The 57671-nt window shown below is 41.2% G+C and carries 60 protein-coding genes and 1 pseudogene (1 of these 61 running past the window's edge); 20 read left to right on the forward strand and 41 right to left on the reverse strand.

What is annotated here, in order from left to right:
- Positions 1-263 precede the first annotated feature (263 nt).
- A complete protein-coding gene (locus tag J3L16_RS14535; protein ID WP_207613730.1) occupies positions 264-1031 on the forward strand; it encodes a hypothetical protein in 768 nt (255 codons plus the stop codon).
- Positions 1032-1123: 92 nt separating this feature from the next.
- Here J3L16_RS14535 and rplQ read toward each other — a convergent pair whose 3' ends face one another.
- From rplQ to J3L16_RS14645, 22 genes are all read right to left on the reverse strand, one after another.
- Positions 1124-1525 (reverse strand): 50S ribosomal protein L17, encoded by a 402-nt coding sequence (rplQ, locus tag J3L16_RS14540; RefSeq protein WP_207613731.1) that lies wholly within the window; start codon positions 1523-1525, stop codon positions 1124-1126.
- A gap of 19 nt (positions 1526-1544) precedes the next feature.
- Complete coding sequence (gene rpoA / locus J3L16_RS14545; RefSeq protein WP_207613803.1) at positions 1545-2534, reverse strand: DNA-directed RNA polymerase subunit alpha; 990 nt, start codon at positions 2532-2534, stop codon at positions 1545-1547.
- Positions 2535-2573: 39 nt separating this feature from the next.
- A complete protein-coding gene (rpsD, locus tag J3L16_RS14550) occupies positions 2574-3194 on the reverse strand; it encodes a 30S ribosomal protein S4 (protein ID WP_207613732.1) in 621 nt (206 codons plus the stop codon).
- A 24-nt stretch (positions 3195-3218) separates the two neighbouring features.
- A complete protein-coding gene (rpsK, locus tag J3L16_RS14555) occupies positions 3219-3611 on the reverse strand; it encodes a 30S ribosomal protein S11 (protein ID WP_013786215.1) in 393 nt (130 codons plus the stop codon).
- A 15-nt stretch (positions 3612-3626) separates the two neighbouring features.
- Complete coding sequence (gene rpsM, locus J3L16_RS14560) at positions 3627-3983, reverse strand: 30S ribosomal protein S13 (protein ID WP_207613733.1); 357 nt, start codon at positions 3981-3983, stop codon at positions 3627-3629.
- A 161-nt stretch (positions 3984-4144) separates the two neighbouring features.
- Positions 4145-4261: a 50S ribosomal protein L36 gene (gene rpmJ, locus J3L16_RS14565; protein ID WP_207613734.1), complete on the reverse strand. Its 117-nt coding sequence runs from the start codon at positions 4259-4261 to the stop codon at positions 4145-4147.
- Positions 4262-4285: 24 nt separating this feature from the next.
- The gene (secY, locus tag J3L16_RS14570) at positions 4286-5605 is read right to left on the reverse strand and encodes a preprotein translocase subunit SecY (protein ID WP_207613735.1); all 1320 of its coding nucleotides are present in this window, start codon (positions 5603-5605) and stop codon (positions 4286-4288) included.
- A gap of 5 nt (positions 5606-5610) precedes the next feature.
- Entirely contained in the window at positions 5611-6045 is a 435-nt protein-coding gene (gene rplO / locus J3L16_RS14575; RefSeq protein WP_207613736.1) for a 50S ribosomal protein L15, read from the reverse strand.
- Between the two features lie 3 nt (positions 6046-6048).
- The gene (rpmD, locus tag J3L16_RS14580; protein ID WP_207613737.1) at positions 6049-6228 is read right to left on the reverse strand and encodes a 50S ribosomal protein L30; all 180 of its coding nucleotides are present in this window, start codon (positions 6226-6228) and stop codon (positions 6049-6051) included.
- Positions 6229-6234: 6 nt separating this feature from the next.
- The gene (gene rpsE / locus J3L16_RS14585) at positions 6235-6738 is read right to left on the reverse strand and encodes a 30S ribosomal protein S5 (protein WP_124029302.1); all 504 of its coding nucleotides are present in this window, start codon (positions 6736-6738) and stop codon (positions 6235-6237) included.
- 9 nt (positions 6739-6747) lie between these two features.
- On the reverse strand, positions 6748-7101 hold the full coding sequence (gene rplR / locus J3L16_RS14590; RefSeq protein ID WP_207613738.1) for a 50S ribosomal protein L18: 354 nt from the start codon (positions 7099-7101) through the stop codon (positions 6748-6750).
- A gap of 12 nt (positions 7102-7113) precedes the next feature.
- Complete coding sequence (rplF, locus tag J3L16_RS14595; protein ID WP_207613739.1) at positions 7114-7647, reverse strand: 50S ribosomal protein L6; 534 nt, start codon at positions 7645-7647, stop codon at positions 7114-7116.
- Between the two features lie 13 nt (positions 7648-7660).
- On the reverse strand, positions 7661-8053 hold the full coding sequence (gene rpsH, locus J3L16_RS14600) for a 30S ribosomal protein S8 (RefSeq protein ID WP_207613740.1): 393 nt from the start codon (positions 8051-8053) through the stop codon (positions 7661-7663).
- Positions 8054-8065: 12 nt separating this feature from the next.
- Positions 8066-8371 (reverse strand): 30S ribosomal protein S14, encoded by a 306-nt coding sequence (rpsN, locus tag J3L16_RS14605; protein WP_207613741.1) that lies wholly within the window; start codon positions 8369-8371, stop codon positions 8066-8068.
- Between the two features lie 11 nt (positions 8372-8382).
- Entirely contained in the window at positions 8383-8922 is a 540-nt protein-coding gene (gene rplE, locus J3L16_RS14610) for a 50S ribosomal protein L5 (RefSeq protein WP_207613742.1), read from the reverse strand.
- Positions 8923-8938: 16 nt separating this feature from the next.
- Positions 8939-9253 carry a 50S ribosomal protein L24 gene (gene rplX, locus J3L16_RS14615; protein WP_207613743.1) on the reverse strand — a complete coding sequence of 105 codons (315 nt, stop codon included), beginning with the start codon at positions 9251-9253 and terminating at the stop codon, positions 8939-8941.
- Between the two features lie 12 nt (positions 9254-9265).
- The gene (gene rplN / locus J3L16_RS14620) at positions 9266-9634 is read right to left on the reverse strand and encodes a 50S ribosomal protein L14 (RefSeq protein ID WP_207613744.1); all 369 of its coding nucleotides are present in this window, start codon (positions 9632-9634) and stop codon (positions 9266-9268) included.
- Between the two features lie 217 nt (positions 9635-9851).
- Positions 9852-11369 (reverse strand): hypothetical protein, encoded by a 1518-nt coding sequence (locus tag J3L16_RS14625; RefSeq protein WP_207613745.1) that lies wholly within the window; start codon positions 11367-11369, stop codon positions 9852-9854.
- Positions 11370-11554: 185 nt separating this feature from the next.
- A complete protein-coding gene (gene rlmB, locus J3L16_RS14630; RefSeq protein ID WP_207613746.1) occupies positions 11555-12292 on the reverse strand; it encodes a 23S rRNA (guanosine(2251)-2'-O)-methyltransferase RlmB in 738 nt (245 codons plus the stop codon).
- Complete coding sequence (gene rnr, locus J3L16_RS14635; protein WP_207613747.1) at positions 12292-14646, reverse strand: ribonuclease R; 2355 nt, start codon at positions 14644-14646, stop codon at positions 12292-12294. The genes rlmB and rnr overlap by 1 nt, the downstream gene beginning before the upstream one ends.
- Before the next feature lie 50 nt (positions 14647-14696).
- On the reverse strand, positions 14697-15299 hold the full coding sequence (locus J3L16_RS14640) for a tetratricopeptide repeat protein (protein WP_242698864.1): 603 nt from the start codon (positions 15297-15299) through the stop codon (positions 14697-14699).
- Between the two features lie 100 nt (positions 15300-15399).
- Positions 15400-15642 (reverse strand): TIGR02647 family protein, encoded by a 243-nt coding sequence (locus tag J3L16_RS14645; protein WP_207613749.1) that lies wholly within the window; start codon positions 15640-15642, stop codon positions 15400-15402.
- Between the two features lie 164 nt (positions 15643-15806).
- On the opposite strand from J3L16_RS14645, the gene ubiD reads away from it, so the two are divergent.
- From ubiD to J3L16_RS14660, 3 genes are read left to right on the forward strand one after another with little or no spacing between them, the layout of a single operon-like run.
- Positions 15807-17303: a 4-hydroxy-3-polyprenylbenzoate decarboxylase gene (gene ubiD, locus J3L16_RS14650; protein ID WP_207613750.1), complete on the forward strand. Its 1497-nt coding sequence runs from the start codon at positions 15807-15809 to the stop codon at positions 17301-17303.
- A 9-nt stretch (positions 17304-17312) separates the two neighbouring features.
- The gene (fre, locus tag J3L16_RS14655; RefSeq protein WP_207613751.1) at positions 17313-18014 is read left to right on the forward strand and encodes an NAD(P)H-flavin reductase; all 702 of its coding nucleotides are present in this window, start codon (positions 17313-17315) and stop codon (positions 18012-18014) included.
- 21 nt (positions 18015-18035) lie between these two features.
- Complete coding sequence (locus J3L16_RS14660; RefSeq protein WP_207613752.1) at positions 18036-19397, forward strand: M28 family metallopeptidase; 1362 nt, start codon at positions 18036-18038, stop codon at positions 19395-19397.
- Between the two features lie 70 nt (positions 19398-19467).
- Here J3L16_RS14660 and J3L16_RS14665 read toward each other — a convergent pair whose 3' ends face one another.
- The 6 genes from J3L16_RS14665 to prlC form a co-directional block, all read right to left on the reverse strand.
- Entirely contained in the window at positions 19468-19677 is a 210-nt protein-coding gene (locus J3L16_RS14665) for a cold-shock protein (protein ID WP_207613753.1), read from the reverse strand.
- A gap of 263 nt (positions 19678-19940) precedes the next feature.
- A complete protein-coding gene (ubiB, locus tag J3L16_RS14670; protein WP_207613754.1) occupies positions 19941-21569 on the reverse strand; it encodes a ubiquinone biosynthesis regulatory protein kinase UbiB in 1629 nt (542 codons plus the stop codon).
- Entirely contained in the window at positions 21566-22213 is a 648-nt protein-coding gene (locus tag J3L16_RS14675) for an SCP2 sterol-binding domain-containing protein (RefSeq protein WP_207613755.1), read from the reverse strand. Before J3L16_RS14675 ends, ubiB begins: the two co-directional genes overlap by 4 nt.
- Complete coding sequence (gene ubiE, locus J3L16_RS14680; protein WP_207613756.1) at positions 22213-22995, reverse strand: bifunctional demethylmenaquinone methyltransferase/2-methoxy-6-polyprenyl-1,4-benzoquinol methylase UbiE; 783 nt, start codon at positions 22993-22995, stop codon at positions 22213-22215. The genes J3L16_RS14675 and ubiE overlap by 1 nt, the downstream gene beginning before the upstream one ends.
- A 75-nt stretch (positions 22996-23070) precedes the next feature.
- Positions 23071-23766 (reverse strand): DNA-3-methyladenine glycosylase I, encoded by a 696-nt coding sequence (locus J3L16_RS14685; RefSeq protein WP_207613757.1) that lies wholly within the window; start codon positions 23764-23766, stop codon positions 23071-23073.
- Between the two features lie 2 nt (positions 23767-23768).
- Complete coding sequence (prlC, locus tag J3L16_RS14690) at positions 23769-25775, reverse strand: oligopeptidase A (RefSeq protein WP_207613758.1); 2007 nt, start codon at positions 25773-25775, stop codon at positions 23769-23771.
- Positions 25776-25955: 180 nt separating this feature from the next.
- Between prlC and gorA the strand changes: the two genes are divergently transcribed.
- The 3 genes from gorA to J3L16_RS14705 all read left to right on the forward strand — a co-directional run bounded on the left by gorA (position 25956) and on the right by J3L16_RS14705 (position 32022).
- On the forward strand, positions 25956-27302 hold the full coding sequence (gene gorA / locus J3L16_RS14695; protein ID WP_207613759.1) for a glutathione-disulfide reductase: 1347 nt from the start codon (positions 25956-25958) through the stop codon (positions 27300-27302).
- Positions 27303-27580: 278 nt separating this feature from the next.
- The gene (locus J3L16_RS14700; protein ID WP_207613760.1) at positions 27581-29566 is read left to right on the forward strand and encodes a hypothetical protein; all 1986 of its coding nucleotides are present in this window, start codon (positions 27581-27583) and stop codon (positions 29564-29566) included.
- Positions 29567-29931: 365 nt separating this feature from the next.
- Positions 29932-32022: a M13 family metallopeptidase gene (locus J3L16_RS14705; RefSeq protein ID WP_207613761.1), complete on the forward strand. Its 2091-nt coding sequence runs from the start codon at positions 29932-29934 to the stop codon at positions 32020-32022.
- A gap of 75 nt (positions 32023-32097) precedes the next feature.
- Here J3L16_RS14705 and J3L16_RS14710 read toward each other — a convergent pair whose 3' ends face one another.
- Positions 32098-34659 carry a zinc-dependent metalloprotease gene (locus tag J3L16_RS14710; protein WP_207613762.1) on the reverse strand — a complete coding sequence of 854 codons (2562 nt, stop codon included), beginning with the start codon at positions 34657-34659 and terminating at the stop codon, positions 32098-32100.
- Positions 34660-35001: 342 nt separating this feature from the next.
- Between J3L16_RS14710 and J3L16_RS14715 the strand changes: the two genes are divergently transcribed.
- The 5 genes from J3L16_RS14715 to J3L16_RS14735 all read left to right on the forward strand — a co-directional run bounded on the left by J3L16_RS14715 (position 35002) and on the right by J3L16_RS14735 (position 40451).
- Positions 35002-35178 carry a hypothetical protein gene (locus J3L16_RS14715; RefSeq protein ID WP_207613763.1) on the forward strand — a complete coding sequence of 59 codons (177 nt, stop codon included), beginning with the start codon at positions 35002-35004 and terminating at the stop codon, positions 35176-35178.
- A gap of 492 nt (positions 35179-35670) precedes the next feature.
- The gene (locus J3L16_RS14720) at positions 35671-36933 is read left to right on the forward strand and encodes an HlyD family efflux transporter periplasmic adaptor subunit (RefSeq protein WP_207613764.1); all 1263 of its coding nucleotides are present in this window, start codon (positions 35671-35673) and stop codon (positions 36931-36933) included.
- A 2-nt stretch (positions 36934-36935) separates the two neighbouring features.
- A complete protein-coding gene (locus tag J3L16_RS14725; protein WP_207613765.1) occupies positions 36936-39071 on the forward strand; it encodes a peptidase domain-containing ABC transporter in 2136 nt (711 codons plus the stop codon).
- 10 nt (positions 39072-39081) lie between these two features.
- Complete coding sequence (locus tag J3L16_RS14730; RefSeq protein ID WP_207613766.1) at positions 39082-39321, forward strand: helix-turn-helix transcriptional regulator; 240 nt, start codon at positions 39082-39084, stop codon at positions 39319-39321.
- A 125-nt stretch (positions 39322-39446) separates the two neighbouring features.
- Positions 39447-40451, forward strand: a complete 1005-nt coding sequence (locus J3L16_RS14735; protein ID WP_207613767.1) for a cytochrome c peroxidase — start codon at positions 39447-39449, stop codon at positions 40449-40451.
- A 26-nt stretch (positions 40452-40477) separates the two neighbouring features.
- On the opposite strand, the gene hslU is transcribed toward J3L16_RS14735, so the two are convergent.
- From hslU to priA, 4 genes are all read right to left on the reverse strand, one after another.
- The gene (gene hslU / locus J3L16_RS14740; protein ID WP_207613768.1) at positions 40478-41806 is read right to left on the reverse strand and encodes an HslU--HslV peptidase ATPase subunit; all 1329 of its coding nucleotides are present in this window, start codon (positions 41804-41806) and stop codon (positions 40478-40480) included.
- A gap of 15 nt (positions 41807-41821) precedes the next feature.
- The gene (hslV, locus tag J3L16_RS14745) at positions 41822-42346 is read right to left on the reverse strand and encodes an ATP-dependent protease subunit HslV (RefSeq protein WP_207613769.1); all 525 of its coding nucleotides are present in this window, start codon (positions 42344-42346) and stop codon (positions 41822-41824) included.
- Between the two features lie 85 nt (positions 42347-42431).
- Positions 42432-43022 carry an SPOR domain-containing protein gene (locus J3L16_RS14750; RefSeq protein WP_207613770.1) on the reverse strand — a complete coding sequence of 197 codons (591 nt, stop codon included), beginning with the start codon at positions 43020-43022 and terminating at the stop codon, positions 42432-42434.
- A 42-nt stretch (positions 43023-43064) separates the two neighbouring features.
- Positions 43065-45248 (reverse strand): primosomal protein N', encoded by a 2184-nt coding sequence (priA, locus tag J3L16_RS14755; protein WP_207613771.1) that lies wholly within the window; start codon positions 45246-45248, stop codon positions 43065-43067.
- 181 nt (positions 45249-45429) lie between these two features.
- Here priA and rpmE point away from each other — a divergent pair, with 181 nt between their 5' ends.
- Positions 45430-45642, forward strand: coding sequence for a 50S ribosomal protein L31 (gene rpmE, locus J3L16_RS14760; RefSeq protein WP_207613772.1), 213 nt, complete (start codon positions 45430-45432; stop codon positions 45640-45642).
- A gap of 59 nt (positions 45643-45701) precedes the next feature.
- Here the strand turns inward: rpmE and metJ are convergent, their stop codons facing one another.
- Entirely contained in the window at positions 45702-46025 is a 324-nt protein-coding gene (metJ, locus tag J3L16_RS14765) for a met regulon transcriptional regulator MetJ (RefSeq protein ID WP_207613773.1), read from the reverse strand.
- Between the two features lie 180 nt (positions 46026-46205).
- On the opposite strand from metJ, the gene metF reads away from it, so the two are divergent.
- Together metF and J3L16_RS14775 are read left to right on the forward strand one after the other, a co-directional pair.
- The gene (metF, locus tag J3L16_RS14770) at positions 46206-47087 is read left to right on the forward strand and encodes a methylenetetrahydrofolate reductase (protein ID WP_207613774.1); all 882 of its coding nucleotides are present in this window, start codon (positions 46206-46208) and stop codon (positions 47085-47087) included.
- 36 nt (positions 47088-47123) lie between these two features.
- The gene (locus J3L16_RS14775; RefSeq protein WP_207613775.1) at positions 47124-47987 is read left to right on the forward strand and encodes a virulence factor BrkB family protein; all 864 of its coding nucleotides are present in this window, start codon (positions 47124-47126) and stop codon (positions 47985-47987) included.
- 49 nt (positions 47988-48036) lie between these two features.
- On the opposite strand, the gene J3L16_RS14780 is transcribed toward J3L16_RS14775, so the two are convergent.
- Positions 48037-48678, reverse strand: a complete 642-nt coding sequence (locus J3L16_RS14780; protein WP_207613776.1) for a DUF2959 domain-containing protein — start codon at positions 48676-48678, stop codon at positions 48037-48039.
- 8 nt (positions 48679-48686) lie between these two features.
- Positions 48687-48914 carry a hypothetical protein gene (locus J3L16_RS14785; protein WP_207613777.1) on the reverse strand — a complete coding sequence of 76 codons (228 nt, stop codon included), beginning with the start codon at positions 48912-48914 and terminating at the stop codon, positions 48687-48689.
- Between the two features lie 66 nt (positions 48915-48980).
- On the opposite strand from J3L16_RS14785, the gene pip reads away from it, so the two are divergent.
- The 3 genes from pip to J3L16_RS14800 are packed head-to-tail and all read left to right on the forward strand — an operon-like array spanning position 48981 to position 51291.
- Positions 48981-49937 carry a prolyl aminopeptidase gene (pip, locus tag J3L16_RS14790; protein ID WP_207613778.1) on the forward strand — a complete coding sequence of 319 codons (957 nt, stop codon included), beginning with the start codon at positions 48981-48983 and terminating at the stop codon, positions 49935-49937.
- Positions 49934-50371 carry a D-aminoacyl-tRNA deacylase gene (gene dtd, locus J3L16_RS14795; protein ID WP_207613779.1) on the forward strand — a complete coding sequence of 146 codons (438 nt, stop codon included), beginning with the start codon at positions 49934-49936 and terminating at the stop codon, positions 50369-50371. The genes pip and dtd overlap by 4 nt, the downstream gene beginning before the upstream one ends.
- Before the next feature lie 14 nt (positions 50372-50385).
- Positions 50386-51291: a bifunctional GNAT family N-acetyltransferase/hotdog fold thioesterase gene (locus J3L16_RS14800; RefSeq protein ID WP_207613780.1), complete on the forward strand. Its 906-nt coding sequence runs from the start codon at positions 50386-50388 to the stop codon at positions 51289-51291.
- Positions 51292-51333: 42 nt separating this feature from the next.
- Here the strand turns inward: J3L16_RS14800 and rpoH are convergent, their stop codons facing one another.
- Positions 51334-52185, reverse strand: coding sequence for an RNA polymerase sigma factor RpoH (gene rpoH / locus J3L16_RS14805; protein ID WP_207613781.1), 852 nt, complete (start codon positions 52183-52185; stop codon positions 51334-51336).
- Positions 52186-52528: 343 nt separating this feature from the next.
- Between rpoH and J3L16_RS14810 the strand changes: the two genes are divergently transcribed.
- On the forward strand, positions 52529-53767 hold the full coding sequence (locus J3L16_RS14810; RefSeq protein ID WP_207613782.1) for an EAL domain-containing protein: 1239 nt from the start codon (positions 52529-52531) through the stop codon (positions 53765-53767).
- Here the strand turns inward: J3L16_RS14810 and ftsX are convergent.
- From ftsX to ftsY, 3 genes and pseudogenes are all read right to left on the reverse strand, one after another.
- A complete protein-coding gene (gene ftsX / locus J3L16_RS14815) occupies positions 53764-54747 on the reverse strand; it encodes a permease-like cell division protein FtsX (protein ID WP_207613783.1) in 984 nt (327 codons plus the stop codon). The genes J3L16_RS14810 and ftsX overlap by 4 nt on opposite strands.
- Positions 54744-55430, reverse strand: coding sequence for a cell division ATP-binding protein FtsE (ftsE, locus tag J3L16_RS14820; RefSeq protein WP_207613784.1), 687 nt, complete (start codon positions 55428-55430; stop codon positions 54744-54746). Before ftsE ends, ftsX begins: the two co-directional genes overlap by 4 nt.
- A gap of 62 nt (positions 55431-55492) precedes the next feature.
- Positions 55493-56500: pseudogene (gene ftsY / locus J3L16_RS14825) on the reverse strand (signal recognition particle-docking protein FtsY); the annotation flags it as partial.
- A 189-nt stretch (positions 56501-56689) separates the two neighbouring features.
- Here ftsY and rsmD point away from each other — a divergent pair.
- Positions 56690-57262 carry a 16S rRNA (guanine(966)-N(2))-methyltransferase RsmD gene (gene rsmD / locus J3L16_RS14830; RefSeq protein ID WP_242698860.1) on the forward strand — a complete coding sequence of 191 codons (573 nt, stop codon included), beginning with the start codon at positions 56690-56692 and terminating at the stop codon, positions 57260-57262.
- Here the strand turns inward: rsmD and J3L16_RS14835 are convergent.
- Positions 57251-57671 carry the 3' portion of a YjaG family protein gene (locus tag J3L16_RS14835; protein ID WP_207613786.1) on the reverse strand. It continues 158 nt past the right edge of the window, so only the last 421 of its 579 coding nucleotides appear in the window; the start codon falls outside the window, past its right edge; its stop codon occupies positions 57251-57253. The genes rsmD and J3L16_RS14835 overlap by 12 nt on opposite strands.

Raw genomic sequence — 57671 nt, forward strand, 5'->3', positions numbered from 1 at the left:
TAAACCCAACTCGTTGAGTCATTTACCTGTCGAAGCGGAGGCGCATTCTACAGAATATATGGGAGGCGTCAACGGCTATTTAAGAAATAAATGACATTAATTTTCAATCGACCAAACAGTATACGAAATTAACGTTATCTCAACAAATTGAACTTATTTGAGAATAGGTTACTCTTAATAGATGGCTGTTTATTAAATATGATTAATTCGTATTTAATGAACTCAATACTAATATATACATAATATGGTGTGGTTTTATAATTATGCGCAAACAGTTAATCGCCGCATTTACGATAGCGTTTATTACTACGTCTACGAACGCGTCTTTGCAGACGTCATCTGAAAATGACGAACTCAGAGAAACATTCTTTAAACGACAAGTACAACAAAATGCTTCAGTAGGTAGAGCCATACGCTCCATCGCCAGTCATTATCCGCAAGAAGCAGCATCATTCGTAGAAATAGCATTAACACAGTATCCGGAGAAACATAGGGAGATTATCTTTAGCGCAATATCCGCCCAACCTGCGGCAACTGAAGATATTGTACAGGCAGCGCTTGATAGTGGAGTGAGCTCCTGTCTCGATATAGTAGAGCTAGCAATTATGGCCGAACCTAGCTATGTAGATTTCGTAGTAGATGTTGCCGCCGAATCTACACCAGACGAATTAGATGAGATAGTAAGAGTTGCTGTTATGAGCCAGCCAGATTCTGCTGATCGTATCGTACAAACACTTGCCAAAAGCCATCCTAATAAGCTCGTTAATATACTGTCTACGGCAATGAACGCGGTTCCTTTAGTCGGTGAATATATGGTAGATGCTCTTTTAGCAGTATTTCCAAATAAAGCTGAGGAAGTTGTTACCACCGCAGTGAGAGAAAGTTTAATTCAAAATAGTGAGATAGAAAGCATCATGAGCGCAGCGCAAAATGCAGGCATAACTAATGGTGAGCTTCGTTCCTATGCTATGAAAGGTGGAGCAACTGAAACCCAAATAAGCAAAGCATTAACTACATCAATTATTGATTGATAACCACCTTTTGTACTATCTATCATCCATAAAAAAACCCAGCTGATGCTGGGTTTTTTAAGTTCTAAATAAATCAGAATCGAGAGTAAATTTTACTCTTCAGTTGCCAATTCAGCTTCTTCAGCATCTTCTACAACTGGACGATCAACTAACTCTACTAGAGCCATTGGTGCATTATCACCTGTACGGAAGCCACATTTCAAAATACGAATGTAACCACCTGGGCGTGTTTCATAACGCGGACCCAATTCGTTGAACAATTTACCTACAACTTCTTTATCACCTGTACGAGCCATAGCTAACCTACGGTTTGCTACACTATCTTGCTTTGCAAGTGTGATAAGAGGCTCAATAACGCGACGTAACTCTTTCGCTTTAGGTAACGTCGTTTTTATCACTTCATGTTTAACCAACGATCCTGCCATGTTTTTGAACATAGCTTGACGATGGCTAGAGTTGCGATTCAACTGACGACCACTCTTACGATGGCGCATAGTCTTATCCTTCTAAAGATTAATCTCTGTCTGCGATGCTTTCAGGTGGCCAATTTTCTAGGCGCATACCTAGAGATAAACCACGTGAAGCAAGCACATCTTTAATTTCGGTCAACGACTTCTTACCAAGGTTAGGCGTTTTTAACAACTCAACCTCAGTACGCTGAACCAAATCACCAATATACTGGATAGCTTCAGCTTTCAAACAGTTAGCTGAACGTACTGTAAGCTCAAGATCATCAACAGGGCGAAGTAGAATAGGATCGAATTCCGGCTTCTCTTCTTTCTGTTCTGGTACTGAAATATCACGCAATTCAACGAATGCGTCTAATTGTTCAGCAAGGATAGTAGCAGAACGACGAATAGCCTCTTCAGGATCTAATGTGCCGTTTGTTTCCATATCAATAATCAATTTGTCTAAATCTGTGCGTTGTTCAACACGCGCAGATTCAACAGAATAAGCAATACGCTCTACTGGGCTGTATGAAGCATCAACCAGTAAACGACCGATTGGTCGATCATCTTCTTCAGAGGAACGGCGAATAGACGCTGGAACATAACCACGACCCATTTCTACCTTGATGCGCATGCTTAATTCAGCTTCACCAGTCAGGGTACAAATAACGTGCTCAGGGTTAGCAATTTCTACGTCGCCATCGTGCTGAATATCTCCAGCAACAACTGGACCCGCACCTGACTTAACCAATGTTAAGGTTGCTTCGTTTTTGCCTTCTAGGCTAACTGCAAGACCTTTAAGATTAAGCAGAATATCGATTACGTCTTCTTGTACACCTTCTTTGGTGCTGTATTCGTGCAACACGCCGTCTATTTCAACTTCCGTCACCGCGCAACCAGGCATCGATGATAAAAGTATACGACGAAGGGCGTTACCAAGAGTGTGGCCAAAACCACGCTCTAACGGCTCTAGAGTTACTTTCGCACGAGTAGAAGAAACGTTTTCAATTTCCACTAATCTCGGTTTTAAGAATTCAGTCACAGAACCCACAATGTTTCCTCTTTAGTTAACTTTTCTCTATAAATCAAATGATTACTTAGAGTAAAGTTCGACAATCAACTGTTCGTTAATTTCGGCAGACAAGTCAGTTCTCTCAGGAACACGCTTGAATGTGCCTTCCATTTTGTTACTGTCTACTTCAATCCAGGTAGGCTTCTCACGCTGGTCAGCCAGCTCTAAAGCTGCAACGATACGCGCTTGCTTTTTGGCTTTTTCGCGGACAGAAACCACATCCTCTGCCTTAACATTGAACGATGGGATATTCACTACTTGGCCATTAACCACGATAGCTTTATGACTTACTAGTTGACGCGCTTCTGCACGAGTACTAGCAAATCCCATACGATAAACAACGTTATCAAGGCGCTGCTCTAAAAGTTGCAACAAGTTTTCACCTGTATTGCCTTTTAAACGCGCAGCTTCTTTGTAGTAGTTACGAAATTGTTTTTCTAACACGCCGTACATACGACGTACTTTTTGCTTCTCACGCAACTGAACACCGTAGTCAGACAAGCGGCCACGACGGGCTCCATGTTGACCAGGCGCAGAATCGACTTTACATTTAGAGTCTAGTGCGCGAACGCCGCTTTTCAAGAACAAATCTGTTCCTTCGCGACGGCTTAGTTTGAGTTTTGGACCCAAATATCTTGCCATGATCTTTCTCCAACAGTCCGTCGATTAAACGCGACGTTTTTTCGGTGGACGACAACCGTTGTGAGGAATAGGTGTCACATCGGTAATGTTTGTGATCTTGTAACCAGTTGCATTTAGAGCGCGGATAGCCGATTCACGACCAGGACCAGGACCCTTTACAAATACTTCTAGGTTTTTTAGACCGTACTCTTGTGCAGCTACGCCTGCACGCTCCGCAGCTACCTGAGCAGCAAATGGTGTAGATTTACGTGAACCACGGAAACCTGAACCACCTGATGTCGCCCATGCAAGTGCATTGCCTTGGCGGTCTGTGATAGTCACAATTGTATTGTTGAAAGACGCATGGATATGAGCCATACCGTCTGCAACCTGACGTTTAGCGCGCTTACGCGTGCTACGAGCTGGTGCTTTTGCCATAACTAAGTTCCCCGTTTACTTTTTAATTGGCTTACGAGGACCTTTACGGGTACGCGCATTAGTTTTAGTGCGCTGACCACGTAGAGGCAAGCTACGACGGTGGCGAATACCACGGAAGCAACCCAGGTCCATCAAACGTTTGATGCTCATTGAAACTTCACGGCGTAAATCACCTTCTACGGTAAATTTCGCCACTTCGTCACGAAGCTTATCGATTGTTGTTTCATCAAGATCTTTGATCTTGGTTTCTTCTGCAACACCAGCAGAAACGCAAATCTCTTTAGCACGAGTTGCGCCAATACCGAAGATCGCTTGGAGAGCGATAACAGTATGCTTGTGTTCAGGGATGTTAATGCCAGCAATACGGGCCATTAACAGTACTCCTCTTAATTAAATGTTGGCAGCCTAAAAAGCCCGTTAGGATACTTATCCACCAACAAAATTGCAACTTAAGGTAGACGTTTTGCAATAAAAATACCGGCAACGAGTATGCGTCACCGGTATCTACAAAACAAATACCACTTTTAGTGAGACTAGCCTTGCCTTTGCTTATGCTTAGGGTCAGTGTTGCAAATTACTCGCACAACGCCGTTGCGCTTAATAACTTTACAATTACGGCAAATCTTTTTTACTGATGCACGAACTTTCATTACATCACTCCTTATTTGCAATACTTAGCGGCCGTAGCCTTTAAGGTTTGCTTTTTTCAGAACAGAGTCATATTGACTTGACATCAAATGAGTCTGCACCTGCGCCATGAAATCCATGATAACCACAACAATGATAAGTAACGAAGTACCACCAAAGTAGAACGGAACGTTCCAAGTGAGTAACATAAATTCAGGCACTAAACATACAAAGGTTATGTATAAAGCGCCAGCTAACGTTAGGCGAGTCATTACTTTATCTATGTACTTCGACGTTTGTTCACCAGGACGAATCCCAGGAATAAACGCGCCTGATTTTTTCAAGTTATCTGCTGTATCACGAGGGTTAAATACCAACGCAGTATAGAAGAAACAAAAGAAAATAATCGCAGCAGCATAAAGCATCACATACAAAGGTTGACCAGGCGAAAGTAATAACGATACGTCCTGCAACCATGAAAATGATTCATTCGTTCCAACCCAGCCCGCTATGGTACTAGGGAACAAAATGATACTCGAAGCAAAAATTGGCGGAATAACACCAGCCATGTTTACCTTTAGAGGTAAGTGAGAACTTTGCGCTGCAAAAACTTTACGTCCTTGCTGGCGCTTTGCGTAATTCACAACAATACGTCGTTGTGCGCGTTCTACAAATACAACCAAATAGGTTAGGCCTATGATTATAACACCAATTAGAAGCAACAACAGGATGTTAATATCACCTTGCTTTGCTTGTTCTGCTGTTTGGCCAATTGCCGTAGGCAAACCAGCGACAATACCAGCAAAAATTAGAATAGAGATACCGTTACCGATACCTCTTTCAGTAATTTGCTCACCTAACCACATTAGGAACATCGTTCCCGTAACTAAGCTAACAACAGCTGTAAAGTAAAACCCGAGCCCGGGATTAACAACCAAACCATTAATCAGGTTAGGCAAGCCTGTCGCAATACCAAAGGATTGAACCGTCGCCAATACCAACGTTAAGTAACGGGTGTATTGACTGATTTTGCGTTTACCTGCCTCACCTTCTTTTTTCAGCTCCATCATTGGTGGATGCATCACTGAGAGCAACTGAATAACAATGGAAGCTGTAATGTATGGCATTATCCCTAAAGCCAGAACTGACGCTCGTTCAAGAGCTCCACCGGAGAACATATTAAATACTTCAACGATAGTGCCTTTTTGTTGTTCGAACAATTCAGACAGTACTACAGGGTCAATTCCAGGAATAGGGACATAAGAACCTAAACGGAATACAAACACCGCTCCAAGTACAAACAACAACCTTGATTTAAGCTCACTCAAGCCGCTTTTAGCGCCCGAATCCAATCCTGGTTTAGCCATTTAGATTATTCCTCTACCTTACCGCCGGCGGCTTGAATTGCTTCAAGTGCGCCTTTTGTAACCTTTAATCCGCTGATAGTAACAGCACGTGAAACTTCACCGCTTTTTACTACTTTAACAAATAACACATCTTTTTTGATGAGGTTAGCTGCTTTCAACGTTTCAAGAGAAACTACGTCACCTTCAACCTTGCCAATTTCAGTCAATGTAACTTGGTCTGTAACAAAACCAACACGTGACGTGAAACCAAACTTAGGTAGACGACGCTGGATAGGCATTTGACCACCTTCGAATCCAGGTTTTACAGAACCACCAGAGCGACTTTTTTGACCTTTATGGCCTCGTCCGCCTGTTTTTCCTAAACCTGAACCGATACCACGGCCAACACGCTTACCTGTATTTTTAGCTCCTGGTGCAGGAGCAATAGTATTTAAACGCATATCTTACTCCTCCACTATCTCAACCATGTAATGAACACGGTTGATCATGCCACGAACAGATGGGGTGTCTTCCAACTCACGAACATGGTTTATTTTACGAAGGCCTAAGCCCTTGAGCGTCGCTTTGTGCTTTGGCAAACGGCCAATCGCACTTTTAGTTTGCTTAACTTTAATCGTAGCCATGTCTGATTACCCCAAAATTTCGTCTACAGGCAAACCACGCTTCGCAGCAACTTGTGCTGGAGAGTTCATCGCTGTAAGTGCATCAATAGTTGCACGTACTACGTTGATTGGGTTTGTTGAACCGTAGCATTTTGAAAGTACGTTTTGTACGCCAGCAACTTCTAATACTGCACGCATCGCACCACCAGCAATAATACCGGTACCTTCTGATGCAGGCTGCATATAAACTTTAGAACCTGAATGACGACCTTTAATTGGGTGCTGTAGCGTGTGCCCGTTCAAGTCAACGTCAACCATATTGCGACGTGCCTTTTCCATTGCTTTTTGGATTGCAGCTGGCACTTCACGTGCTTTACCGTAACCAAAACCAACGCGACCACTGCCATCACCAACAACCGTTAGTGCAGTAAAGCTGAATATACGTCCACCTTTAACTACTTTTGAAACACGGTTAACAGCGATTAGCTTTTCTAACAAGTCACCTTGTTGTTGAACTTCTTGTTTAGCCATGATCTACTCCTAGAACTGAAGGCCTGCTTCGCGAGCGGCATCGGCTAATGCTTTAACGCGACCGTGGTATTTAAAACCGCTGCGATCAAAAGCCACTGTCTTAATGCCTTTTTCGATCGCACGTTCTGCTATTGCTTTACCAACAGCAGACGCTGCTTCAGCGTTACCAGTAGATTTAAGATCTTGTTTTAGACCTGTTTCTACAGTTGATGCTGCCGCCAATACTTCAGAACCGCTAGGCGCGATTAACTGAGCGTAAATGTGGCGAGGTGTACGGTTTATTACCAAACGATGCGCAGCAAGTTCGGCGATTTTTTTACGCGCGCGTGTAGCGCGACGAATACGAGCTGATTTTTTATTCATCGTATTACTCACCTACTTTTTCTTAGCTTCTTTGCGACGAACCATTTCGTCTGCGTAACGAACACCCTTACCTTTATAAGGCTCTGGTGGACGCCATGCGCGAATATTCGCTGCAATTTGGCCAACTGCTTGTTTATCGGCGCCTTTGACGACGATTTCAGTTTGACTTGGCGTTTCGACAGAAATACCTTCAGGCATTTCAACAACAACCGGGTGAGAAAAACCTAATGTAAGGTTTAGCTTTTTACCTTGCGCTTGCGCACGGTAACCAACACCATTTAGTTGAAGTTTCTTTTCGAAACCTTGAGATACACCGACAACCATTGAATTCAATAGTGCGCGAGCTGTACCAGCTTGAGCCCAACCATCTACATAACCTTCGCGAGGTGAAGTAGTAAGTTGACCATCAGCTTGTGCAACCTCAACAGCATCGTTGAAAACACGGCTTAGCGTGCCATTTTTCCCTTTTACAGAAACTTCCTGACCGTTGATAGAAACTTCAACGCCAGATAGAACTGATACGGGTGCTTTTGCTACTCGTGACATCTTTATTCTCCCGTTATGCTACATAACCGATGATCTCACCGCCCATGCCTGCTTTACGCGCAGCACGGTCAGTCATCACACCTTTAGAAGTAGACACGATTGCAACGCCTAGTCCACCTAATACCTTTGGAAGCTCATCTTTTTTCTTATAGATGCGCAAACCAGGGCGGCTAACACGCTCGATAGTATCGATAACTTTTTTGCCTTCGAAATACTTTAAAGTAACTTCTAGGACAGGTTTAACGTCACCAGACACTGCGTAATCAGTAATATAACCTTCGCTCTTAAGAACGCCTGCTATAGATACACGCAATTTAGAAGAAGGCATCGCAATTGATACTTTCTGTGCCATCTGGCCGTTACGGATGCGGGTAAACATATCCGCGATAGGATCTTGCATACTCATTTGTGCTACTCCTTACCAGCTGGCTTTTTTCAAGCCAGGGACTTCGCCACGCATCGCAGCTTCACGAAGCTTGATACGGCTAAGACCAAATTTGCGTAGGTAACCATGTGGACGGCCAGTAACACGACAGCGGTTCTGCTGACGTGAACGACTTGAATCACGTGGCAATTGTTGTAGCTTGAGTACAGCATCCCAACGTTCTTCTTCAGAAGCGTTGACATCGCTGATAATCGCTTTAAGTGCAGCGCGTTTCGCTCCAAACTTAGCAACTAGCTTAGTTCGTTTCGCTTCGCGAGCTTTCATTGATTCTTTTGCCATAACCCTACACCTTATTTTTTAAACGGGAAGTTAAACGCAGTTAAAAGCGCGCGCGACTCATCGTCTGTATTCGCACTGGTAGTGATAGTAATATCCATACCGCGAATCTTATCCACTTTATCGAAATCGATTTCAGGGAAAATGATTTGTTCACGCACACCCATACTGTAGTTTCCACGTCCGTCAAAAGACTTTGCGTTTAAACCACGGAAGTCGCGGATACGAGGAATTGCTATTGAGATTAAACGCTCAAGGAATTCCCACATACGCTCGCCACGTAGGGTTACTTTACAGCCAATCGGATAACCTTCACGGATTTTAAAACCCGCAACAGATTTTCTTGCAACAGTAACAATTGGTTTCTGACCGGCGATAGCCGCCATATCAGATTGTGCTGCTTCCAACACCTTCTTGTCACTGATTGCCTCACCTAAACCCATGTTTAGAGTGATTTTTTCTATCCGAGGGACTTGCATGACGCTTTTGTACCCGAACTGCTTAGCAAGTTCAGCTACTACTGTTTCTTTATAGAAATCATGCAGTTTCGCCATCGTACTCTCCAATTAATTAAACTAGTTCACCGTTTGATTTGAAGACACGAACTTTCTTGCCTTCTTCAACACGGAATCCAATTCGGTCTGCTTTACCAGTTGCGGGGTTAACCACAGCAACGTTTGAAACATGGATAGCGGCCTCTTTCTCGATAATTCCACCCGGCTCACCCAATTGAGGGTTTGGCTTGGTGTGTTTCTTAACGATACTTACGCCTTCTACCACTACACGGTCATCAGATGCCAGAACACGCAAAACTTTGCCTTGCTTGCCTTTATCTTTACCCGCCAATACGACTACTTCATCATCACGACGAATTTTTCTAGCCATTATCGTGACTCCTTATAGTACCTCTGGGGCCAGTGAGATAATCTTCATGAAGTTATCACTTCGAAGCTCACGGGTTACCGGTCCAAAGATACGCGTACCAATTGGTTGCTTACTTGCGTTTAGCAACACGGCTGCGTTGTTATCAAAACGGATCGTTGAACCGTCAGGACGACGAACGCCTTTTCTAGTACGCACCACCACTGCATTTAGTACGTCACCTTTCTTAACTTTACCGCGAGGAATTGCTTCCTTAACAGTAACTTTAATGACGTCACCAATATGTGCATAACGGCGATGCGAGCCACCAAGAACCTTAATACACTGAACCCTGCGAGCGCCGCTGTTGTCAGCAACATCCAGGTTAGTTTGCATTTGGATCATGTGAGTGCTCCGCTGTTAAATTACGACCTAAATCAGGTCTTAAAAGCTTTAAAAACAAGCGATATTACTTATTTTTAATACATACCCCCATAAAAAGGGCGCGAAATGATAACAGATATTACGAGGAAGAGATAGGTCGATATTGAATTAATTTTAAACTATTTGCAGATTTGCCCCCTCCTCAGAAAAAGGAGGGGTAAAAGTGAAGTTAAGGCTCTTATTGCTCGCCTTGGTCAATTTCACCTTGGTCGATTAGATTCAAACTAAATCCAGAAGGTGACGTTTCATCAAACTCTAATAATAAAAACTGAGGATTACTGTCTTCATTTAGTGTCAGTGTAAAGCTGTCCAAGATAATTTCTTGGTTATCGATGGTTGCCACAGCAAACACATCATAAGTATTGTTTAATAGTGAAATGTCAGAAGAGGTTCCTACAGACACACTACGTACATCATCTACATCTTCTAATGTTTCATCAGAATCAACAAACGAAACAGTAACAAATGAGAAGTCATCATTATCTGCTAAGTTCACAACTGAAACTGTAGTTTCCACTGAACCGTTACTTGTATCATCATCAACAACAACAGTCCTAACAAAGGCTTCGATTTCATCAACGATACCATCTTCGTCTTCATCAACGACACCGTCATCATCTTCATCTACATCTTCTTCATCAACATAAAAGAAAATAGTACGGGCTGTATTTTCAGGTACGCTAAATACCGCGCTTTCAATGTAAAAGTCGCCATTGGCAGAATCAGTTACGTCCAGACTGAAATCTTCAGCACTGGTAATGGTAGTCTCTGAAATATCGCCTAAAGCAAGTTGCTCAGTCAGTACAACCGTTTCTGTCGATACATTTTCAACACTTAGATCAATTTGACCTGAGTAATCAGGTAATGACTCGTGTTCATGTACACCGTTATAAAATCTGATTGATGCAAGAGAATCTGTGTCAGAAATTGTTTCTAACCCAGTAAAAGTCATATTATCCAATTGAAAAGGATTTCCTCCTGCCCCGTCATTTTGACGGATAGCTAAGAAATACTGAGTATTAAACAAATAACTTACGTCGTCAGACTCGAATATAACATCAGTTTCACCCGGTTGCGTCAGATAGATGATATATTCATCTTCTTCTAAGTTAATTGGGTCTGTAAATACTAACGAATTTGCTGTCGCGATTAACTGAGCTTCATTAAATGTTTCATCAGTTTCAGAAAAATACACATCAACCGCTGGTTGCGTTGGGTGTACATTAATAATTTGAAGTTGAAATTCATCATCTTCAATTAAATCATCTGAATCTTCTACTTCAATTTCGAAAATACTAACGACGGGATTTTCAATTGTTCCCGTAGAGATAACGAATGTTAATTCTTCTTCGTCAATTGATAACGTGCCTTCATCAATGATCTCTAGATCATCACGAAGCGTACTGTCGTCATCTTGAAAAGCGACTTCATAAAAGTAGTCATCTATTGGCACAGATGTGGCTGAACTGGCTTCACCAAACCCTACACCAGAAAATGTCGCTTCAAACTCGTCGTCGTCATCTTCATCTAGATCTTCATCTAGGGTCAAAAAGAGATCTGGTGAATCAAGATCGGCGTTATAAAATTTTATTAGCCCTGTGTCGTCATCGTCATCGGATGAACATCCGGTAAATGTAATAACCGACAGCGCAAGGACTGTTACTGGAAAAAGTTTAGAAAGAGATGGGATAGACATCGCGCTGCGTTCCTGCTTAATATTTTTTACGATCAAACCTATGAGTCTTTTATCTCTCAGAGGTTCACTTCTTTGTACAATTTAATTTCTGTACAACAGAGTATATATCAGACAGCGTATAGTACACGCAAAATAGAACCGGGCAAGCCCGGTTTGCAGTTCTAACGCCAAAATTTACAAAATAATTACCTTCTTTGCCTAATTATTTCATATAAACACACCCCTGTAGCAACAGAAACATTCAAACTTGATACATCTCCAGCCATAGGCAAGTTCACCAATTCATCACATGTTTCTCTTGTTAAACGACGCATTCCTTTCCCTTCTGCGCCCATAACAAGTGCAGTCGGCCCGGTTAATTTTATATCAAACAACGACTGCTTCGCCTCTCCAGCGGTACCAACAACCCAAACACCGTCGTTTTGTAATTGCTTCAGTGTTCGCGATAAATTTGTAACTTGTATCAAAGGCATTACTTCAGCAGCCCCACATGCAACTTTACGCACCGTTGCAGTTAACGATACTGATTTGTCTTTTGGTACAATCACAGCGGTCACCCCTGCGGCATCAGCTGTGCGAATGCAAGCCCCCAGATTGTGAGGGTCTGTTACCCCATCGAGTACTAAAAAAAGCGGTGTTTCATTAGCAGATACTAAGGCATCTAAATCGTTTTCATCTAATACTCTAGCGGGCTTAGCTCTGGCAACCACACCTTGGTGTTGTTCGCCATTGACTTTGTTATCTAGCGCTTGGCGATTTACAAATTGAACACTAACACCCGCTTTTCTTGCTAAATTAATTACTTTATTTAAGCGGTCATCATCTCTGCCTTTCAATGCCCATAACTCAATAACACGTTCTGGTTCTGAATTCATTACTGCTGTTAATGCATGTAAACCATACAACCATTCTTGCTGGGCCATTACTTACTTCTACCTTTTTTGGAATTACTCTTGGGTGCTTTTGTATTTTTATTGGGTCGAGCTGACCGCTTATTGCTGTTTTTTCCTGCTCTACCTTTGCTAGTCCGTGTTGTGGACTCTTTTGATTCTTTACTGGTTTTTCGCTTACGTGTAACGCGAACCTTTTTGCCCGACGCCGATTTCATTGTACTAGGGTCAATGATTAAGTCGATTTTACGCTCATCTAGGTTTACCGCGGCAACTTGCACACTTACGGTGTCACCCAGCCGAAACATTTGTCCACTGGCTTCACCTAACAAGCATTGACGAACTTCATCATAGTGATAGTAATCCTTCGCAAGAGAGGTAATGTGAACTAAGCCATCAATATGATATTCGGTTAATCTAACAAACATACCAAAACCAGTGACTGAAGCGACAACACCCTCAAACGTATCCCCTACGTGATCGAGCATAAATTCACATTTCAACCAGTCTGCGACATCTCTTGTTGCGTCATCAGCTCGACGTTCTGTTGTTGAACATTGTTCACCTAAACGTTCAATCTCTTCTTCGCTATAGGATTTAGCACCCGATGTTTTTTGCCCCGTCTTCTTCAACAGTGCTTTTATACTTCTGTGAACAACAAGGTCTGGGTATCTACGTATAGGAGAGGTGAAGTGGGTATAAGCGGGTAACGCTAAACCGAAATGACCAATATCATCACCATCATAAATCGCTTGTTTCATCGACCTAAGCAACATCGTTTGTATTAATTCACTATCAGCTCGGGATTTTGTTTTGCCAATGACTGAACAAAAATCCGCAGGTTGTGCATCATCGTGCAATTGATGAGGTACACCAATTTCTGATAGATAGGAAATAAGCGATGTTAATCTGTCTTGGTCAGGTTTATCATGTACACGGAACAGGCAGTGCGCACTGTTATCTTTTAAATAATTAGCCGCACACACATTGGCCAAAATCATACATTCTTCAATGATTTTATGTGCATCATTGCGCACTAATGGCACAATTGTGTCGATTTTCCTATCTGCATTAAAAACGAATTTACTTTCTTGGGTTTCGAACTCAATTGCGCCTCGATGTGCACGGGTTTTCTTTAACGCCTTAAACATGGTGTAAAGATTATTAAAGTGAGGTACATGAGTTTCATAACGTTTATACAGGTCTTTATCACCCTGTAAAATTGACCACACTTTGTTGTAAGTGAGTCTGGCATGAGATCGCATTACAGCTTCATAAAATTGAAAATCTGTCACCTTGCCTTGCTCAGACAATGACATTTCACACACCATACAAAGCCGATCCACATCTGGGTTAAGTGAGCACAAGCCGTTGGATAACGCTTCCGGTAGCATAGGGATAACATTTTCTGGGAAATAAACGGAATTTCCTCGCTCAATGGCTTCTTTATCTAACCCAGATCCCGATTTTACATAATGACTAACATCGGCAATAGCAACCCACAACTGCCATCCTCCGTCGTCTAAAGGTTCGCAAAACACTGCATCATCAAAATCTCTGGCATCTTCACCGTCAATGGTAACGAGAGGAAGCTGGCGTAAATCGATGCGATTGCGTTTATCTTTCTCCGCTACTTCAGCCCCGACTTTACTCATTTCAGCATCGACACTTTTAGGCCAAACATGAGGAATATCAAACGTCCGTAGCGCCATTTCTATTTCCATACCCGGAGCCATATGCTCACCAAGTACTTCAACAATCTTACCTATTGGACTGACTCTTCTGCGTGGCCTTTGAGTAATTTCAACAACAACAACGTTACCTTGTCGCGCCCCTTTTACATGTTCTGCGGGGATCACAATTTCATGCTGCAACCGACTGTCATCCGGTACCACCATTGCAAAGCCGTTCTCCATGAAAAAACGACCGACTATAGGATCTTCTCTGGGAGTAATAACACGGTTTATATAAACTTCTTTTCGGCCTTTTCTGTCTGTTCCAGATTCCCTTGCCTCAACAAAATCACCGTGGAAAAACAGCTGCATTTGACCGCCAGTGATATACAAATCTGAAGAACCATCATCCGGTCGTAAAAAACCAAAGCCATCTCGGTGCCCTAGAACTTTCCCGCGAATTAATGCTTCTTGCTTTTGAATCGCATAGCGTTTTTGCTTGGTAAATTGAATTTGCCCCTCACGCTCCATTGCTCGTAAGCGACGCTGCACACCAATACGGTTGTCTTCACTGGTTGCCTTTACTGCTGAACAAATATCAATAAATGAAACAGGTTTTCCTGCGTCTTTTAACACAGACAACAAATGCTCCCGACTTGCTACCGGGTTTTCATATTTCGCTTTTTCGCGTTCGTAATGGGGATCGTCGCTCATGGGGTCTCAATTGACACACGTGTATGAGCAGGAGTATAGCAAGATTTAAGCTAATCTACTCGTCGTTTGGCAGAAGCCACTACTTTTGGATGCATTAAAGCTTCTAAATTCGTTCTAAGAGAAGTGATATGCTCATGTAATTCTTTGTCATCGGTCACTGTTGAATACAACCAATGGTAAGCATCTTCATAATCATAAGGGCTACCGTAACCCTCTAGAAAAAGCTCCGCAAGTTGGACTTGAGCCTTGATTAAACCTAAGGCCGACGCTTCTCTAAAGTAGACAACAGCTTTAGCTTTATCTTGTTGCAATAAAATACCTGATGAACGATACCGACCAAGTTGCTCTAACGCGGCAGGAAGACCTTGTGCTGCAGCATCGCGCATAAAACCGAGTCCTCTTTCGGGGTCTGCCTTTACACATACTCCCCAAGCCAACATATCTCCCCACAAAAACTGGTAGGCAGGAACTTTCAAAACTTGTGCTCGAGCTTCAATATCTCTATTGAGCTGGCAACGGTCTACGACTACGCGATCAAGATGTGTGTTTTCGTTTATAAGTTTGATGAGTTCATCTTGGGAATAAAGTTGCACAGCTTTTATTTCTTGGGCTTCAAGACTAAATGAAGCCAGATTTAAAAGACAAAAACCCATCGCTAACAAGAGATTGTGCTTGATCATACTCATAGAACCAAAAAATTGTGAATTCAGAATTGTTATCGACAAAAATCGATGTAGCTTTAGCCTAATAGCGTTAGTTTAATTTGCTACTTAATGCTAATTGTAGTCGTTGGGCAATATCACTCAAATCGTGTCCCAAATCCGTTAGATATCCACCATCAGGCTGAGTGACTATACCTTTTGCATATAGGCGTTCAATTGCAAATTTGGTTTCGCTCGTTGCGTCTTGGTGAATCTTAAGACCTTGCATCAGAGTATTCGTTGGAAATTTTAAGATCAGATTAAGCTCAGCAATCATATCATTAGAAAAAACCATTTAAACAATCCCCAGCGGTTATGTGCGGTCGATAACATATCATGCTTCATTTACGTTAGGTTAACAACTAAAGGTTTAAACACAGATAAATAAAGGGTGATCATTAACTAGAAAAACTAGGTATAATTCAATCATTAGCGCAAATATAGGTGCGATTGATACACATGCAATACAGCGACTTACGAGATTTTATTGCTCAATTAGAAGACATGGGTGAGTTAGTGCGAGTGTCTCATGAAGTGAGCACAGAATTAGAAATGACAGAAATTGCTGATCGCACTTTGCGAGCACAAGGCCCTGCTATTTTGTTTGAAAACCCCAAGGGCAGTGACATTCCAGTTCTAGCTAACTTATTTGGCACACCCAAACGCGTTGCGTTAGGCATGGGCCAGTCTTCAGTAACAGCGTTACGTGAAGTCGGTGAATTACTTGCTTATTTAAAAGAGCCCGAGCCTCCAAAGGGGTTAAAAGACTTATGGAGCAAAATGCCTGTATTTAAGCAGGTGCTTAATATGCCGGCCAAAGAAGTCAAAAAAGCGCCTTGCCAAACTCATGTTATCGCTGGCGAAGACGTAGATTTGGGCGCACTGCCTATTCAACATTGTTGGCCTGGCGATGCGGCTCCATTAGTCACTTGGGGACTCACGGTAACTAAAGGGCCTCATAAGAAAAGGCAAAATCTCGGCATTTACCGTCAACAAGTTATAGCCAAAAACAAACTCATTATGCGCTGGTTGAGCCATAGAGGTGGCGCACTAGATTTTAAAGAATGGTGCGAAACACACCCCGGGGAGCCCTACCCCGTATCAGTGGCTTTGGGGGCAGATCCTGCTACCATTTTAGGCGCTGTAACACCCGTGCCCGATTCTCTATCTGAGTATGCATTTGCAGGATTACTTAGAGGAGCAAAAACAGAAGTCGTGAAGTCTGTAAGTAACGACTTGCAGGTGCCCGCTAGTGCCGAAATTATACTTGAAGGCTATATAGCTCAAGATGAAACTGCGCCTGAAGGGCCTTATGGAGATCACACGGGATATTACAACGAAGTCGATCACTTCCCTGTTTTTACTGTGACCCATATCACTCACAGAGACAACCCCATTTATCATTCAACATACACGGGGCGACCACCTGATGAACCTGCAATTTTAGGCGTTGCTTTAAACGAAGTGTTTGTTCCTATACTACAAAAGCAGTTCCCTGAAATTGTCGATTTCTATTTACCTCCTGAAGGCTGCTCTTATCGAATGGCCATTGTGACGATGAAAAAACAGTACCCCGGTCATGCTAAAAGAGTCATGATGGGAGTATGGTCTTTTCTACGACAATTCATGTACACCAAGTTCGTTATTGTTTGCGACGACGACGTCAATGCAAGAGATTGGCAGGATGTTATCTGGGCCATAACGACTAGAATGGATCCTGCAAGGGATACCACTATGATAGAAAACACCCCAATTGATTATCTTGATTTCGCTTCTCCTGTATCGGGTTTAGGGTCTAAAATGGGTATGGATGCCACAAATAAACTTCCCGGAGAAACTGATAGGGAATGGGGCGAACCCATTATAATGGACGAGGCTGTAAAGCAGCGCGTAGACGAAATTTGGGACAAACTAGGCATAATGCCAACACCATCATCTGATAATTTAAACGAGTAGAAGCACTAAATGACTGCGCCAATAAACTGTGACATCAAATCTATTTCATCGCTAACACCGACGGTTTATCGAGTTGTACTCGAGCCAAAAACGTCTTTTACATTCAAGGCAGGACAATACTTATTTGTACACATGAGCGAAGAAGATAAACGCCCTTTTTCTATTGGTAGTTCAACGTCTGAATCAGGTACAGTGGAATTGCATATTGGCGCGGAAGAAAGCAACAAGTTTGCCTATGAAGTGTTACAAAAAATGCAATCTGAAAAAAGCATTACAGTCAGTGGTGGATTTGGCGACGCACACTATCAGCCTAATTCATCATTACCCGCAATTTTGATTGCCGGAGGCACAGGGTTTTCTTATACCTACTCCATATTAAAAGAAGCATTAGCACAAAAGATAACAACACCAATATCACTTTATTGGGGCGGCCGCAAAACAGAAGACCTGTATTTGATGGACGAACTGACTAAACTTGCCGTTGAGCACCCTCATTTTAGTTTTCATCCTGTAGTAGAATTTCCTGAAGACAATTGGCAAGGCAAGACAGGTTGGGTGCATCAAGCAGTTTTATCCGATTACCCATCTCTTGACCAAAATCAAGTCTACATAGCAGGCCGATTTGAGATGGCGAAAACCGCGAGAGCCGACTTTTTTGCTCAAGGTTTAACAGCAGACGCCCTTTTTGGAGACGCCTACGCCTTTATATAAATAAGCGTCAGGAAAATAATAATGAAAACGTCTTTAGCCTTATCACTAATAATGCTGGGAATAAGCTATACATCAACTGTGTTTGCAGAGGGTGAGGATGCTTTATATAGCATTGGCTCATCTGCATCACCGAGTAATATCGAGAACGATATTCAAACATTAGTCAATTTTGGCACTCGCCACACCTTGTCGGAAACAGAATCAGATACCCAAGGTATCGGTGCGGCAAGACGTTGGATAAAAAGCGAGTTTGATAAAATATCAGCTGCCTGTGGCGGCTGCTTAGAAGTGTATTACCAATCTAAAATCATCGAAGGTGAGCCTAGGATACCCAATGCCACAGAAGTAGTGAATGTTATCGCTATTCAAAGAGGTCAAACCGACCCAGAGCGCTATGTCATTATGTCTGGCGATATTGATTCTAGAGTGTCTGATGTTATGGACTTTACATCAGAGTCTCCAGGCGCAAATGACAATGCAACGGGCGTAGCTGGCGCGCTAGAGGCAGCTCGACTTTTAAGCCAATATAAATTTAATGGCAGTATTGTTTATGCGGCACTTTCTGGTGAAGAACAAGGGCTGTTTGGTGGCAAGATCATGGCTGCACAAGCAAAAGAAGACGGCTGGCGTATCAAAGCGGTTCTCAACAATGACATGATTGGAAATATCGAAGGCATTAACGGTGTTATCAATAACACAACAGCCCGTATATTTGCTGAAGGCACACGAATGGGCGAAACCGAACGAGAAGCGACGTTACGCAGATTCACCGGCGGTGAAGTAGATTCTCCGAGCAGAAACTTAGCTCGTTACATCGATAAAATAGCAGACCAGTACATAGAAAATTTAGACACCATGGTGATTTACAGATTAGATCGATTCCGCCGAGGTGGTCACCACAGACCCTTTAACGATTTGGGCTATCCTGGTGTTCGAATTATGGAAACTAACGAAAATTACAACCGCCAACATCAAGATCTCAGAACAGAAAACGGCATTAAATACGGCGACACCATTGATGGCGTAAATTTCGATTATGCAGCAAAGTTAACCGCATTAAATGCAACCACACTTGCAGCTATGTCGTGGGCACCAGCTCCGCCCTCTGACGTTGAAATTGAAGGTGCTGTAAAACCTTCTACAACACTAAAATGGAAAGCCTTAAATCCACAGCAAAACCCACAATTAGCTGGTTATAAGATTTACTGGCGATTTACCGATGCGCCTCAATGGGAATTCAGCAAATTTGTGGGTAATGTGACTGAAGCAACCTTAGAAAATGTTGTTATTGATAACTACTTCTTTGGTGTAGCCAGTGTAAGTAAAGACGGAATGGAAAGCCCTGTAGTATTTCCAGGTGCAGCAGGTAGTTTTGGTAACTAGACAAAGCGTTAACCTCAGATACAAAAAAGCTCTCTAATAAAGAGAGCTTTTTTCAACTAACATACAACACTTAGATTGTTGATACATTAGCCGCTTGAAGGCCTTTTTGGCCATCTTCAATTTCAAATTCTACGCGTTGGCCTTCAGGAAGAGTTTTATATCCTTCAGCAACGATAGCACGGAAATGAACGAAAACGTCCTTACCGCCATTATCTTGTGTTAGGAATCCGTAACCTTTCTCAGCGTTGAACCATTTTACTGTGCCAGTAACCTTAGACATGTCTTACCTCTATATTTCTAAATTAAGTGTATTCCCTGTCATAAAGTAACGTATCCATTGTTTAACACTTAAAACTCGAATTTAGGCACATAAAAACGTCTAGCAACAAATCACAAGGTAACTTGAGAGGTTTTTGTAGCAAAAATTTCACGGCTACGTTACATCAATGACTAGTTAATAATAACAGCAATTTGTAGAATTGATAGACAATTTCAAAGCCTAATTAAAATAATAATTGAACGCTCATCAATCGAAACAGTAACTTAGCGAATTAGCCTCAATGCATACACCCAAAATACTAAGGCAAAACACACACCAAAGGTATTGATAATGGGCTGTTGCCAAAGATTGGCTAAAACGAAAAACAACAGTAAAGACACGATGCCACTTAACATTGAAAAGACGATTTTAATCAACTTATCCATATTCTTTGAACTAGCCTTATGCTGCAGCTCAAGCTGAATAGGTAGTGCTTTTACTTGCGTCAACGAATCGTGTAGTAAATCGGGCATTTCCGGTAATTTTTCAGTCCAAAAGGGTAAATTTGCTTTTACTTTTCTAAACATGGCCGCTGCGCCCATTTGCTCATTCATCCAATTTTCTAAGAAAGGTTTGGCCGTTTGCCACAAATCTAATTGGGGGTATAACTGACGCCCTAAACCTTCAACGTATAGCAAGGTTTTTTGCAATAATACGAGTTGAGGCTGGATCACCATATTAAATTGCCGTGCTGTAGTGAAAAGTTGCACCAATACATTACCAAAAGAAATTTCAGCTAATGGTTTTTGGAAAATAGGCTCGCACACAGTACGAATTGCACGTTCAAACCCGTCGATATCAGTATCACTAGGTACCCAACCGCTGTCTGCATGTAACTGGGCAACTTTACGATAATCTTGATTGAAAAAGGCGATGAAATTCTCAGCTAAATAACGTTTATCTTCGCTATTTAGCGTCCCCACGATACCAAAATCAATTGCGATATATTGTGGGTCTTCAGGCGTTGATGTCGATACAAAGATATTCCCGGGGTGCATATCCGCATGAAAAAAACTGTCTCTGAAAACTTGCGTGAAAAACACCTCAACGCCTTTTTCAGCCAAACGCTTCATATTGGTATTTTGTGCTTCTAAGGCTTTCACATCAGCCACTGGGATACCGTAAATACGCTCCATCACCAACATGTTTTTACGACTGTAATCCGAATATATTTTAGGAACATATAATGAAGATGATCCTTCAAAGTTACTCTTTAATTTAACTCCGTTAGCAGACTCTTTAAGTAAATCTAGCTCGTCATACACCGCTCGTTTATATTCATCGACAACTTCTACCGGACGTAAGCGTTTGCCTTCTGGCAAAAACTTTTGTACGACTTTCGCCATTACGCCCATGATCTTCACATCTGCGTCAATGACTTGCTTTATTTCAGGCCGCAGTATTTTTACAACAACAGCTTCATCGTTTTCTTTTAAGACAGCGCCGTAGACTTGGGCAATAGAGGCTGAAGCTAGTGGTGCTTCGTCAATCTCGGAAAAATAGGTACTTAAAGATTCAATTTCAAGAGCTTTACAAATAAGTTCATGAGCGATGGCAGAGTCAAAAGGTTCCACTTGATCTTGCAGTTGAGTTAATTCTTTCGCAAAATTATCTGAGAGCAAATCTTTTCGGGTAGACAACATTTGACCGAACTTAATAAATACCGGTCCTAACGACTGCAAAGCGAGCCTTAAACGCTCACCTTCAGATAAATCTTTATGTTTATTTTTCAACCAAAAAAATAGAATTCGAACAAAACGAACCGACCTAGGTAGCCGGTTTTTCGGAATAAGCTCATCTAATCCATGCTCTAAGATGACCTTATTGATGCGGTACAGGCGCACCATACTCATTGAGTATCCTTGCTAATACGTGTTTCGAGTAAATCCATTTTAGAGGTAACACGATCAACGTCGTCTCTGAGCATTCCAATTTGCATCCCAACGCCCTCTACACCTTGTTTTCTAGCGGCTATAGGGCGCTCCTCTGTTACAAATTCTGCGGCTTGTACACTGAGTGAAGACGCAATCGAGGTGACTTTTTTATGGATAGATTTGAAACCGCTAAACAGAGTATGAGCAACCACATCGGACGTGTAACGGGCTAAGGTTTCTTCCAAATCAATATTATTGGCTGACACTAACCCCGTTAGCTTTTGGGCAATAGCAATATCGCCAACTAACGCGAGGTCCCCTTTTTGAATCAATGAAGTCAACTGACTGCTGTCAGAAAGTTCAGATAGCACAGCGAGCTTGGTTTTAATAATACAGGTTTTGCTGTCTATGTTTTCTTTAGCCTCAACAAACGTCTGAGGTTCATTTAATACCAGTACATCATCGTCAAAAACCAAGGTCAAACCGTCTTTAAACACATCTAAAAACAAAACAACACGGTTGCCTTTTAGTTCACTTAGACTGCTTTGAGTTTTCGGCTGCGTCGAGAGGAAACTATTAATCGCTTTTTCTAAAACCGCATTGGCCAGTTGACGTGCAGGCATTAGAATTTGTAACCGCGATGAAGGGCGACGACGCCTCCAGTTAAGTTGTCGTAACGGCACTGTTCAAACCCAGCATCTTCAAACATGCCTTTCAATGTGTCTTGATCTGGATGCATACGAATTGATTCCGCAAGGTACTGATAACTCTCTTTGTCATTTGCCACTATTTGTCCCATAGTAGGCAACACATAAAAAGAGTAAGCATCGTATATTTTACTTAACGCTGGTAATACTGGTTTAGAAAACTCTAAAACCAACAAACGTCCACCAGGTTTTAACACGCGGAAAATCGATGCTAAGGCGTTTTCTTTTTCAGTGACGTTACGCAGACCAAAAGCCATAGTAATCACATCGAAATGGTTGTCGGGAAAAGGTAAGGCTTCAGCGTTAGCTTGAACATAGTCTATATTTTTTACTCGCCCCATGTCTCGTAACTTATCACGACCTACTTTCAGCATAGACAAATTAATATCGGCGAGTACCACACTCCCCGTATCTCCGACCAAGCGAGAAAATGTTGCAGTTAAATCACCGGTTCCACCGGCTAAATCAAGAACTTTATGACCACTGCGCACTCCACTGCAATCAACGGTATAACGTTTCCATAAACGATGTATGCCAAATGACATTACGTCGTTCATCACATCGTATTTGGCTGCCACACTATGAAAGACATCGGCAACCATATTCACTTTTTGCTCTTTCGCTACTTGCTTGTAGCCAAAATGTGTTGTGTCTTCGCCATTCGTATTGTTGGCGTTATTTGCCGATGTATCTGTCATATCACTGTCCAAACCACTTATTTTCTATAGTGTACCCAAGTTATTTATGATTACCTAGGCCGTGTTCACCTTATTTTAGCTTGATTGAACGCTATTATCACCGCAACTCAGCGCCAATATCTGGCTCAGCTCTTGATATTTCAAGCCTGATTCCTGCTGCCATTGATTAAACTGGTTATTAATGGTTTCAAGGCTTCTTTTCGTCGTTAAACCACCATCAATCAATTTATGTTGGCGAAAATAACCCTCGACATCCCGTGTAAGCAAATAGGTATCTATCCCTAGTGCACGCAATGCGTAAGGCCCAGTATTGCCTCCCAACCTAGCGCCCATACGTTTCAAGTATGCCCATAATTCGATAATATTCCCCTGAGTAAAGCCTGATGCGAATTGAACAAAAGAACCGTGTTCTTGTGCAATGGTATTCAACATCATTGCATTGTCTCGAATAGACATTACCTTACGAAGGTTTCGGATTATTGCTGGATCCGTGGCTTTTTTTTCTAGCATTTCGTCAGGCATTAACAAGACTTTTTCTATATTAAAATCGAAAAACAGCTCTTCAAAAGCTAGCCACTTATTTTCAACAACTCGCCACACAAAACCAGATTGAAACACTTTTTTGGTGAACGCAGATAACACCCTATCATCGCCAAGGGACAACAACTCATTCTGCGGCAACGGGCTCGTCACTAAGGCTGCTAACTGCTCTTCACCACCTTTACGCTGTAAAGCTCTGTGGTAGAGGGCATCAAACTTTTCTGCACTCATTGTTATGCCGCAATACCGTTATGGCGAAGTAAAGCATCAGTACTAGGCTCTCTGCCTCGGAAGGCTACAAAAGCATCCATAGGATCTTTACTTCCCCCAACTTCCAATACGTTATTCAAAAAGTCAGTTCCCACCTTAGGATTAAAAATACCTTCTTCCTCAAAACGGCTAAATGCATCACTTGAAAGCACTTCCGCCCATTTGTAACTGTAGTAACCTGCAGCATATCCACCTGCAAATATATGCCCAAAACTATGCTGGAAACGATTAAATGAAGGCGGTGTAATGACCGACACTTTTTCTCTCACTGAATCTAAAATGCCTTGTACATCTGGAGCGCCTTGTTCCTGTTCATGAATAGACATGTCAAACAAGCTGAATTCGAGCTGCCTTACCATTTGCATGGCCGATTGAAAATCTCTTGCCGCCAACATTTTATCTAGCATATCTTTCGGTAAAGGCTCACCGGTTTCATAATGACCTGAAATAAATGCCAACGCCTCTTCCTGCCAACACCAGTTTTCCAAAAATTGACTAGGCAGCTCTACCGCATCCCACGGTACACCGTTGATACCAGAGACTCCTGCAACCGTCATTTTTGTTAGCATATGGTGAATACCATGACCAAACTCATGAAACAAGGTGACAACTTCGTTGTGAGTAAACAACGCAGGTTTGTCGCCAACGGGACTACTAAAGTTACAAGTTAAATAGGCAACAGGGAGTTGCAAGTCACCATTCGGTAATACTCTGCGAACTCGACACTCGTCCATCCATGCCCCACCACGTTTTTTCTCACGGGCATATAAATCTAGATAAAAACTGCCTCGGGGGGCTCCGTCTTTATCAAAAATGGTGAAAAAGCGAACATCTTCGTGGTATACATCAATGTCACTTTGTTCTGAAACCGTTAAGCCATATAACCGATTAATTACCTCAAACAAGCCTTTTAGGACTGTATCTTCAGGAAAATACGGCTTTAATTCTTCATCGGTAATGCTGAATTTTTGTTCTTTTAATCGTTCACTGAAATAGGGGATATCCCAAGCGTTAATCTCGCCCTTATGGCCTGACGTAATGGCAAATTCTTTAATTTCCTCTAGCTCTTTTAAGGCTTGAGGTTTTGATTTATCGGCTAAATCGTATAAAAAGCCTAAAACCTGTTCTGTATCTGTTGCCATTTTCGTCGCTAAAGAACGTTGAGCATAATGCTCGAACCCAAGTAGCTGAGCAGCTTCTTGTCTTAACAACAGCGTTTCATTAATAATCGCGGTGTTATCAAGCTCTGGGTTAGCGCCTTGATCAGATGCCCGAGTATTAAATGCGCGATACATTTCTTCTCGTAACGCTCGGTTCTTTGCATGTTGCATTACAGGCAAATAGCTAGGGATATCGAGTGTAAACATCCAGCCTTCTTTTTCTTTACGTTCTGCTGTTTGTTTTGCTGCCGCAATAGCAGATGCAGGAATGCCATCTAAATCAGCTTCATCGGTGACGAGTTTGCTCCACGCAGTGGTGGCATCCATAACATTATTTCCAAACTGAGAGCCCAGCTCAGAAAGCTTCGCCTGAATTTCAGCAAAACGCTGTTTTTTGTCGCTGGCTAAGGCAACACCAGATAAGGTAAAATCACGGATTGCATTGGTAATGACTTTTTGTTGTGCTTGACTAAGAGATGCAAACGTTTCGCTAGACTGAATGGCTTCATAGGCTTTATACAGGCCTTCATGTTGCCCTAACCAAGTACCGTATTCTGATAATAAAGGTAAACATGCATCGTGAGCTTCTCTCAATGCATCTGAGCTCACCACTGAGTTCATATGAGAAATAGGCGACCAATATTTACTTAATTCATCGTCTGCGTGTTCCAAAGGAGCGACTATACTCTTGTAAGTAAACTCTGATTGAGAAACAACATCTTCAACAACCTGTTTGCAATGGGATATAGCATCTGAAATAGTATCGACAATAGATTCTGTTTGTATCGCGGAAAATTGAGGCAAACTCATTGGTCGTGGTCCTTTGTACTAAAAATCGTAGTTGTTATTGAGATTGGGTTAGTCCTGTTTTTTTCAATAGCCATAAATAGATAGTTTGTCATCCGTTGCTTGGTTTTTTTCAAACCAATTGAAAGTTAAACGGAATGTAGTAGGTCATGGGTTATAGCCCAATAATTAATGGAAAACGAAATGTCGCATTTTGATTATATATGTATCGGTGGTGGTAGTGGCGGTATCGCATCAGCTAACCGCGCAGCTAAACACGGTAAAAAAGTCGCAATTGTAGAAGGCAAAGCCATGGGCGGAACCTGTGTTAATGTAGGCTGCGTTCCCAAAAAAGCTATGTGGTATGGCGCACAAGTCGCAGAAGCAATTAACCTTTACAGCGCCGATTACGGTTTTGATGTGACCTTAAATGGCTACAGCTGGGAAACAATGAAAAAGAACCGCGATGCGTATATTACCCGCATTCATGGCTCTTACGATCGCGTATTAGCCAATAACGCCATCACCACGATTAACGGCTTTGCAAAATTCGTTGACAAAAACACCATTGAAGTCGAAGGAAATACCTATACTGCCGATCATATTTTGATTGCAACAGGTGGCTACCCAGTCATCGATAACGTTCCAGGTGCTGAGTACGGTATTACATCCGATGGTTTCTTTGAGCTGGAGGAGCAACCTAAACGAGTCGTTGTTGTCGGGGCTGGCTATATTGCTGTAGAACTTGCAGGCGTTATGCATGCACTGGGAAGTGAAACCCATTTATTAGTACGTAAAGAAAAGCCTCTTCGCGGTTTTGATCCTATGCTATCAGACACGCTAACCGAAATAATAAAAGCGGAAGGTCCTACACTGCATACCCATGCCAGCGTAAAAAACGTCGTGAAACAGGACGACGAAAGCTTAACTATCAACTTAGTGAGTGGCGAAAGTATTCAAGCTGATTGCCTTATCTGGGCTATTGGCCGTAAACCTAACGTCGAACAACTAAACCTTGCTGCAGCAGGCGTTGAATTAAGTGAAAAAGGCTATGTCACGGTAGATAAATTTCAAAATACCAGCGCGGAAAATGTGTATGCTGTGGGCGATATTATTGGCCAAGCAGAACTCACTCCAGTGGCGATTAAAGCAGGGCGTTTATTATCTGAAAGATTGTTTAACGGGCAGACCAATGCGCATATGGATTATAGCCTTATCCCTACGGTTGTCTTCAGCCACCCACCTATTGGTACTATGGGTTTAAGTGAGCCTGAAGCAATACAGCAATACGGTGAAGAAAATATAAAAGTATATAACTCCACCTTTACCGCTATGTATACAGCGTTGACAAGTCATCGCCAAGCCACAACGATGAAATTAATTTGTGCAGGTGAAAATGAACAGGTAGTGGGTATTCACGGTATTGGTTATACCATGGATGAGATTTTACAGGGCTTTGCCGTAGCAATAAAAATGGGGGCAACCAAAGCAGACTTTGATGCCTGCGTAGCAATTCACCCAACAAGTGGCGAAGAATACGTAACCATGTAGGCATGTGTTTTAAAGCGCAATTCTATTAAAGCTGTTCGCTCTGAAAAAGCCGTGAATATAACTAAAAAAATATCTACTATTTATTTTAGTTCCTTACGGCTTTTTCTATCCTATTCCCTTCCCTTAAAGTAATAAAAAAGCTGTAAATCTTATATCGCTTACATAACAAAATAAGAGTATGTTAGCACCAGTGTGAGCAATCAATTGGTTGCCAACATAAAAGTTCATCAGCTCCTAGTTGTATTTCATATCAATTATTATTTAAGAGGAAAGTCTAAATGATTAAGTGTAGTAAAATATGGTTTAAACTGATCCCTACGATTTTTTACCATACTGTTACATATTTAGTAATAGCCACCAATTTTGCTCATGCACAATCAGCAGAGTACCCTTCCTACGGCTTCAATTTCGTAAACTACAGTGATGATAAAGTAGAAAATGATGGTTTATTTGGTTGGAACACTAACGGAAACGCAATTCTCGTTGATCAAGATAACGGACTGGATTCATACCTTAGCCTGATTAGTAATGATGCAACACCAGTAACATCTCAATATAACGATTTCGGTTACTTTAGTCCCAATGAGACAAATTTCGCCTTAGCCATAAATCTGCGAGCATCAAATCTATTGGCAACGTCATCTGTCACGGCAAGTATTAGAACTGGAGCTATATCACTCGAAGTGATTTTTAATGGTGACGGCACTTATGTGAAAGGGGAAAATAACACTTTGCAAAAGGTCACTGATGTTGTCTTAACAACAAATTTTGAAACCTTTTCCTTTGATGTGAGAGATGGAAAACTAGAAAGGGTTTTCGTTGATCGTGACGAGCAACAATTCACTAAATTTGAACTGCCTAGCTCTACCGATAAGCTTATTGAGGTCACTGCATTGGCAGCACAGCAGCAAAACGAAGATGTTTTAACAGCTGATATTGATCACTTATTTGTGTATTCAAGGCCGTCCCACGTTAACCTTTTACAAGAGAATACTAATGCTGGTAGTGCTGCTCAAGCAACTCACTTCATCCATCTAGGTATAGGTACAGATGGTATTCCAATTGGCGTCAATGCCGATGGAGGGGGTTACATAACCCAAGTTTATAATAGGTCAGACGGTCTACCTGTCGAAGAAAGCACGAACCTTGGTGAGTATCTCGATCCAAAACCACAATTTGGCGCGGGTTCAAACCAAAGTGTTCGAGGACGGATGCATGGTGGCCGATTCAATCCCGTGCAAGCAGGTATCAATATTAATACTGGGCATTCTGTAACGGTAAAGACGTTAACGTCTTTGAATGGAAGCGAAGCTAGTAATAGTACTGATACAAACGTCATTAAAATCGAACAATTTCCCGTCTATAATGACCCAACCACAGAATACGCCGAAAATTCGCTTTACGAGTTCGATGATAATGGCGACTTTATTTCGTACTCTGGCGTAGTTAACAAAGAAGAAGAAGAAGACTTTTTCAACGAAGTGGCAATTTCCGCTTCAGAGGAAGGGTTGTCAGAGCTTGATTTCAACGGATATTTTCAGGATGTGTCAACTGATAAAACGCCCGTTATGTTGTCTTATGGTGAATGGAAATATATACGCCCACCGAGCCACATCTTGCAGTTATCCCGTGAGTCTGAATCGATTGGCTCAGGAAGAACGCCTTCAAAAATATCCAAAGCAGAAGGTAGAGAGAGCTTAAAAACAAGGGATACCGACCTTGGCAACATGAGAATTATGAGAGAAGTTCGCGCGAACTATGATTTTGGCTATTCTTGGGTACTGTGGAAAGAGGATGGCATAGAAAAGAGTCATCAATTAACCGTGCCAATAAGTGATGTGGGCTTGACTGAGGAAAGCATTGTAGTGTTTGAACTGCTTGATTCAGGAACTGAAAACATTACCCCTGACGATAACATAGTAATACTGGGGGCAAGTCCAGATTGGGATGCCGATGATGCTCTTGGGATATATTACCCTGATCAAAGTAATGTTAATCAATATGGAACTGTGGGCTATAATCGAAATAACCACAACATGGTTTATATCGAAGATCGTAGAACAAGTGTAGAAATTCACGTTGATTGGAGGAAAAGAAACTGGGTGAGACTCAGACTACTTAGCTACAGTAATGGACTATTCAGTCCTAGCCGAGTTGATGATGTCTATGAGGCTTTCAGATCTGAAAACTACACACTCTTTGGCACGGCTAATGAAATTTTTGACAAGGCAGTAGAACTTTCTGAAAATCAGATTATTCAATAAAAAGCCAAGGGTAGAACATCAGCTTCTGCCCTTCAAAACCTCTCTTTAAAACAAACCTAAAAACCAGTGTAAAATCGCCAATACTGCGATAGCAAAAATGTTTAAAGGCACAAATTATGGGTTTGCGTTTTTAAAGAGGGGATCTAAAGCCTGGTTATGAGTTCACAGCAAAAGCGAGCAAACTTTCTTAATACTTTAACGACGAATACCTGAGTACCTGCGATGAATTAGCCTTAAGTTAATCCACACAATATATGAAATAGAATATCCTTACGCACTAGTTATTATTTGTACGCAATAAATCAATAACCAATATTCAAAACATACAATTACTCCAATAAATCTAACGACATTAGTGAATAAAAATGAATAAACAATATTTAGCATCATCCATTGCCATGGCTGTTTTAGCCCTAAGCGCATGCTCAGAGAAAGGGAGCACAGAGGCAGATGTATCAGCCAAGCAAGCTCCAGCTGCTGTAGCCACAACTAAAGTAGCACCAGAATTAGGTAGTTTTGGTGTAGATTTAACCGCTCGAGATACAAGCGTAAAGCCCGGCGACGACTTTTTCTTATATGCCAGTGGTAACTGGTACAAAAATTATGAAATACCCGCAGACAAAACGGGATACGGCGCATTTGCAGCATTAAGAGAACGAAGTGAAGACCGCGTAAAAGAAATCATTGATAGTTTATCGTCTGCAACAAGCTTAAATGCTGAAGAAAAAATGGTCGCGGATTTTTACAACGCGTATATGGATGTAGACGCAATAAACCAAAAAGGGCTAACGCCAATTCAAAAGACGTTAGAATCCATAGCGCAGCTAGAAGATAAAAAAGCACTGACTCATTTATTCGGCTTGTCATGGTTAAACGGCGGCGGTTCTCCGATTGGAGGCAGAATGGGATTCAATCGCTTAAATCCTAATGAATATCAAATGTCAGTGGGTGTTGGTGGGTTAGGGTTACCGGACCGTTCATATTATTTAGTTGATAGTGAGCGTTTTGTAAAAATAAGAACGGCTTACCTTGCCTATATCGCTGAAATGCTGACTTTTATTGGTGAAGAAAACGCTGAACAAAAAGCCCAAGCCATTCTTGAGTTAGAAACCAAAATAGCCGAAGTTCAATGGCCCAGAGAAAAACGTAGAAATAGAGATTTAACACTTAACCAAATTTCTCGAGAAGAACTTAACACAAGTTATCCTAATTTTGATTGGGATACGTATTTCGCAGCAACAAACTACAAAGTTCCTCAGCTAAATATTAGCCAACCTCAGCCCGTAAAAGACGTTATTAAGCTAATAAATGAAGAGTCGTTAGATGTCTGGAAAGACTACATGGGATTCCATACCATTAGGTCGAATGCGAACCTACTGCCAGAAACTATTTTCGACGCGAACTTTGCTTTTTACGGCACGACACTACGTGGACAAAAACAGCCTAGACCTCGTTGGAAAAGAGCGATTCAACAAATGTCAGGAACCCAATCGTTAGGCTTTGCTATCGGTAAAGTATATGTCGACCGTTTTTTCCCAGAAAGCTCAAAAGCGAAAATGGAAGAACTCGTTTCTAACTTAAGCAAGGCGATGGAAGAGCGCATCACAGATTTAGATTGGATGGGCGACGATACCAAGAAAAATGCACAAGCTAAGTTAGCGTCATTTACGCCTAAAATTGGTTACCCTGATAAATGGGTTACCTATGACGGGTTAGAAATTAGCAATAATGATCTAATAGGAAATATACGTTCTCTTAGAACTTTCTTCCACAATGATAGCGTAGCTAAAGAGCTTGAAAAAACCGACCGAAACAGATGGGGTATGACGCCGCAAACAGTGAATGCTTATTACAATTCATCATTCAATGAAATTGTTTTCCCAGCAGCAATATTACAACCCCCATTTTTTGACCCAAATGCCGATCCCGCGGTTAACTATGGTGGTATAGGTGCAGTTATTGGTCATGAAATAGGCCACGGATTTGATGACCAAGGCTCCAAGTCTGATGAAAATGGAATTCAAAGCAACTGGTGGACAGATGCAGACCGTGCAGCATTCGAACAAAAAACCCAGCAACTTGCCGCTCAATATAGTGCGTACGAACCCATCCCTAACAACTTTGTAAACGGTAACAACAGTTTAGGTGAAAACATTGGTGACGTAGGTGGGCTATCAATGGCATACCACGCATACAAGTTAAGTCTTAATGGAAAAGAAGCTCCTATTATTGATGGACTCACTGGGGACCAGCGCTTCTTCCTTGCTTGGGCGCAGGTTTGGAAAAGAAAAAGTACCGAGCAATCTATGTTAAGCCAGCTACGCGCCGGAACTCATGCACCTGGACGCTACCGTACCTTAGCACCGAGAAACCATGATGCATGGTATGAAGCTTTTGATGTAAAACCTGGTGATGCTCTCTATTTAGCACCTGAAGAGCGTATTAAAATTTGGTAATGTAAACATTGCTAGTTTTATAAAAAAAATGCCAGCCTGTTATTCACGCTGGCATTTTTTATCACTCTTCAATGTCTATGTTTTGCTTTTATGAAATGCTCGGTTTAAGCGGTCTTTTACGAAAGCTCTATGAACCTTAGTACCTTGGTCTCCCCGGTTCGTTTTCATTAAACTTTGCAATTTATTCAATTCATAATTAGCAGCCGCTTTAGAAAAATTGTCATAGTTACTTGGTTTTTCCAAACCTGCCATTGCAATCAAGCGTTCAACGTATTCAACCTGAATATTGCGTCGATAAGAATTTACACTAGCTTTCATATCTTCAGCAAAAATGGAATCAGTCAAACTAGATAGCATTTTTTCTATTGTAAATTGATTACCATACAAAGCAGTATCGGTGATTCTTGACGCTACATTAGGGTGCATTAAGTGCGCTAATACATTTTTTTGCGTATTTAAAAGCATTGAGTGGATCTTTGGTGATTCATCACGCCCAAAACCGCTAAACCCTCGTCTTTGACGTTGCAAATAAGCAAAAAGGGGTTCCATTTCCGATATAGCATCGGGAGCAAAAACGTAGTCAGATAATGTTGCCATTGCCAATTCTTGCTCTTCCAGTGGCACCGGTGTCAAAGGTTGAGTGTAGCCATCCTGCCCTACATAAGCTCGATTCAAATACACGCCACCAACATAGCGAGAAACCACAGCGGCTTGACGTGAAAACTCACCAAATAGCACGTTCACTCCAACAACTAAATCATTGTGTGAACGCCCATCGAGTAACAATTTATCTTTTAATTTACCCGACATATGTTTTATTAAGACAAATCGGTCTTGTGCATACTCTACGGCATCACTGGACATATCAAAAATATTAATTCTCGGATCCACATGACGACCAGGGCTTCTCATATCATCGGCGTCATTTCCAAAAGCAAGCTCTGGCTGAGCAGACATGTTTAGAATGTTTGTTAATCTAGCTTCTTCTTCAATTGGATCATCCAGCGCAGTAGAATAACCATACTGAATAACCCAATCGTCATACGGTCCAGGTTTTTCAGTGTAAAAATCGCCTTGTGTCACACCAACCGGTGCATAGTTAACCGACGGGTAATCCATAACAGAACCCGCGAGTATTCCATTTGTAATGTCAGGATTATGCGCATCGTCATGATTATGTAATTGAGTTGCCATCATATTGTGGTTTAAACCGAGAGTGTGGCCCACTTCGTGTAATATGAGATAAGACATGGATTGACGTAGCAGTTTTTCTTTTTCAATCTCTCCCAAGCCGTCAGCTAAACTTCCCATCTGGCCAAATAACAATCCCATGTTTAGCTCATAACCTAGTGAACATTTAAGAGCGTCATGACTGTCGTGAACACCCGTTGATAAATTTGCTCCGTCTGTGAACATTTCGCCAGCAATCCACCTTCCCTTCATAAAGCTGTATTCCAACATAATATCTGCGGCAATAATTTGGCCCGTAATGGGGTGGGCTAAGCTAGGTCCATATCCGCCAAAAGGAGGACGAGGCGACGAAGTCCAACGCAGTACATTGTAGCGAACATCATTAGCTGACCATGTTGCATCATCAGGCTGTATTTTCACTTCAATTGCATTGCTAAAACCGGCTTTTTCAAATGCACTATTCCACGCTAATGTGGCATTTTTTATGGTTTCTCGCCATTCAACAGGAGTCGTGTTTTCTATCCACCAAACAATTGGTTGTATCGGGTCTGAAATAGCTGCCGATGGGTCTTTTTTCTCTAAATGCCAGCGGTTGATCACATCTCTATAATTTGCTGTTTGATCAGAGGTTAAGTCGTCAAATTGCTGTGAAAAATAACCCACACGAGCATCGTCTCTTCTTGCAACATAGTTATTATTGGGAGCTTCAATAAAAGCGTGTTGTATAGACAAAGTCGTATAGCGCTGGTCAGATAAATCGCTACCTCCTGAGACCTTTGGAACTGCATCATCGTATACGTAATCCACAATCACATGAGTATTACTTGGAAAGTTACTGATCTCACTTATTGTTGTTTTGTCTTTTGATAATTTACCTAGTTTAAACCGTTTTTTCTCTATTTTAGGGTCGTTCGCAGGAATATTAGTAATACGATGTAACTGTTCGTTTTTAAAAACATCGCTCAAGGAAATAGCTATTTTCCCCTCTTCCTCATGTTCTATTTTGGTAGAAACGAGGACGGCTTCACTAATATTTGCCGAAGCGGCTCGGCTTACTGCGTTGTCAGGATCAAAATAAAACCTAGGTGTTTTCGACACAATTTCTATTCGATCAAAATTCCGCCTGAACTGCAATAATCGGGAATCTCTGAAATCGCCTCTAAATGTTCCAGCGGAAACAACACCATCAATTGTTGAAACAAAATACAGAAACGGTACATTTAATTGAGACTCATCAATGAGCAAAAACCCAGAGCCATCTTTTTCATCTCGATAGATATCAAAAAAACCACTAAATTGTGTGTGTATTTCTAATAGCTCTGAAAGAGTTTGATCTTCCTCTTCATTAGCTTTTTCAGCATTATCCTTCCCATGCACGTATGCTGCGAATGGTGCTAACATCACCAAAAGTGATATCAAATAAATACGTTTACGGTAATTGAACATTTCGAATTCCTTGTTTTATGAACTTGCTTCGAATCAACGGTTGATTATTAACTTACACTAAGCAACTACGTATAGACCTTTTGATCTGTAAGCTATACATTAGCCATATTAGGTCGTTCATTGTAATAAAGTCAAAACCAGTTATTTGCGAAATTAATTATTTTTTTCGTCGCGAAAATCAAGGTTAATCGAATATGACTGTTCACACTTTGAATATGTAAGATTGGCTTTAAGCCTCAATCCTGTTCCTTGTGCCAATACCAAACTATTTTCCGCCATTTAGAATACGAGTTGCCCGCCTTTTCAGGCCGAGCTCATTTTTAATTTAATATGGAGATAATTATGTTTTTAACCAAACTCAATAAGGAAGATCTTAATAGAGTCAATGGCGGTATCATTTCGCCCATTACTCTTATACCCATTTCAACTGGCTGTAAACACCTGGGGCCTAATGGAAAATGTGAAGACCCATTTACAACGCCTCCGACTGTTCCGCCATTAGAGCGGTTGTTTTTCTAACAGCCCACAATTGGATGCAAGTTTATTTGCATCCAATTTACCTCAGCTTCCTCCCCCATTGATATAGCATCCTTTCCATTCATAAAACAATCGCCCAAAAATCAACTTCATTTTTGATAGATATCTCAATTTCACTCTTAGACGCTAACAACCCTTTTTAACTTTCCCCGCCTTAGCTAAAGCAACTCGGCTTGTTAAGTAAAGTAATACAATTTTATTTTCACAGTGAGACAACAAATTTCAATTCTGGGACAAAAAGCTTTTTTTTGTATAGAAAACAAACTCTACTCATATTCAAACGAAAAATACCACAAGCAAGATTAAGCTAATTCTCGTTGGTTATGTAGATGAACGTCTGCATTCAAGACAGCTAATTGCGATAAACAATTCGCTCATGGAGGTAACAAGGATTAGGTTGCCAAGGAGAGCCTAGAGCAAATGGACGCTGTCTAACCAACATACTAGTTGATGACACTCTTACAGGTAAAAACTATGGATATTAGCAGCACAAAAGGATTATTCAGGGAACAAGCTGTCAATCACATGACAAATAACCTACTTGGAAAAGTACTGGTTGTTCCGAAAACATCCGCGACTTGGATAAGTTTATTTTTAATCTTCTGGGCAACGATAACGCTCGTTTGGATTTGCACAGCTCAGTATGCCAAACAAGTCACGGTATCGGGCTGGTTAGAGCCAAATATAGGCGTGACAAATCACTTCTCCGCATTAAGCAACGGTATAGTTTCAGACATATTTATTACTCCTGAGCAATATGTAGAAAAAGGCCAGCCTTTACTCCGTATCACATCTGAAAGACGAAATTTCGCGGGCGAAATGTTCAACCAGTTAATAAAAGAGGAGCTACTGCAAAAACGCAAATTACTCAATGAAGAGCTTTCTCGCTTAACGATTCAATACACTAAAAAACAGGACTTTTTATCTTCACAACAAAGACAACTAAATGAAGAATATTCAACGTTAGCCGAAGTGCAGTTATCCACTCGTCAACAATATGACCTTGCTGAAAAATACGCAGAAAAAATGACACTACTCCATAAAAAAGGCTGGGTAAGCGATATTGATTTAAATTCAGCTAGTAGCCAATCGCTACAATTAAAAACACAGCTTGGAAACCTTAACCGAGAAGTTTCCCAGCTAGACAAGCAATACCAATCAATTGTTGAAGAAATTACACTTTTACCCTCTTCAAACGAACAGTCAAAAAATCAAATATCACAGGAAATTGCAGAGATAAATCAACGAATAATTCAACTTGATGCAGCAGACAGTGAAATTGTTTTTGCTAAAAAGTCAGGTCTAGTAAGTGATATTTATGTTCACAAAGGGAAACGTGTAGACGAAAAACCGCTGCTTACAATCGTACCTCAAAACATCGAATTTACCGCTATGATCCCTGTGCCAACCCAATCAGCTGGGTTCATAAAGGAAGGGCAACCGATATCAATTAGGTACGATGCTTACCCCCATGAGAAATTCGGAACTCATGAAGGAGTCATAGATAGCATTTCAGATTCTATTTTACTTCCCAATGAGGTTAATAACGCAGCGACAACCATATCAGCACCAGTATATATGGTAAAGGCTCGGCTAAACACAACTCAAATTTATGCTTACGGGGAATCAGTACCGCTAAAGTCGGGAAATACCTTTACTGCAGATGTCACTCTCGGCGAACGAACTGTTATTGAATGGTTGTTCGAACCTTTACTCAGTTTAAAAGGACGGTTGTAATTATGGAAGCCGCTCAAAATCAAGCTCAACTTTCTTCAGCATTACCTCGTTTATGGTCTGTGGATGTTCCCTCTTTGTTGCAAGCTGAAACCAGTGAGTGTGGGCTCACCTGCTTGGCAATGATTGCCCATTATCATGGTAAGAAAATAGATATGCGACAGCTAAGAGCACAGTTTTCCATTTCTTCTCACGGAGCAAACTTAAGGGACATTTTAACCATTGCAGGCAAGTTATCTCTCAAGACGAGAGCATTAAAATTGGATTTAGATTCGCTTCAAGAACTGAGCTTGCCCTGTATTATACACTGGGATATGAACCATTATGTTGTCCTTTCCAAGGTAACGTCCAAATTCGCCATAGTGAACGACCCCGCTATAGGAAAAAGAAAATTAAAGATAAGTGATTTTGCTGATCACTTTACGGGCATTGCTGTAGAGTGTTCACCGACAGAAAGTTTTGAACCAGAAAAAGCATCACCCGCACTCACCTTATGGCATTTTTTTCGCTCTGCCACAGGGTTAAAGCGATTTGGTTTAATCCTCTTTAGCTTAAGCCTCCTATTGCAAATATTTGCAATGATATCGCCTTACTATATGCAGCTGATAGTAGACGATGTGCTCGTAGGCAAAAATAGCGACATGCTAACCGTGCTGGCACTGGGCTTTGGCTTACTGCTTCTCATTGAAGTCGCTACTCATACGTTTCGTCAGTTCTTAATGCTGACGTTAACAAGCCGTCTTAACGAACAGCTTAGCGCCAATGTATTTTATAAGCTTATTCACTTGCCTTTTGATTTTTTCTACAAACGCCATTTAGGCGATGTTGTCTCTCGATTTGGCTCTCTTGGTCCGATTAGAAACATGCTATCTCAAGGGCTAATATCCGCAATATTAGATGGTTTAATGGCTATTATCACTCTAATAATTATGTTTGTTTACAGTATAAAATTGGCTGCAATTTCAACTGGTATTATCGCTTTATACCTGCTTGTTAAGTGGTCTATTTACCGTCCTTTGCATCGCCTTAGCACAGAGAGCCTTGCAGCAAGTGCAGGTGAAAATACACACTTTATGGAATCGGTTCGCGCTATAAAAACCATTAAATTATTTCAACAAGAAAGTACTCGCCAAAATGAATGGCAGCATAAATTAGTAGCCTACTTAAACACCGATATTGCACTGAATCGCTGGCAAATATTTTTTGATACGTTAAATAAACTTTTGTTTGGTATAGAAAACCTAGTGGTCATTTATTTTGCTGCGACAGCGGTAATGAACAACGTGATAACCGTAGGCATGCTGTACGCGTTTATAAGTTACAAAACCCGTTTTACGTCAGCTATAGATAACGTCATTAACACTATTATCGACTATCGTTTACTGAACGTACACTTCGATAGGTTAAGTGACTTAGTACTCACACCAACAGAGAACAATGTTGAAACACATACTAAGGCAATACCTACCCGCATACAGCCTGATGCAAAATCGCCCCTCAAAATAAACAATTTAAGCTACCGTTATTCACCTCATTCACCGCTTATCTTCGATAATGTCTGCGCCACGATAAATGCAGGTGAATGTATAGCAATTACAGGACCAAGCGGCAGCGGAAAAACCACTTTATTGCATTGTTTAATGGGATTATTAACGCCAAATAGCGGCAACATTCAGTGGCAAGGGAGCAGCATTTTTAATGCTCCATATCGTCAATATATCAGTGCTGTAATGCAAGATGATCACTGTCTATCTGGCACTATCCTCAATAATATCGCCTGTTTTGATGCCGAACCGGATATTCAGCGCGTGATATGGGCCGCTCAAGTAGCCTGTATTCACACGGATATAGTAACGATGCCAATGCAGTATCAAACCCTTGTAGGTGATATGGGAAGTAGTCTTTCAGGAGGGCAATTACAACGAATACTCATTGCAAGGGCATTATATCGAAGACCTCAAATCCTATTTATGGACGAAGCAACAGCTCACCTTGATACCGAATCAGAAAAACAAGTTAACGCAAATTTACGCAACTGTAATGTAACACGCATCATTGTTGCTCACCGGCCACAGACTATTGCTATGGCTGACAAAGTTTATTGTCTTGAGAATGGCTCAATGACTTTAAAAACACGCTAAGGAGAAAAGCATGACCGTAAAAACGTTAGACGAGAGACTGGACTTACTCTCAAAAAGAGAATTGCAGGTAGCACAAAAAATCATCGAAGGATTGCCAAATAAAAGCATAGCCAATCAATTATTTATTAGTGAAAGAACGGTAAAATTTCACTGCGCAAATATTTATCGAAAGTTGGAAATACGCAACAGAGCAGCATTAATGGCGAGCTTCTTTCGACAGCTGTATCAGCCGCTAAGAGAAGCGGGATAAAACCCTAAGCAACATATAAAGAAACCCAAAGCTCCATTTTGGGTTTCTTTATATGTACTAACATCGCACAGGCATAACATAGTTTGATAAACTACTTAAGTGTTTATCAAAAATAGATAGCGACAATGAATAACAAAATAGCTTCAAGGTTAGTACTGTTGGCTTTAAGCGTGTTTACTTCCTTTATAATTTCCGCAAATGATGACCAAGCATTGAGAAAATCGGCACTGTCTATCATTGGTACTATTCCTGCGACTATGCCTGGCTCAGCTAATGACACAGAAGCTATGGTTGCATTGGGAGAGAAGCTCTATTTTGAAACCAACCTATCAGCGAACCGCACTCAATCGTGTAATTCTTGCCACAATATTTTGAATAATGGCCACGGTGTTGATGGTTTATCAACGTCAACAGGTGCTTTAGGTATCCAAGGCCGAAGAAATGCACCAACAACCTGGAATGCGGGTTTTCAAATCTCACAAAACTGGGATGCCAGTGCTAAGTCTTTGTCTGAGCAAGCAATGGGACCTTTATTAGACAAAAAAGAGATGGCACTTTCCTCAGAAAAGCAGGCTGTAAGGCGACTAAAAAAAGCAGGTTACAAAAAGATGTTTGAAGCGGTGTTTCCCGCTGACGATAAACCCCTTAACTTTATTAACATCACTAAAGCACTTGCCGCCTTTCAACGTACTTTAATTACGCAAGACAGATTTGATGAATTTATGGCCGGCGACAATTCTGCTCTTTCGGCATTGGAAAAAGAAGGCTTTCTAACTCTGAGGAAAAATGGCTGTACAAGCTGTCATAGCGGCCCTCTTATGGGCGGTCAATTTGTCATGAAATTAGGTGTGGTAAACCCTTATGAAAATACCCAAGACAAAGGGTTAGCCGAGATTACCGGCCGTGAAGATCACAACTTTCTATTTAAAGTACCACCATTGCGAAACGTTGGTAACACAGGGCCTTACTTTCACGATGGCGCTGTTAACGACTTAGAAGAAGTGGTGTTTTTAACCGGATGGCACCAACTTGGAATAGAATTGAGCGACCGTGATGTAGCCGCAATTACCGCTTTTTTGCAAAGTTTAGACAATAAAAAACCCTATACGCCCGCCGCTCAAAGCAACTAGTTATATAGGGTTTATACAAAACAGAATTAAAGAATGAAGCGACTCAAGTCTTCATTGTCAACCAAAGCTTCTAGGTGGCTATTCACATATGCATCATCGACCACAAGTACTTCGCCTGACTTTTCAGACGCGTTGAAAGAAATCTCTTCCATTAAACGCTCTAAAACTGTGTGTAGTCTACGAGCCCCGATGTTCTCTGTTTTTTCATTCACTTGCCATGCAGCTTCTGCAATACGTTGAATGCCTGATTCGGTAAAACTAACGTCAACGCCCTCAGTCGCAAGCAACGCCTTGTACTGCTCGGTTAGTGAAGCATTTGGCTCAGTAAGAATACGAACAAAATCCTCTACTTTTAACGCAGCCAACTCAACTCTGATTGGTAAACGGCCTTGTAATTCAGGGATTAAGTCTGACGGTTTACTCATTTGAAAAGCACCTGACGCCACGAACAAGATGTGGTCTGTTTTGACCATACCGTGCTTGGTTGACACCGTTGAACCTTCAACTAAAGGCAGTAAGTCTCTTTGCACCCCTTCACGAGAAACATCCGCAGAGCTATTGCCTTCACGCTTACAAATCTTATCTATTTCATCAATGAAGACGATGCCGTTTTGTTCTACCGCTTCAATGGCATTGCCTTTCAGTTCTTCTTGATTGACTAATCGTCCAGCTTCTTCTTCAACAAGCAGTTTAAATGCTTCTTTAATTTTAAGTTTTTTCTTCTTTTTCTGAGAACCCGACAAATTCTGAAACATGCCTTGCAACTGATTGGTCATTTCTTCCATGCCCGGTGGCGCCATAATTTCTACGCCAACCTGCGGTTGTGCAATATCAATTTCGATTTCTTTATCGTCTAATTGCCCTTCCCGTAGCTTCTTTCTGAAAGCTTGGCGAGTACCTCTGTCTTGGCCTTCTTCTTTTTCACCAAAAGCATTTTCTACACCGGGAAGTAACACATCTAAAATACGTTCTTCAGCGGCTTCTTCCGCACGAAATTTCACTTTCGCCGTTTCTTGCTCTTTCGTCATTTTTACTGCGATGTCAACAAGATCTCGAATGATGGTTTCTACTTCTTTGCCTACATAACCCACTTCGGTGAATTTAGTCGCTTCCACTTTAATAAAAGGCGCATTTGCCAGCTTTGCCAATCGTCGCGCAATTTCTGTTTTACCCACTCCAGTTGGGCCAATCATTAATATGTTTTTAGGTGTGACTTCTTGGCGCAATTCAAGAGGCAATTGCATGCGTCTCCAACGATTTCGCAGCGCAATAGAGACTGCTCGTTTAGCATCTTGCTGACCAATTATATGACTGTCCAGTTCATGGACAATTTCTCTCGGAGTCATTTCAGACATAATTATTTCCAAAGACTAGTAAGACAGTGATTCAACAGTATGCGAATGGTTGGTATAAACACATATGTCACCGGCTTTAGTTAAACTTTTTGAGGCAATTTCTTGCGCAGATAATGTGGTGTTTTCTAATAACACAGATGCAGCTGCTTGGGCATAAGGACCACCAGAGCCTATAGCAATAAGGTCATTTTCTGGCTGAATTACATCGCCATTTCCAGTGATGATAAATGACGCTGAATGATCAGCAACAGCAAGTAAGGCTTCTAACTTGCGCAACATTCTATCGGTACGCCAATCTTTCGCCAATTCTACCGCCGCTTTAGTTAAATGCCCTTGGTGCATTTCTAATTTACTTTCAAAACGCTCAAACAAGGTAAAAGCGTCGGCGGTGCCACCTGCAAACCCAGCGAGAACTTTATCATTATAAAGACGGCGAACTTTCTTTGCGTTGCCCTTCATTACGGTATTGCCAAGAGACACTTGTCCGTCTCCTGCTATAACAACTTGGTTATCTCGACGAACAGAAACAATCGTGGTCATGGGTATTCCTAATCCACATTCTACATAGAAGATTAGGTATGCCCATATTATGAAAATTCAAGGGTAAAAAACAAAGTTCTGCCCTTTAAAGGTTCCAAAACCATATTTGGCAAGTAGTGATATTTGCTCTGCGTAATGCATGCCGAGTTCGTTCAGCATCGCGTTTAGCGTCGAATGGGCCTAAAATCACCTTGAACCAATCGCCATTTTTACCAGAAGCAGAGCGAATTAGTGCTTCAAAACCTTGGAAGGCAATTTTTGCTTTCATTTCTTCAGCTTGTGCTCGTGTTCTAAAAGATGCACATTGCATTAAATAACGTTTATCCGATTTAGACGCCTCTGTTTCATCAACTTCGACTTCATAACCAGGCAAAGATTTAATGTAATTCCACTCCTCTTCTGGCAGCTCGGGTAGCCCATCTTCATTTTTTACAGCAATTGCAGGTTCAACTATATTGTCTGGTTCTGGCGCTTTGTCTTTTATCGACCATAACCAAAATGCAAAACCCAACAAAAGAGCAATGACGACACCCAATCGAATCCACAATAGCATTTGAGGATTATTCTGTTCTGCAGCCTTTGCATGACTCTTCGATGGTTGTTTTTTTGCTTTCTGAGGCTTTTTCTTATTTGCCGAGTTGGTTTTACCTCGAGACACGTAATCTCTTTGTGTCATAAAAATCTCTAATGCGTTTCTGTTATTGAGCGCAGTGTAACCTTATGTGAAATCGATTGCATCTACATCCACAGACCACCTACACTTTTTTGCTTGTTTATCGCTACCTAACAACCACACTGCACGGTGCAATGCGGTATGTAAAAGCCGACGAGAACTCGCCCTAAAAACCAATATGAATCGATATCGATTTAAACGCTTTTCAACCAAAGCTGGCATAGGGCCGATTGTGATAAATCCCTCATCGTTGTCCACTCCTTGCTTAACGTTCGCCAATACACTTAAACAAAGATTTGCATCGCTACTTTCTGCTCGCACAAGCCCTTGAGCATAGAAGGGAGGACTATTTAAGGCTCGCCGTTCAGCCAGCAACAAGCGAGCGACGTGACCATAACCGTTATTGATGAGCTCTTGAAGCATTGGGTGTTCAGGGTGATGTGTCTGCAAGATCATTTCACCTTTCTTGCTTGCTCTACCCGCTCTACCTGAAATCTGAGTTACCAACTGAGCTAGCTTTTCCTGCGCCCTAGCATCCATGCTAAACAAGCCACCATCCACATCGATCAAAACTACTAGAGTCACATCGGGAAAATGATGCCCTTTTGCCAGCATTTGAGTACCGATTAATATTTTTGCGTTGCCACTGCGAACTTCTTCATACAAATCATTAAATGCGTTTTTTGTTCTTGTGTTGTCTCTGTCTATACGAATGGCTCTGTCATTGGGAAAAAGCCTATTCACAACAGACTCCAGCTGCTCAGTGCCAACGCCATCAGCAACCAAATTACCTTGTTGGCATTGCCCACAACGATTGGTCACTGGACGCTGAGTCTCGCATTGATGGCATTGCATAGTGCGTGTTTTTTTGTGCCACGTCATTGGTCTTTCGCACCGAGAGCAGACTTCGACATAACCACAGTCATGGCACATTAATATTGGAGAATAACCACGTCGATTTAGAAACAGCAATACTTGATTACCCTGTTCTAAATGCACTTTCATATGCTGAATAACCGTATCAGATAAGCCACCTTCAATAGATTGATGCTTGATATCAAGAATATGTTGGCTGACTCGCTGCGCACTTGCTGCTCTTTGCATTAGTTTCAGGTGTTTGAACCTGCCATTAAGGGCATTATTGAGGGTTTCCAAAGAGGGCGTGGCACTTCCTAGTAAAAGCGGAATATTGTATTTTTTTGCTCGGACTGCAGCGACATCTCTAGCGTGATAACGCAGACTATCTTGCTGCTTTAATGCATCGTCATGTTCTTCGTCTATGACGATCATGCCTAAATCATAAAATGGAGTAAATACAGCGCTACGGGTACCTATGACGATAGGTAAGTGTCCCAATTTTGCTTGTAGCCAAATGTGCATTCGCTTGCGACTGGTTACCGATGAATTCAATACACCGATATTGCAGTTAAACCGTTGCTTAAAACGCTCTACGGTTTGTGGTGTTAATCCGATTTCTGGAATTAATATTAGGACCTGTTTACCTTTGCTCAGCACTTGCTCGATAACCTGCAAATACACTTCTGTTTTACCGCTTCCAGTCACCCCCTCCAATAAACTTATTGAAAACCGTTCTAGTGAAGCACTCATAGCGCCTATTGCTACGCCTTGCTCAATATTTGCGGTGGGTTTACACGATACTGTTTGCGGTACGCTAGTTCCCTCGTTAGGAATACTATCAAACTCTTCTACCCACCCTTTCTTTTTCAATCCTTTAATCGTTGCTGCACTGTGGGATTTTAATAGGGCTTCACGAGATTGCGCTTTTTCCAATTGTTTTAGAACATTGCGCTGCGTGTCTCTTAACTTGGTATTATTTGCTAATGCGCTTTCTCCATCAGAAGTTAAACGCAGGTGTTTTGAGGCAATTAGCCCGAGTAATTCAACGCTAGTTCGCTCTTGGCGCATCCACGCGGGGAGTAAAGAAGTGAAAGTTTCGCCAATAGGAAAGTGATAATAATCAGATAACCACTTGGCTAAAGTCAAAAGCTCATCGGGCAATAACGGAGTGGTATCTAATACCTCATTAATTGCCTTTAACTCATCAATTTTAACGTCATAACTCGCTTCAGAACAATCAACAACAATACCTACCAGTTTTCTAGTACCAAAAGAAACAGAAACACGGGTCCCTTCAGGCACTTTTTCCGTATGGGTATAGCTAAAACTCTGCCTAAGTGGAACAGGAACAGCAACGTTAAGAATTATCATAAAATGAAGTCGACAGAAAGCTCGGCAATGGAAACTTGAAAATAACAGCCATATACATTAATATGCTCGGCTCTTTACAGCAAGCGTTGTATGTAAATACGGCATTTGCAAACATTTTAATAAACGTATGGTGGGCAGCTACGGGCTGTTTAGCGATATGGCCTTAATATAGAGGTAACCCATGAAAGACGGAATCCATCCTAAATACGAAGAAATATCTGCAACTTGCTCTTGTGGCAACGTTTTGAAAATTCGCTCTACAGTTGGTAAAGATTTAAACTTAGACGTATGTTCAAACTGTCACCCTTTCTACACTGGTAAGCAACGTAACGTTGATACTGGTGGTCGTGTAGATCGCTTTAAGAAGCGTTTCGGTGCACTTAGCAAAAAGTAAGATTTTTGACGTAAGTAATACCCAAATTAAAACCCGTCTTCTACGACGGGTTTTTTTATTTATTCTCCTTCGGCATCCTTTTCCGGATCTAACCCCATAGCAAGCATGATTTCTCTCGCTTGTTCAGGGATACGATGTGGATTTTCTTTTTTCAAATCCACATCATTCGGTAATGGTTGGCCTGTAAAGGCATGAAGAAAAGCTTCGCACAAAAGCTCTGAATTTGTAGCGTGACGAAGATTATTTATCTGTCTGCGAGTACGTTCGTCCGTTAGCACCTTCAAAACATTGATTGGAATAGATACTGTTACTTTTTTAACTTGCTCACTTTTCTTTCCATGCTCCGCGTACGGGTGGATATATTTGCCGTTCCATTCTGCCATTTTAGGACTCTTATTTTAGTTATATGCTTATATTAAGACGCGCTATGATGCATTTTGTCTTTTGTTTATAGCTACCGATTGTAAACAAAGCATAAGAAAGGTCAATTAAGCAGTATGAACTGCTTGACGTCTAGACACTTATAAACTATTTTGGACGTCTAAACGTCTATAGGTGAAATTATGGTTTCTTATGCTCAAGGTATCGATGCGCTAAATCAGTCATTATCTGAATTGCGCGACATTGATGTATCGTTCGAATTTTTCCCGCCCAATTCGGAAAAAATGGAAAATACACTGTGGAAGTCAGTCGAACGCTTAGCACCATTAAAGCCCTCCTATATGTCTGTTACCTACGGAGCAAATAGTGGCGAGCGAGATAAAACCCACGATATCGTAAAGCGAATACAAAAAGATACCGGTGTCATCGCAGCCCCGCATTTAACCTGTATCGATGCATCAGAAGCGGAACTTAGAACCATAGCCCAAGATTATTGGGATACGGGAATTAGAAAAATAGTCGCGTTAAGAGGTGATTTACCCGATAACAGCACAAAGCCCAAGATGTACGCCAGTGATCTTGTTGCATTACTAAAAGACGTAGCAGACTTCGATATATCCGTTGCTGCTTACCCAGAAAAACATCCTGAAGCGCCGAATGCTCAATTTGATTTACTTAATTTAAAGCGTAAAGCTGAGGCTGGCGCAAATGAAGCAATCTCACAGTTCTTTTTTGATACAAGTACGTTTTTACGCTTCAGAGACAGAGCTGCAGCAACAGGTATCGACTTAGATATAGTTCCGGGAATATTACCTGTAACCAACTATAAAACCCTACTCAAATTTGCCGGTTTCACCAATGTACATGTGCCAAATTGGCTACATAAGCAATTTGAAGGCCTCGACGAAAACGATCAGACCACGCGAAATTTGCTCGGTGCAAACATTGCTATGGATATAGTTAAAGTGCTGGCCAAAGAAGGGATTAAACATTTCCATTTCTATACGCTGAATCGAAGTGAATTAAGCTACGCAATTTGCCATATGTTAGGCGCAAAGGGCTAGGCCTGATACACTTAGCAAAAAAATACGAGTTGTCTTATGCAGAATTCACACATAGTGGCGGTTAAAGATGCGTTAAAACAAGAGAATATTACCGCAGTGTGTAAGCGTTTTTTCTACCGTTGTAAGCGAGATAAAATAACGGTTTCAGCGGGTCATTTGGCATACGTAACCTTACTTTCTCTTGTACCATTTATTATGGTTTTCTTCATGATTTTGTCTGCCTTTCCCGCATTTGCCAAAGTCAGAGAGCAATTAGAAAGTTTTATTTTCAGTAATTTTGTCCCGACTGCAAGCGACACTGTACAAACCTATATTGGTGGCTTTGTGGGCAATGCTTCGCAAATGGGTGCAGTCGGCATATTGTCGTTACTCATCGTTGCGTTAATGCTGATTTCCAATATCGACAAAACCCTTAATTCCATATGGCGTACTCAAATTACGCGTCCGAAAGTGTTCACTTTTGCGATCTATTGGATGGTGATTTCTCTTGGTCCACTATTAATGGGATCGAGTGTCGTTATTAGCTCATACCTTACAGGTATTGCCACTTACGCAGAAAGTTACACACCTGGGTTAGGAACATTTTTGCTAAAGCTAGTCCCCGTATTTACTGCGTTAATTACTTTTCTGATTTTATATATGGTCGTACCCAATAAAAGAGTTAAGCCTAAATATGCCTTTTTCGGCGCTTGCTTAGCCACACTACTGTTTGAAGCATCAAAGAAAGGATTTGCCCTCTACGTTACTCATTTTCCGTCTTATGAGCTTATATACGGCGCTTTAGCAGTCATACCGATTTTATTTGTTTGGGTTTATCTATCGTGGATAGTGGTATTAGTAGGTGCTGAATTTACGTGTAGCATCGAAGAGACATTTGAGCCTCAGAACGAGCAGGTTTAAAAAAATCAGAAGGCGTATTAACGCTCCTTCTGATTTTGAGAATCAATAATTACTGATTTTCCATTGATTCAATAAATGCATTAGATTCTTCAATCGCCTTATTCATTTCGGTAATTAAAACATTTACATCTTCTTTTACAGAAGTAAGCTCGCCTTTCAATGCACCAATGGCATTCGCATTTAAGTTATGTTTTAAATAGAGAACGTTATCCTTTAAAGTAACCAAAACTGGCGCCATACTTTTTTCAACACGTCTCATTGAACGCATTAAACCATTGTATTGACGTTGAGTTTCATTCAGCTTTTTTGTACTTTCTCGTTTATAAGTAGCGTTAGTGAATGCTTGAATTTCTTCTTCCCATTCTGCAAACAACGCCTGAGCGACACTATCGACTTTATTTACCCTTGAGGTAACGTCTTCTGCAGCAGCTTCACTACGAGCCAGTTCGTCACTCAAGCCTTCATAAATGTCTTGTAAATCGCCACCATCAAATACAATCAACGAAGATAACTCTTCCAAGGCCGATGCAAATTGCTCCTGTGCATCTTCTTGGCTTTCTTTTGCATTTTCGACACGGTCTACCAAGATTTCTCTTTTTTCTACGCCTAGCTTTTCCCAGGCGCTGTAATAAGCGCTTTGGCATCCAAATAAGCTAAAACTCGCTATACAAATGATTAATGTTCGAAACATGGTTTCCTCTACCCTTTATAACGTGCAGCACTAATTATTGACCATAAATGAAAAATAGCCCCAACCGGCCATAGAAAAAAGAGAATACCTGTAGCTGAAAGACCATAAAAGACGGTGCATAATAAGAAAAAGCTAATCGCAGCCAAAATACGGCCTTGCACCAACTGCCCTAATCCAAATATAAAAAAACTGCATATTGCAGCAATAACATTTCCACCAGAACCTTGACCCGACATACAAACTCCACGTACTGTTAACAATTATATAAAGTAATTTAATAAGCTCCAGACACAACGGACGTTATGCTGTATCCAGAAATAGAACCCTATCATACTGGTTTTTTAGACATTACCAATAACCATCGCATGCATTTTCAATTGGCAGGTAACCCCAATGGGCTTCCTGTATTGTTTCTTCATGGAGGGCCTGGTGCAGGATTGCCTCCAGGGTTTGCACGTTTTTTTGATCCTAATGTATTTAACATTATTGGCTGTGACCAAAGAGGCTGTGGCCTTTCAAGTCCCCAAAATCAATTGCAACATAATACAACCGCTCATCTAATTAGTGATTTACACTCCCTTAGGGCACACTTGAAGGTTGATAAATGGACAGTTTTTGGCGGTTCTTGGGGGACGACACTAGGCTTATTATTAGCTATTGACGATCCAACTACTGTACAAGCACTTATTTTAAGAGGAACATTTTTGTCGAGGGAGCGAGACATTGAGTGGTTTTTAGGCCCCAATGGCGGAGCAGCAAAGTTATTTCCCGACCAATACAGTAGATTCATTGAGCCTATTCAGGCTGCCCAAAGTGTGACTGAGTTATGCCAGAAATTTATAATGTTGTTTAACTGTGATAACGAGCTTAAAAGAACTCAAGCAGTAAAAGCTTGGTACCAATGGGAAGAACGTATTAGTCGTCTAAGCATGCCAAACAACTACAGCACCTTTAGTAACACTCCACTCACTACAATGGCAAATATTGCGATATTGGAATGTCACTATTTAGCAAATAACTGCTTTATCACCGAAAATTTCATCTTGGATAATATACAAAAAATTGCTCATATTCCTGGCATCATTATCCATGGCCGTTATGATACCGTTTGCAGCATCGATCAATCTTACGAACTACATAAGCGCTGGGAGAATAGTGAATTGAATATCATTCCATCAGCAGGACACAGCACATCCGAACCTGGTATTTCTAGTGCTTTAATTCAAGCATCTAGACAAGTAGCGAAGTATTTAAAATGAAGTCAGTCATTCAACGAGTCTCCAGTGCTAGTGTCACTATTGATAACAGAAAAATTAGCGATATCGATCGCGGTTGCGTCATACTACTCGGCGTCGAAAAATCCGATACGGAAGAACATGCAATAAAGTTAGCATCAAAAATCAGTAAGTTTCGATTTTTCAGTGACGACAAGGGTAAAATGAACCTTAATATCGAACAAGTGAACGGCGCTATATTAGTAGTATCACAATTTACCATAGTAGCAGATACGCAAAGTGGAAACCGCCCAGGCTTCTCCCAAGGAGCGTCTCCTGAGCACGGAAAGCGCCTTTACCTAGCATTCATCAATGCGTTAGTTTCAATGGGTATTACTGTTCAATCAGGTCAATTTGGCGCAGATATGCAAGTCTCGTTAGTCAATGATGGGCCTGTTACTTTTTGCATAAATAACTAAAAAAGAGAGTGATTATGTTCACCACAAAAGCCCCTGATTCGGATGAATTGCGAGAAGCATACTTCCATTTCCGATGGCTTAACCTCAGAGAGCCATGGAACTTCCCCCCAGGCTCTGAGAAAGACGAATATGAACAAATTAGCGAACATAGAGTCATTTTAAACGAAAATGGGCATATAGTTGCCTGTGGGCGCGTTCACTTAAATACCGCTGAAGAGGCCCAAATACGACATATTGCGGTGTCTCCCCAATACAGACACAAGGGGCTTGGCCAAGCAATTATGTCCGAGTTAGAACAAGTCGCTATGGAATTAGGAGCCACTCGCGCTATAACAAATAGTAGAGAAACATCTGTTTCCTTTTTTAGCGGTTGTGGGTTTTGTAGTGAAGGTGAAGCCGCTAACGAACTCGGTATGTTAAAACGCCTTCAAATGGTTAAACGCTTCGATGATAAAAACACCCCTCTTCGCCATCCTGATTGGTGCGCTGAGCTACAAAAAACATGGGAAGAAACAATCCCTATTTCACATCATATGGGGATTAAGCTTCATAGGTATACAGGCTATCAATTAGAAGTTGTTTCATCGTTAAATAAAAACATCAACATACACGGCACTATGTTTGCTGGCAGTATTTTTTCACTCAGTACGCTAACAGGCTGGGGCCTTATTTATTTACAATTGAAAAAGCGTGGGCTACAGGGCGAAATAGTACTTGGTGATGGTGATATACATTATCATAAACCGGTTACCTCTAACCCCAAAGCTATATGCGACATTACTGATATGTCGGGCACCTTTGATAAATTAGAGCGTGGGGAAAAATGCCCTTTTGACATCAAGGTAAATGTATTCGATGGAGATAATCCAGTCGCCGAATTCGAAGGGAAATATTGGGTTTTACCACAAAAAAAGCAGTGATAAATCACTGCTTTTTAAACAAATGCTAAATCTGAAACAGAATTAAGCAGCCATAGCAGACTGCAATTTCTTCATTGCATTCTTTTCAATTTGACGAACTCGTTCAGCAGACACTTCATATTGGTCGGCTAAATCTTGCAACGTTGACTTATCATCCGTTAACCAACGAGTCTCAATAATATGCTGGCTACGCTCATCTAATGTTTTAAGAGCTGAATATAAACGCTTAGTTGCATTTGCATCCCAATCGTTATTAATGACGTCCATCTCAACATCAGTTGTTTTATCTTCTAAATATTGCGCTGGTGCGAAATTCGCATTTTCATCATCATCAGCACTCAAATCAAATGCTTGATCTTGAGAGCTCATACGCGCTTCCATCTGAAGAACCTCTTTAGTGCTTACACCTAGTTCTCTTGCAACCGTTTGCACTTCATCATGAGTAAACCAGCCTAAGCGTTTTTTTGCTTTGCGTAGATTAAAGAAGAGTTTGCGTTGTGCTTTCGTTGTTGCAACTTTTACGATACGCCAATTTTTTAATACAAATTCATGTATTTCAGCTTTTATCCAATGAACCGCGAAGCTAACAAGGCGAACACCTACTGTAGGGTCGAAACGTTTGACCGCTTTCATTAGGCCAATATTACCTTCCTGAACCAAGTCGGCTTGAGGGAGACCATAGCCACTATAAGATTTTGCAATATGAACAACAAAACGCAGGTGAGACATAACGAGTCTACGGGCCGATTCTATATCGTCGTCCGCACGCAATTTCTCTGCCAATTGCCGTTCTTCGTCTGCAGATAACATATTTATCCCGCTAACGGCCTGAATATAAGACTCTAGACTGCCACTTTGAAGTGCGGGTAATGCCATAGTTGTTGAATTGCTCATTTGTCACCTCTGTACTGGACGCTTGATAATAGCAAACAGTATTTAATTTTACGAGTCATCTTTGACCGATTTATAGTATGTATAGATTCCTACTACATATATCAAGACCAACAAAATAAAAATTAGTTTTCATTTTTTTAGGTTCTCCTCTTAAATTAGCTAAATTTGCTCATATTTCAACAATTACTTAACTAAGAAATATTCTATCTTTATTAAATTGAGCCTGCCTCTATTGACAAAAAAATAATTCCTTCAAAAGCAATCACTTTAATAATTAGACCCATTGTAAAGTTTAGGCTAAGGTTATTGTCTGTATATCCAACAATCAGTGTTTTGTCCTACAATGTTTGCATTTATCGCCAGAGAGCCAATACTCGATCACAATAAAAACGTTTTTGCTTACGAGCTCATTTTTAGAGACGGTAAAGGTGGTGCGCTTCCTGAAAAAGCGAGTCCAAGTAAACAAAAGTTGTCAGAAAAATTCAACGGTCTTGGGTTAGACGACATTTGTGCCGAAAAAACCTCTTTTATTACTATCGACCCTCAAATGCTAGAGGAATGTCTACCCCCTTTGTTACAGCCAGAGTCAGTCATCGTAGAATTCGACGCCTCAAAGGACGATGAAAATGTCATTTCAGATGCTTGCCACAAAATAAAATCATTAGGTTTCAAAGTGGCCTTAAGCAACCTCAATGTAAACACCAAAACAGAAATACTGTTAGAGTCTGCTGATATTGTTAAAATTAATATCTCTCAAGTCGATATTAGTGAATTAAAAACACACATTGCACTATTATCAAAATTTAATATTCAACTCATTGCTGAACACGTTGCAACCTACAATGATTTTAATGCTTGCAAGGAAATGGGGTTTGATTTGTTCCAAGGGTATTTCTTTGCCCAACCAGAACAGCGCATACAGCGAAACCTACCTGCATCCAAATTAAACCTCATCGATTTAATGGGTGAAAGCTCGAAATCGTCTTTTGATATAGAACGTATAAATAACATTGTTGAGCGAGACGCAGCGTTATCGTTTTTGTTACTGAAATTCATAAACAATCCAACAATTAATAAGCGCTACCAAATTTCGTCATTGAAACATGCGTTAAATTTTATGGGTGAAGTTGAAATTAAAAAGTTCATTGCCCTGCTCTCTTTAGCTAACCTAAGCGACGATAAAGCCATAGAACTAATTCATATGTCATTGGTACGAGCAAAATTTTTCGATTTGCTATCGCAACGTAGAAAACTAGATCAAAACCCGCCCTATGGCTTTTTGATAGGGTTGTTTTCTTTGCTAGAAAGTTTATTGGATCAATCTATGTCTGATGTACTTCAGCAATTACCTCTTGTAGACAAAGTGAAAAAAGCCTTGCTGGGAGAGAATGAAGAATTTTCTTCCTATTTGTCTTTAGTCAAGGCATTTGAAAGTGCCGTTTGGCTAACGGTAATTCAACAATCTCGCGTATTAGACATAGACCAAAAGGAACTCCATGGAATTTACAATCAATCTATTGTGTGGGGGAATGGCGTTAGACAGAGTATTTCTGCTTACTTCCCAAGCCGAGCTGTAGATTAGCTCGGCTCAATTGATCGCACATGTCGATGAACAGACATCGCTGATCCTATTACGCCCAATAACACCGAAACGCCAAGTAACGTGAACAGCGCTGATCCCGTTAGTCCTGTTATGTAAAATTCTTTTTCATACAGAGCTGCAAAGTTTTGTATGCTCGCCCCCATCCACCATAAAATCGCTATAATGGCTATCCAAGCCAGCATTCCGCCGAGAAAACCATACCAAAAACCCGTATATAAAAAGGGCCTGTGGATAAATGCATCTGTCGCCCCAACGAGTTTCATAACTAATATTTCTTCCCGTTGAGACAGTATATTCAAACGAATAGTGTTCCCAATAATCAACACCACAGACACAAATAACAAGCCTCCAATCAAAAAGACCAGATCTCGGGCTATGTTAACTAGCGCATACAAACGCTCTAACCACTCAATATCAAGCTTTCCTGAATCAACCTCGCGTTGAGACTGCAAACGTTCTAAGAGTGCTCTAGCGGCTCTTGGAGTGGTATGCTTTGTAGCAGGCGCGACTAAAATAACATTGGGTAATGGATTGTCAGGTAAATAGGCTAATGCATCGCCTAAACCAGAAAGTTGCTTAAACTCTTCGAGGGCATCGTCGGCAGGAATATAAACCACGGAATCTATTTCTGACCACGTTGACAGCCTAGCGACGAGTTGTTGAGCAGAACTGGACGACGTCTGAGGTGATAAAAATAATGAAATCTCTGCGGCTTGATCCCAACCTGCTGTCATTTTTTCAATGTTCTTCACCATAATGTATAAAGTACCTGGCAAAGTGATGCTCAAACCCAATACAGCAACTGTCATCAAACTCGCCATAGGCTGCCGCCAAAGCTCTCCCAAGCTACCTACAGCCTGACGAATATGACTAACAAAAAACATAATTATTCGTTGAAACACGCCAATCTTTTTCCGTTCATCAGCGCCTTTTTTTACTTGCGAAAATAGAATACTCATTGAAAATCCCCTGAAGAACCACCTAATCCATCGGTAATCATTCGCCCTTTCTTCAGTGTCAATGTGCGGTATCGCATTCTCGCTATTAAGCCTAAATCATGGGTTGCTATTAACACTGCAACCCCTGCACGGTTAAACTCTTCGAATAAATTGATAATTTCCATCGATAACTTAGGATCTAAGTTACCTGTAGGTTCATCTGCTAATAATATGGGCGGTTTGTTGACAACTGCACGAGCAATACCTACTCGTTGTTGCTCCCCACCCGATAACATCATCGGATACAATTTGGCTTTGTCGCTAAGACTTACCATGTCTAATGCAGCATAAACCCGTTTACTAATTTCTTTGTGAGTATAACCTTCGATTACTAAAGGCAATGCAATGTTATCGAAGACCGTTTTTTCCATTAATAATTTATGGCTTTGAAATATCATCCCGATATCTCTTCGAATATAAGCAATTTGACGGCGAGAAATTTGGTTTAGATCGTGTCCATTAATTAACACTCGGCCTACACTTGGACGCTCCATAATGCTAATCAATTTGAGCAATGTACTTTTACCTGCGCCCGAATGACCTGTTAAAAAGGCCATTTCCCCAGCCTCAATATGGAAATCGACTTTCACCAGTGCCTGTTGTCCACCGGGGTAAGTTTTGCTCACCTCTTCAAAACTAATCATGCTATTTCCTATACTGCTAAGCTAAGCCTTTGGCCAAACTAAGGCTTTGAATTCTTATTCTATTATTCAGTTACTTCAACATTTCCATCAGATTCAGAACTATCGGAAAACAATGCCTGAATAAAGGCCTCGCTGTCAAAGGTTTGCAAATCATCAATGCCTTCTCCTACCCCTACATAGCGAATCGGTAGATTTAACTTATCTGCGATCGCAAAAATCACTCCACCTTTTGCAGTTCCGTCAAGCTTGGTTAACGTTATACCCGTTAAACCTACGGCCTTATTGAAAAGCTCAGCTTGGCTAATGGCATTTTGGCCTGTTCCAGCATCGATGGTTAACATAACTTCATGAGGCGCATCAGGGTGAACTTTTTTCATAACCCGAACGACTTTTTTCAGTTCTTCCATTAAATTGTCTTTGTTTTGCAAACGACCTGCGGTATCCGCAAGTAATATGTCTACATTCCTTGCTCTCGCGGCTTCTACCGCGTCAAACAATACAGATGCACTGTCTGCGCCAGTGTGCTGAGCAATCACGGGAATATCGTTTCGCTCTCCCCACACTTGTAGCTGCTCAACTGCCGCCGCTCGGAAAGTATCCCCTGCAGCTAGCATGACTTTCTTGCCTTTACTTTGAAATTGCTTAGCCAACTTTCCTATGGTTGTAGTTTTACCCACACCATTCACGCCCACCATTAATATGACATAAGGGCCTGAAGCGGGATCATGGGCTTCGATTTTCGGCCAAAGAGGTTCGTTTACAGGCTCTAGTAGAGTACTCATTTGTTGCCTTAATTCACCAAATAAAGCTTCACCATCTTTTAACTGTGTCCGATTCACACTTTCGGTTAAGTTTTTGATGATTTTCTGTGTTGTATCCATGCCAACATCAGCAACCAGTAATTGAGTTTCTAAATCCTCATAAAGCTCATCATCAATAGTTTTGCCTTTAAATAACGAAACAAAACCACTCCCAATGTTGGTTTTAGTCTTAGATAAAGACGCTTTTAATCGCCCAAAAAATGATGTTTTATTATCTTCTTTTTCTGGTTGCAATTCGGCTTCTGGCTCTTTAGCCTTGGGCTCTTCAACAGGAGCCTCAATGTTATCCTGAGCGTTTTCAATAGTTGGATCAACGAGGGGCTGATCGCTTTGTACTGTCGGTTTGTCTTTATTAAACCACTTAAAAAGTTTCGACATAGTGACTGAGAACCTTGATAATAGTTCGTTAAATTAATGGTCTAGATTGGAATAATAGCATTGTCAGCCACTAGGAATCGAGTATCTGGTCAAGTTAGAATTATTAGCGGCCTCTGGCGTGGTCGAAAATTACCCGTTTTACACGCTGATGGCCTGCGTCCAACATCCGATAGAACGAAAGAAACCTTATTTAATTGGCTGATGAATGACATACGAGACGCTGAATGTCTCGATGCCTTCGCTGGTGCGGGAAGTCTAGGTTTTGAAGCATTATCTCGAGGCGCAAATAAGGTTGTATTTGTTGAAAAAGACAAATTAGCCGCTAAAAATTTGCAACAAAATGCAACTAAACTCAATGTTTCGCCGACTATTTTGTGTTCCGATAGTATTCAGGCGCTATCCCAACACTCAACACCTTTCGATATTGTGTTTGTTGACCCGCCGTTTAACAAAGGCTTATTAACACCGTTTTTAACTGCATTGCTAAAAAGCAAAGCCATTAAAAACGGTTCGTTGGTATACATAGAATATGAAAGTGGTATGTCGCCTCTATCATACGAAGAGCTGTCACTGATTAAAGAAAAGCGCACACCGCAATTTACTTACGCGCTCTATCGTTGCTCAATGAGATAAATCAATACCTATATTGCTCATATTTTCTTCTAATGCAATAGCCAAACATTGCTGGAGTGTTTCTTTTGATTTCGCTCCTTGCTCTAAATAATCGAGCAAAGCGTTTTGCAACGAGACTTCGAACTCCATCAAGGGATGCGTTTTGACCGTGTCATCATCAGCTTCCTGGCTATTCAGTAGGTAGGCTTCTACCCCACCTTGAGACAACTTTGATACGACCACAGCGCCACCTGGGTCTTCATTTGAAAATAAATTGAGAGTCGCTACCATTGCCATACATGCATCATTTGCAGGGTAGACTCCAAACATATCAAAAGCAGAAATATCCGGCGCAGCTTCTTCTATTTTTTCAATTTGAAGCGAAAAATTAATTTTACTTTTAGGTGACACAAGGCTTTCTTTGGTCAGC

Source organism: Alteromonas sp. 5E99-2 (genome assembly GCF_017368475.1).
GTDB lineage: Bacteria > Pseudomonadota > Gammaproteobacteria > Enterobacterales > Alteromonadaceae > Alteromonas_F.

What these genes read in the sequence shown, in the direction of transcription:
- J3L16_RS14535 (WP_207613730.1), top strand. Translation starts at nt 264, where the DNA reads ATGCGCAAACAGTTAATCGCCGCATTTACGATAGCGTTTATTACTACG.
- rplQ (WP_207613731.1), bottom strand. Translation starts at nt 1,525, where the DNA reads ATGCGCCATCGTAAGAGTGGTCGTCAGTTGAATCGCAACTCTAGCCAT.
- rpsD (WP_207613732.1), bottom strand. Translation starts at nt 3,194, where the DNA reads ATGGCAAGATATTTGGGTCCAAAACTCAAACTAAGCCGTCGCGAAGGA.
- rpsK (WP_013786215.1), bottom strand. Translation starts at nt 3,611, where the DNA reads ATGGCAAAAGCACCAGCTCGTAGCACGCGTAAGCGCGCTAAACGTCAG.
- rpsM (WP_207613733.1), bottom strand. Translation starts at nt 3,983, where the DNA reads ATGGCCCGTATTGCTGGCATTAACATCCCTGAACACAAGCATACTGTT.
- rpmJ (WP_207613734.1), bottom strand. Translation starts at nt 4,261, where the DNA reads ATGAAAGTTCGTGCATCAGTAAAAAAGATTTGCCGTAATTGTAAAGTT.
- secY (WP_207613735.1), bottom strand. Translation starts at nt 5,605, where the DNA reads ATGGCTAAACCAGGATTGGATTCGGGCGCTAAAAGCGGCTTGAGTGAG.
- rplO (WP_207613736.1), bottom strand. Translation starts at nt 6,045, where the DNA reads ATGCGTTTAAATACTATTGCTCCTGCACCAGGAGCTAAAAATACAGGT.
- rpmD (WP_207613737.1), bottom strand. Translation starts at nt 6,228, where the DNA reads ATGGCTACGATTAAAGTTAAGCAAACTAAAAGTGCGATTGGCCGTTTG.
- rpsE (WP_124029302.1), bottom strand. Translation starts at nt 6,738, where the DNA reads ATGGCTAAACAAGAAGTTCAACAACAAGGTGACTTGTTAGAAAAGCTA.
- rplR (WP_207613738.1), bottom strand. Translation starts at nt 7,101, where the DNA reads ATGAATAAAAAATCAGCTCGTATTCGTCGCGCTACACGCGCGCGTAAA.
- rplF (WP_207613739.1), bottom strand. Translation starts at nt 7,647, where the DNA reads ATGTCACGAGTAGCAAAAGCACCCGTATCAGTTCTATCTGGCGTTGAA.
- rpsH (WP_207613740.1), bottom strand. Translation starts at nt 8,053, where the DNA reads ATGAGTATGCAAGATCCTATCGCGGATATGTTTACCCGCATCCGTAAC.
- rpsN (WP_207613741.1), bottom strand. Translation starts at nt 8,371, where the DNA reads ATGGCAAAAGAATCAATGAAAGCTCGCGAAGCGAAACGAACTAAGCTA.
- rplE (WP_207613742.1), bottom strand. Translation starts at nt 8,922, where the DNA reads ATGGCGAAACTGCATGATTTCTATAAAGAAACAGTAGTAGCTGAACTT.
- rplX (WP_207613743.1), bottom strand. Translation starts at nt 9,253, where the DNA reads ATGGCTAGAAAAATTCGTCGTGATGATGAAGTAGTCGTATTGGCGGGT.
- rplN (WP_207613744.1), bottom strand. Translation starts at nt 9,634, where the DNA reads ATGATCCAAATGCAAACTAACCTGGATGTTGCTGACAACAGCGGCGCT.
- J3L16_RS14625 (WP_207613745.1), bottom strand. Translation starts at nt 11,369, where the DNA reads ATGTCTATCCCATCTCTTTCTAAACTTTTTCCAGTAACAGTCCTTGCG.
- rlmB (WP_207613746.1), bottom strand. Translation starts at nt 12,292, where the DNA reads ATGGCCCAGCAAGAATGGTTGTATGGTTTACATGCATTAACAGCAGTA.
- rnr (WP_207613747.1), bottom strand. Translation starts at nt 14,646, where the DNA reads ATGAGCGACGATCCCCATTACGAACGCGAAAAAGCGAAATATGAAAAC.
- J3L16_RS14640 (WP_242698864.1), bottom strand. Translation starts at nt 15,299, where the DNA reads ATGGGTTTTTGTCTTTTAAATCTGGCTTCATTTAGTCTTGAAGCCCAA.
- J3L16_RS14645 (WP_207613749.1), bottom strand. Translation starts at nt 15,642, where the DNA reads ATGGTTTTTTCTAATGATATGATTGCTGAGCTTAATCTGATCTTAAAA.
- ubiD (WP_207613750.1), top strand. Translation starts at nt 15,807, where the DNA reads ATGCAATACAGCGACTTACGAGATTTTATTGCTCAATTAGAAGACATG.
- fre (WP_207613751.1), top strand. Translation starts at nt 17,313, where the DNA reads ATGACTGCGCCAATAAACTGTGACATCAAATCTATTTCATCGCTAACA.
- J3L16_RS14660 (WP_207613752.1), top strand. Translation starts at nt 18,036, where the DNA reads ATGAAAACGTCTTTAGCCTTATCACTAATAATGCTGGGAATAAGCTAT.
- J3L16_RS14665 (WP_207613753.1), bottom strand. Translation starts at nt 19,677, where the DNA reads ATGTCTAAGGTTACTGGCACAGTAAAATGGTTCAACGCTGAGAAAGGT.
- ubiB (WP_207613754.1), bottom strand. Translation starts at nt 21,569, where the DNA reads ATGAGTATGGTGCGCCTGTACCGCATCAATAAGGTCATCTTAGAGCAT.
- J3L16_RS14675 (WP_207613755.1), bottom strand. Translation starts at nt 22,213, where the DNA reads ATGCCTGCACGTCAACTGGCCAATGCGGTTTTAGAAAAAGCGATTAAT.
- ubiE (WP_207613756.1), bottom strand. Translation starts at nt 22,995, where the DNA reads ATGACAGATACATCGGCAAATAACGCCAACAATACGAATGGCGAAGAC.
- J3L16_RS14685 (WP_207613757.1), bottom strand. Translation starts at nt 23,766, where the DNA reads ATGAGTGCAGAAAAGTTTGATGCCCTCTACCACAGAGCTTTACAGCGT.
- prlC (WP_207613758.1), bottom strand. Translation starts at nt 25,775, where the DNA reads ATGAGTTTGCCTCAATTTTCCGCGATACAAACAGAATCTATTGTCGAT.
- gorA (WP_207613759.1), top strand. Translation starts at nt 25,956, where the DNA reads ATGTCGCATTTTGATTATATATGTATCGGTGGTGGTAGTGGCGGTATC.
- J3L16_RS14700 (WP_207613760.1), top strand. Translation starts at nt 27,581, where the DNA reads ATGATTAAGTGTAGTAAAATATGGTTTAAACTGATCCCTACGATTTTT.
- J3L16_RS14705 (WP_207613761.1), top strand. Translation starts at nt 29,932, where the DNA reads ATGAATAAACAATATTTAGCATCATCCATTGCCATGGCTGTTTTAGCC.
- J3L16_RS14710 (WP_207613762.1), bottom strand. Translation starts at nt 34,659, where the DNA reads ATGTTCAATTACCGTAAACGTATTTATTTGATATCACTTTTGGTGATG.
- J3L16_RS14715 (WP_207613763.1), top strand. Translation starts at nt 35,002, where the DNA reads ATGTTTTTAACCAAACTCAATAAGGAAGATCTTAATAGAGTCAATGGC.
- J3L16_RS14720 (WP_207613764.1), top strand. Translation starts at nt 35,671, where the DNA reads ATGGATATTAGCAGCACAAAAGGATTATTCAGGGAACAAGCTGTCAAT.
- J3L16_RS14725 (WP_207613765.1), top strand. Translation starts at nt 36,936, where the DNA reads ATGGAAGCCGCTCAAAATCAAGCTCAACTTTCTTCAGCATTACCTCGT.
- J3L16_RS14730 (WP_207613766.1), top strand. Translation starts at nt 39,082, where the DNA reads ATGACCGTAAAAACGTTAGACGAGAGACTGGACTTACTCTCAAAAAGA.
- J3L16_RS14735 (WP_207613767.1), top strand. Translation starts at nt 39,447, where the DNA reads ATGAATAACAAAATAGCTTCAAGGTTAGTACTGTTGGCTTTAAGCGTG.
- hslU (WP_207613768.1), bottom strand. Translation starts at nt 41,806, where the DNA reads ATGTCTGAAATGACTCCGAGAGAAATTGTCCATGAACTGGACAGTCAT.
- hslV (WP_207613769.1), bottom strand. Translation starts at nt 42,346, where the DNA reads ATGACCACGATTGTTTCTGTTCGTCGAGATAACCAAGTTGTTATAGCA.
- J3L16_RS14750 (WP_207613770.1), bottom strand. Translation starts at nt 43,022, where the DNA reads ATGACACAAAGAGATTACGTGTCTCGAGGTAAAACCAACTCGGCAAAT.
- priA (WP_207613771.1), bottom strand. Translation starts at nt 45,248, where the DNA reads ATGATAATTCTTAACGTTGCTGTTCCTGTTCCACTTAGGCAGAGTTTT.
- rpmE (WP_207613772.1), top strand. Translation starts at nt 45,430, where the DNA reads ATGAAAGACGGAATCCATCCTAAATACGAAGAAATATCTGCAACTTGC.
- metJ (WP_207613773.1), bottom strand. Translation starts at nt 46,025, where the DNA reads ATGGCAGAATGGAACGGCAAATATATCCACCCGTACGCGGAGCATGGA.
- metF (WP_207613774.1), top strand. Translation starts at nt 46,206, where the DNA reads ATGGTTTCTTATGCTCAAGGTATCGATGCGCTAAATCAGTCATTATCT.
- J3L16_RS14775 (WP_207613775.1), top strand. Translation starts at nt 47,124, where the DNA reads ATGCAGAATTCACACATAGTGGCGGTTAAAGATGCGTTAAAACAAGAG.
- J3L16_RS14780 (WP_207613776.1), bottom strand. Translation starts at nt 48,678, where the DNA reads ATGTTTCGAACATTAATCATTTGTATAGCGAGTTTTAGCTTATTTGGA.
- J3L16_RS14785 (WP_207613777.1), bottom strand. Translation starts at nt 48,914, where the DNA reads ATGTCGGGTCAAGGTTCTGGTGGAAATGTTATTGCTGCAATATGCAGT.
- pip (WP_207613778.1), top strand. Translation starts at nt 48,981, where the DNA reads ATGCTGTATCCAGAAATAGAACCCTATCATACTGGTTTTTTAGACATT.
- dtd (WP_207613779.1), top strand. Translation starts at nt 49,934, where the DNA reads ATGAAGTCAGTCATTCAACGAGTCTCCAGTGCTAGTGTCACTATTGAT.
- J3L16_RS14800 (WP_207613780.1), top strand. Translation starts at nt 50,386, where the DNA reads ATGTTCACCACAAAAGCCCCTGATTCGGATGAATTGCGAGAAGCATAC.
- rpoH (WP_207613781.1), bottom strand. Translation starts at nt 52,185, where the DNA reads ATGAGCAATTCAACAACTATGGCATTACCCGCACTTCAAAGTGGCAGT.
- J3L16_RS14810 (WP_207613782.1), top strand. Translation starts at nt 52,529, where the DNA reads ATGTTTGCATTTATCGCCAGAGAGCCAATACTCGATCACAATAAAAAC.
- ftsX (WP_207613783.1), bottom strand. Translation starts at nt 54,747, where the DNA reads ATGAGTATTCTATTTTCGCAAGTAAAAAAAGGCGCTGATGAACGGAAA.
- ftsE (WP_207613784.1), bottom strand. Translation starts at nt 55,430, where the DNA reads ATGATTAGTTTTGAAGAGGTGAGCAAAACTTACCCCGGTGGACAACAG.